49 protein-coding genes (1 of these 49 cut by a window edge) are annotated in these 57,671 nt (G+C 71.0%); 38 read left to right on the forward strand and 11 right to left on the reverse strand.

What is annotated here, in order from left to right; all coding sequences use genetic code 11:
• The 9 genes in view from ftsL to IEV65_RS05220 are tightly spaced (at most 36 nt apart) and all read left to right on the forward strand, a layout consistent with a single transcriptional unit that may run on beyond the window.
• Positions 1-382: the 3' portion of a cell division protein FtsL gene (gene ftsL, locus IEV65_RS05180; RefSeq protein WP_188428481.1), read on the forward strand. 86 nt of this gene lie to the left of the window's left edge; 382 of the gene's 468 nt are visible here — the last part of the coding sequence; its start codon lies beyond the left edge, outside the window; the stop codon is at positions 380-382.
• A 36-nt stretch (positions 383-418) separates the two neighbouring features.
• The gene (locus tag IEV65_RS05185) at positions 419-2,314 is read left to right on the forward strand and encodes a peptidoglycan D,D-transpeptidase FtsI family protein (RefSeq protein ID WP_188428482.1); all 1,896 of its coding nucleotides are present in this window, start codon (positions 419-421) and stop codon (positions 2,312-2,314) included.
• A gap of 2 nt (positions 2,315-2,316) precedes the next feature.
• Entirely contained in the window at positions 2,317-3,789 is a 1,473-nt protein-coding gene (locus IEV65_RS05190) for a UDP-N-acetylmuramoyl-tripeptide--D-alanyl-D-alanine ligase (RefSeq protein WP_188428483.1), read from the forward strand.
• On the forward strand, positions 3,789-4,904 hold the full coding sequence (mraY, locus tag IEV65_RS05195) for a phospho-N-acetylmuramoyl-pentapeptide-transferase (RefSeq protein ID WP_188428484.1): 1,116 nt from the start codon (positions 3,789-3,791) through the stop codon (positions 4,902-4,904). Before IEV65_RS05190 ends, mraY begins: the two co-directional genes overlap by 1 nt.
• The gene (gene murD / locus IEV65_RS05200) at positions 4,901-6,427 is read left to right on the forward strand and encodes a UDP-N-acetylmuramoyl-L-alanine--D-glutamate ligase (RefSeq protein WP_229734915.1); all 1,527 of its coding nucleotides are present in this window, start codon (positions 4,901-4,903) and stop codon (positions 6,425-6,427) included. The genes mraY and murD overlap by 4 nt, the downstream gene beginning before the upstream one ends.
• Complete coding sequence (gene ftsW / locus IEV65_RS05205) at positions 6,424-7,839, forward strand: putative lipid II flippase FtsW (protein WP_188428486.1); 1,416 nt, start codon at positions 6,424-6,426, stop codon at positions 7,837-7,839. Before murD ends, ftsW begins: the two co-directional genes overlap by 4 nt.
• A complete protein-coding gene (murG, locus tag IEV65_RS05210; protein ID WP_188428487.1) occupies positions 7,836-8,951 on the forward strand; it encodes an undecaprenyldiphospho-muramoylpentapeptide beta-N-acetylglucosaminyltransferase in 1,116 nt (371 codons plus the stop codon). Before ftsW ends, murG begins: the two co-directional genes overlap by 4 nt.
• Positions 8,948-10,438 (forward strand): UDP-N-acetylmuramate--L-alanine ligase, encoded by a 1,491-nt coding sequence (murC, locus tag IEV65_RS05215; RefSeq protein WP_188428488.1) that lies wholly within the window; start codon positions 8,948-8,950, stop codon positions 10,436-10,438. The genes murG and murC overlap by 4 nt, the downstream gene beginning before the upstream one ends.
• Positions 10,435-11,208 (forward strand): cell division protein FtsQ/DivIB, encoded by a 774-nt coding sequence (locus IEV65_RS05220; RefSeq protein WP_229734916.1) that lies wholly within the window; start codon positions 10,435-10,437, stop codon positions 11,206-11,208. The genes murC and IEV65_RS05220 overlap by 4 nt, the downstream gene beginning before the upstream one ends.
• A gap of 227 nt (positions 11,209-11,435) precedes the next feature.
• Here the strand turns inward: IEV65_RS05220 and IEV65_RS05225 are convergent, their stop codons facing one another.
• The gene (locus IEV65_RS05225; protein ID WP_188428490.1) at positions 11,436-12,869 is read right to left on the reverse strand and encodes a hypothetical protein; all 1,434 of its coding nucleotides are present in this window, start codon (positions 12,867-12,869) and stop codon (positions 11,436-11,438) included.
• A gap of 154 nt (positions 12,870-13,023) precedes the next feature.
• Here IEV65_RS05225 and ftsZ point away from each other — a divergent pair, with 154 nt between their 5' ends.
• From ftsZ to IEV65_RS05315, 18 genes are all read left to right on the forward strand, one after another.
• Complete coding sequence (ftsZ, locus tag IEV65_RS05230; RefSeq protein ID WP_188428491.1) at positions 13,024-14,316, forward strand: cell division protein FtsZ; 1,293 nt, start codon at positions 13,024-13,026, stop codon at positions 14,314-14,316.
• A gap of 272 nt (positions 14,317-14,588) precedes the next feature.
• A complete protein-coding gene (locus IEV65_RS05235) occupies positions 14,589-14,786 on the forward strand; it encodes a Flp family type IVb pilin (protein WP_188428492.1) in 198 nt (65 codons plus the stop codon).
• Positions 14,787-14,874: 88 nt separating this feature from the next.
• A complete protein-coding gene (locus IEV65_RS05240; RefSeq protein WP_188428493.1) occupies positions 14,875-15,279 on the forward strand; it encodes a TadE family protein in 405 nt (134 codons plus the stop codon).
• On the forward strand, positions 15,267-16,268 hold the full coding sequence (locus tag IEV65_RS05245; RefSeq protein WP_188428494.1) for a TadE/TadG family type IV pilus assembly protein: 1,002 nt from the start codon (positions 15,267-15,269) through the stop codon (positions 16,266-16,268). The genes IEV65_RS05240 and IEV65_RS05245 overlap by 13 nt, the downstream gene beginning before the upstream one ends.
• Positions 16,269-16,486: 218 nt before the next feature.
• On the forward strand, positions 16,487-17,113 hold the full coding sequence (locus tag IEV65_RS05250; protein WP_188428495.1) for an RcpC/CpaB family pilus assembly protein: 627 nt from the start codon (positions 16,487-16,489) through the stop codon (positions 17,111-17,113).
• Positions 17,110-18,303 carry a CpaE/TadZ family protein gene (locus IEV65_RS05255; protein ID WP_188428496.1) on the forward strand — a complete coding sequence of 398 codons (1,194 nt, stop codon included), beginning with the start codon at positions 17,110-17,112 and terminating at the stop codon, positions 18,301-18,303. Before IEV65_RS05250 ends, IEV65_RS05255 begins: the two co-directional genes overlap by 4 nt.
• Positions 18,300-19,772, forward strand: a complete 1,473-nt coding sequence (locus IEV65_RS05260) for a TadA family conjugal transfer-associated ATPase (RefSeq protein WP_188428497.1) — start codon at positions 18,300-18,302, stop codon at positions 19,770-19,772. The genes IEV65_RS05255 and IEV65_RS05260 overlap by 4 nt, the downstream gene beginning before the upstream one ends.
• On the forward strand, positions 19,769-20,707 hold the full coding sequence (locus tag IEV65_RS05265; RefSeq protein WP_188428498.1) for a type II secretion system F family protein: 939 nt from the start codon (positions 19,769-19,771) through the stop codon (positions 20,705-20,707). Before IEV65_RS05260 ends, IEV65_RS05265 begins: the two co-directional genes overlap by 4 nt.
• On the forward strand, positions 20,707-21,624 hold the full coding sequence (locus IEV65_RS05270) for a type II secretion system F family protein (RefSeq protein ID WP_188428499.1): 918 nt from the start codon (positions 20,707-20,709) through the stop codon (positions 21,622-21,624). Before IEV65_RS05265 ends, IEV65_RS05270 begins: the two co-directional genes overlap by 1 nt.
• 32 nt (positions 21,625-21,656) lie before the next feature.
• On the forward strand, positions 21,657-22,964 hold the full coding sequence (locus IEV65_RS05275; protein WP_188428500.1) for a DivIVA domain-containing protein: 1,308 nt from the start codon (positions 21,657-21,659) through the stop codon (positions 22,962-22,964).
• 43 nt (positions 22,965-23,007) lie between these two features.
• Positions 23,008-23,760, forward strand: a complete 753-nt coding sequence (locus IEV65_RS05280; protein WP_188428501.1) for a purine nucleoside phosphorylase YfiH/LACC1 family protein — start codon at positions 23,008-23,010, stop codon at positions 23,758-23,760.
• Positions 23,757-24,497, forward strand: a complete 741-nt coding sequence (locus IEV65_RS05285; protein WP_188428502.1) for a YggS family pyridoxal phosphate-dependent enzyme — start codon at positions 23,757-23,759, stop codon at positions 24,495-24,497. The genes IEV65_RS05280 and IEV65_RS05285 overlap by 4 nt, the downstream gene beginning before the upstream one ends.
• Before the next feature lie 62 nt (positions 24,498-24,559).
• Positions 24,560-25,066: a cell division protein SepF gene (locus tag IEV65_RS05290; protein WP_188428503.1), complete on the forward strand. Its 507-nt coding sequence runs from the start codon at positions 24,560-24,562 to the stop codon at positions 25,064-25,066.
• A 16-nt stretch (positions 25,067-25,082) separates the two neighbouring features.
• Entirely contained in the window at positions 25,083-25,367 is a 285-nt protein-coding gene (locus IEV65_RS05295) for a YggT family protein (RefSeq protein ID WP_188428504.1), read from the forward strand.
• 147 nt (positions 25,368-25,514) lie between these two features.
• Complete coding sequence (locus IEV65_RS05300) at positions 25,515-26,816, forward strand: DivIVA domain-containing protein (protein WP_188428505.1); 1,302 nt, start codon at positions 25,515-25,517, stop codon at positions 26,814-26,816.
• 193 nt (positions 26,817-27,009) lie between these two features.
• Positions 27,010-27,441 carry a TraR/DksA family transcriptional regulator gene (locus tag IEV65_RS05305; protein WP_229734918.1) on the forward strand — a complete coding sequence of 144 codons (432 nt, stop codon included), beginning with the start codon at positions 27,010-27,012 and terminating at the stop codon, positions 27,439-27,441.
• Positions 27,414-27,986, forward strand: coding sequence for a signal peptidase II (gene lspA, locus IEV65_RS05310; RefSeq protein WP_229734919.1), 573 nt, complete (start codon positions 27,414-27,416; stop codon positions 27,984-27,986). The genes IEV65_RS05305 and lspA overlap by 28 nt, the downstream gene beginning before the upstream one ends.
• Entirely contained in the window at positions 27,983-28,912 is a 930-nt protein-coding gene (locus IEV65_RS05315) for an RluA family pseudouridine synthase (protein ID WP_188428507.1), read from the forward strand. The genes lspA and IEV65_RS05315 overlap by 4 nt, the downstream gene beginning before the upstream one ends.
• Positions 28,913-29,009: 97 nt before the next feature.
• On the opposite strand, the gene IEV65_RS15595 is transcribed toward IEV65_RS05315, so the two are convergent.
• Positions 29,010-29,891 (reverse strand): DUF2135 domain-containing protein, encoded by an 882-nt coding sequence (locus tag IEV65_RS15595; RefSeq protein WP_229734920.1) that lies wholly within the window; start codon positions 29,889-29,891, stop codon positions 29,010-29,012.
• Positions 29,892-30,014: 123 nt separating this feature from the next.
• Between IEV65_RS15595 and IEV65_RS05325 the strand changes: the two genes are divergently transcribed.
• The 4 genes from IEV65_RS05325 (at position 30,015) to IEV65_RS05340 (ending at position 39,571) form a co-directional block, all read left to right on the forward strand.
• Complete coding sequence (locus IEV65_RS05325; RefSeq protein ID WP_188428508.1) at positions 30,015-31,709, forward strand: glycoside hydrolase family 3 protein; 1,695 nt, start codon at positions 30,015-30,017, stop codon at positions 31,707-31,709.
• 49 nt (positions 31,710-31,758) lie between these two features.
• Positions 31,759-32,334 (forward strand): hypothetical protein, encoded by a 576-nt coding sequence (locus tag IEV65_RS05330; RefSeq protein WP_188428509.1) that lies wholly within the window; start codon positions 31,759-31,761, stop codon positions 32,332-32,334.
• 67 nt (positions 32,335-32,401) lie between these two features.
• Complete coding sequence (gene dnaE / locus IEV65_RS05335; protein ID WP_188428510.1) at positions 32,402-37,354, forward strand: DNA polymerase III subunit alpha; 4,953 nt, start codon at positions 32,402-32,404, stop codon at positions 37,352-37,354.
• Between the two features lie 96 nt (positions 37,355-37,450).
• Positions 37,451-39,571 (forward strand): S9 family peptidase, encoded by a 2,121-nt coding sequence (locus IEV65_RS05340; RefSeq protein WP_188428511.1) that lies wholly within the window; start codon positions 37,451-37,453, stop codon positions 39,569-39,571.
• A 12-nt stretch (positions 39,572-39,583) separates the two neighbouring features.
• On the opposite strand, the gene IEV65_RS05345 is transcribed toward IEV65_RS05340, so the two are convergent.
• Entirely contained in the window at positions 39,584-40,396 is an 813-nt protein-coding gene (locus IEV65_RS05345; protein WP_188428512.1) for a hypothetical protein, read from the reverse strand.
• A 26-nt stretch (positions 40,397-40,422) separates the two neighbouring features.
• Between IEV65_RS05345 and IEV65_RS05350 the strand changes: the two genes are divergently transcribed.
• The 3 genes from IEV65_RS05350 (at position 40,423) to IEV65_RS05360 (ending at position 43,409) form a co-directional block, all read left to right on the forward strand.
• Positions 40,423-40,848, forward strand: a complete 426-nt coding sequence (locus tag IEV65_RS05350; protein WP_188428513.1) for an HIT family protein — start codon at positions 40,423-40,425, stop codon at positions 40,846-40,848.
• Between the two features lie 59 nt (positions 40,849-40,907).
• Positions 40,908-42,080 (forward strand): TIGR04053 family radical SAM/SPASM domain-containing protein, encoded by a 1,173-nt coding sequence (locus IEV65_RS05355; protein WP_188428514.1) that lies wholly within the window; start codon positions 40,908-40,910, stop codon positions 42,078-42,080.
• Positions 42,081-42,407: 327 nt separating this feature from the next.
• The gene (locus tag IEV65_RS05360) at positions 42,408-43,409 is read left to right on the forward strand and encodes a hypothetical protein (protein WP_188428515.1); all 1,002 of its coding nucleotides are present in this window, start codon (positions 42,408-42,410) and stop codon (positions 43,407-43,409) included.
• 160 nt (positions 43,410-43,569) lie between these two features.
• On the opposite strand, the gene glnA is transcribed toward IEV65_RS05360, so the two are convergent.
• Positions 43,570-44,994: a type I glutamate--ammonia ligase gene (gene glnA / locus IEV65_RS05365; RefSeq protein WP_188428516.1), complete on the reverse strand. Its 1,425-nt coding sequence runs from the start codon at positions 44,992-44,994 to the stop codon at positions 43,570-43,572.
• Between the two features lie 114 nt (positions 44,995-45,108).
• Here glnA and IEV65_RS05370 point away from each other — a divergent pair, with 114 nt between their 5' ends.
• The 3 genes from IEV65_RS05370 (at position 45,109) to IEV65_RS05380 (ending at position 47,473) form a co-directional block, all read left to right on the forward strand.
• Entirely contained in the window at positions 45,109-45,534 is a 426-nt protein-coding gene (locus IEV65_RS05370; protein ID WP_188428517.1) for an RDD family protein, read from the forward strand.
• Between the two features lie 98 nt (positions 45,535-45,632).
• A complete protein-coding gene (locus IEV65_RS05375; protein WP_188428518.1) occupies positions 45,633-46,793 on the forward strand; it encodes a sensor histidine kinase in 1,161 nt (386 codons plus the stop codon).
• Entirely contained in the window at positions 46,790-47,473 is a 684-nt protein-coding gene (locus IEV65_RS05380; protein WP_188428519.1) for a response regulator, read from the forward strand. The genes IEV65_RS05375 and IEV65_RS05380 overlap by 4 nt, the downstream gene beginning before the upstream one ends.
• A gap of 41 nt (positions 47,474-47,514) precedes the next feature.
• Here IEV65_RS05380 and IEV65_RS05385 read toward each other — a convergent pair whose 3' ends face one another.
• The 5 genes from IEV65_RS05385 to lipB form a co-directional block, all read right to left on the reverse strand.
• Complete coding sequence (locus IEV65_RS05385) at positions 47,515-48,303, reverse strand: DUF4191 domain-containing protein (protein ID WP_188428520.1); 789 nt, start codon at positions 48,301-48,303, stop codon at positions 47,515-47,517.
• 5 nt (positions 48,304-48,308) lie between these two features.
• Positions 48,309-49,382 carry a lipoyl synthase gene (lipA, locus tag IEV65_RS05390; protein ID WP_188428521.1) on the reverse strand — a complete coding sequence of 358 codons (1,074 nt, stop codon included), beginning with the start codon at positions 49,380-49,382 and terminating at the stop codon, positions 48,309-48,311.
• 169 nt (positions 49,383-49,551) lie between these two features.
• Positions 49,552-50,532 carry an ABC transporter permease subunit gene (locus IEV65_RS05395; protein ID WP_188428522.1) on the reverse strand — a complete coding sequence of 327 codons (981 nt, stop codon included), beginning with the start codon at positions 50,530-50,532 and terminating at the stop codon, positions 49,552-49,554.
• On the reverse strand, positions 50,529-51,629 hold the full coding sequence (locus tag IEV65_RS05400; RefSeq protein ID WP_188428523.1) for an ABC transporter ATP-binding protein: 1,101 nt from the start codon (positions 51,627-51,629) through the stop codon (positions 50,529-50,531). Before IEV65_RS05400 ends, IEV65_RS05395 begins: the two co-directional genes overlap by 4 nt.
• 129 nt (positions 51,630-51,758) lie before the next feature.
• Positions 51,759-52,511 carry a lipoyl(octanoyl) transferase LipB gene (lipB, locus tag IEV65_RS05405; RefSeq protein ID WP_268235331.1) on the reverse strand — a complete coding sequence of 251 codons (753 nt, stop codon included), beginning with the start codon at positions 52,509-52,511 and terminating at the stop codon, positions 51,759-51,761.
• 32 nt (positions 52,512-52,543) lie between these two features.
• Between lipB and IEV65_RS05410 the strand changes: the two genes are divergently transcribed.
• On the forward strand, positions 52,544-54,181 hold the full coding sequence (locus IEV65_RS05410; RefSeq protein WP_188428525.1) for a serine/threonine-protein kinase: 1,638 nt from the start codon (positions 52,544-52,546) through the stop codon (positions 54,179-54,181).
• A gap of 87 nt (positions 54,182-54,268) precedes the next feature.
• On the opposite strand, the gene sucB is transcribed toward IEV65_RS05410, so the two are convergent.
• Positions 54,269-56,203, reverse strand: coding sequence for a 2-oxoglutarate dehydrogenase, E2 component, dihydrolipoamide succinyltransferase (gene sucB / locus IEV65_RS05415; RefSeq protein ID WP_188428526.1), 1,935 nt, complete (start codon positions 56,201-56,203; stop codon positions 54,269-54,271).
• A 77-nt stretch (positions 56,204-56,280) separates the two neighbouring features.
• Positions 56,281-57,660 carry a dihydrolipoyl dehydrogenase gene (lpdA, locus tag IEV65_RS05420; RefSeq protein ID WP_188428527.1) on the reverse strand — a complete coding sequence of 460 codons (1,380 nt, stop codon included), beginning with the start codon at positions 57,658-57,660 and terminating at the stop codon, positions 56,281-56,283.
• Positions 57,661-57,671 lie beyond the last annotated feature (11 nt).

Here is a 57,671-nt window from a genome sequence, read left to right on the forward strand (position 1 = left end):
CACGCGGGTCCAGGACGCCGCACCGGTGACCGGCCACACCGGCTTCCTGGTCCTATGCCTGGCGATCGTGCTCGCGACCTTCACCGCCGTGCTCCTGCTCAACACGCACCGGGCGGAGGGCTCCTACGTCCTGTCCCGCCTCAACGTCCAGCAGACCGAGCTGCACGACACCAAGGTCACGCTCGAGGCCCAGCTGGCGGAGCTGGAGTCGTCCGAGTCGCTGGCGGCCGAGGCGCGACGCCTCAAGATGGTGCCCTCGACCTCCACGGCCACCATCCGTCTTTCGGACGGGTCGCTGACCGGCGTGGCCTCCAAGGTCGACGGCTCCCGCACGCTTAACGTGGACCTGCCTGCCACGGGAGTGGCGACCGAGGACGAGTGAGGCACTGACCGGCACGACCGCCAGAGGTAGGGACACGTGGGAGCACCAGGAGCTGCGCGCCGTGGCACGCCCGCCCGGCGCGGCACCGTCGCACCCGGGGTGGTCCACCCCGCCCGGCGCGTGCGCACGCTGCTCCTCGGCTGCCTGGTCGTCCTGAGCCTCTTCGCCGCCCAGCTGGTGCGGCTCCAGGGGCTCGACGCCGCCAGCGTCTCGGCCGCAGCCCTCGACGGCCGGCTCGCCGTGACCTCGATCCCGGCCGAGCGCGGCCGGATCACCGACGTCGACGGCGCAGAGCTCGCGGTGAGCACCGAGCGCCGCCGCGTCATCGCCGACCCGACCCTCGCGGCCGACTACACCCTGCGCGACGACGACGGCGAGATCGTCGCCGAGGGCTTCACTGCCGTCGCCCAGGTCGTCAGCGAGGTCACCGGAGCCTCGCGGGCCTCGGTGCTCGACAAGCTCGAGAACCCCGAGGGCTCGCAGTATGCCGTCCTCGTCGCCGACGTCTCCCCGCGCACCTGGCAGGAGCTGCGCAAGCGCAACGTGCGCGGCGTCAGCGCCGAGCCGTTCATGCGCCGTGACTACCCGCTCGGCGAGGCCAGCGCCCCGCTGGTGGGCTGGGTCGGGGCCGGCGGTCTGCCGGCCGGTGGCCTCGAGCTGGTCCACAACACCGGGCTCACCGGCACACCCGGCGAGGCTGTCTACGAGCAGGGCCGCAACGGCGAGAAGATCAGCACCGGCCTCTACGAGGAGACCCCGGCCGAGCCCGGCCAGGACGTGCGGCTGTCCATCGACTCCGACCTGCAGTGGTACGCCTTCGACCAGGTGCGCAAGCGCGTCCGCGAGGCGGGCGCCCTGCGGGGGTATGCCGTGGTGCAGGAGGTCCGCACCGGCCGCATCGTGGCGCTCGCCAGCTACCCGAGCTTCGACCCGGGCGACGACACGCAGAGCGTCGAGGACATGCGCAACACGGCGATCGAGGACGTCTACGAGCCGGGCTCCACGGCCAAGCTCATCACCGCCGCCGCCGCGCTCGAGGAGGGCATCGTCGAGCGCGACACCCCGATCGAGGTCCCGGTCGCGCTGCCCCGCGGCGGCTCGGTCTTCAAGGACGTCGAGCCCCACCCGGTCCTCAACCTCACCTTCGCCGGCGTGATCGCCAAGTCCTCCAACATGGGCACGATCCTCGTGGGGGAGCAGCTCGACGACGAGACGTTCTACTCCTGGCTGCGCAAGTTCGGCCTGGGCAGCCCGGTCGGGCACGGCATACCGGGAGAGTCCGCGGGTCTGGTGCCGGCACCGGACACCTGGAGCGCCACGTCGAAGTTCACGATGATGTTCGGCCAGGGCCTCAGCGGCTCCTTCCTCCAGCAGGTCAGCGTCTTCCAGACCATCGCCAACGGCGGCGTCCGGCTGCAGCCGGGCTTCGTCCAGGGGACCACCGAGGCCGAGGGCCGCTATGCCGAGACGCCGGTCCCCGCCGGCACGCGCGTGGTCTCCGAGGAGACCGCCGCGACCCTGTCGGAGATCATGCAGCAGATCCCCGCGACGGGCGGGACCGCGCCCCTGGCCGCCGTCGACGGCTACCACGTCGCCGGCAAGACGAGCACCGCCGACCGCTACGACAACGACCTCGGGAAGTACTCCGGCGTCACCTCCAGCTTCATCGGTTACGCGCCGGTCGAGGACCCGAAGTACGTCGTCGGCGTCGCCGTCCAGCGGCCCACCCGGATCGGCCGTTTCGGCGGCGTCATCGCCGGGCCGGTCTTCTCCTCGATCATGCGCTACGCGCTGCAGTCGGAGGGCATCGAGCCCGCCACCACCCCGCCGCTGACGCTGGACCTGGAGTACGACCCCGCCGCGAAGGCGCCCGGGGAGAGCGGCGATGTCACACGGGGGGACATTGCCATCAAGGACGAAGGGACCCCCTGAGCGTGATCCCCCTGACCCTGCGAGAGATCGCGCAGGTCACCGGTGGCCGGGTACACCCCGACACCCCCGAGGCGGGAGCGGTAGTCGTGACCGCCACCGTCGTGACCGACTCCCGAGAGGTGGTGCCGGGCAGCCTCTACGTCGCGCGCCGCGGTGACCACGCCGACGGCCACGACTTCCTCGACGCCGCCGCATCGCGCGGCGCGGTGGCCGCGCTGACCAACCGTGAGAGCACGGTGCTGCCCTGCGTCGTCGTCGACGAGGACCCCTCCCGTCTGTCCGAGCGTCCCGACCGCCCGCCCTACGACGCGGTGACGCGCGCCTTCGCCGCGCTCGCCCGTGAGGTCCGCGACCGCTGTGCGGCGGCCGGCGGCCTGCGGACGGTCGCCATCACCGGCTCCTCCGGCAAGACCTCCACCAAGGACCTGATGGCCCAGGTGCTCGAGCGGCTCGGTCCGACGCTCGCGCCGGAGGCGTCCTACAACTCCGAGGTCGGCGTCCCGCTGACCGTCTGCCGGCTGACCGAGCAGCACGCCTACCTCGTCGCGGAGATGGGGGCCTCGGGCGCCGGCCACATCGCCCACCTCACGGCCATCGCGCCGCCCACCGTCTCGGTCGTCCTCAACGTCGGCACCGCGCACCTGGGTGAGTTCGGCTCCCGGGAGGCGATCGGGGTGGCCAAGTCGGAGATCGTGGAGGGCCTGGAGCCCGGCGGGCTGGCCGTCCTCAACGCCGACGACCCCGTCGTCCAGCGGATGGAGCACGTCGCCGCGCGGGTGGGTGCCCGCATCCTCACGGTGGGCCGCGCCCAGGACGCCGACGTCCGCGCCAGCGAGGTCCGCCTCGACGGGCAGGGCCGGGCCTCCTTCCGGCTGCACGCCGCCGACCTCGAGCACGACCTGCGGGTCAGCCTGCGCGTCGTCGGGGAGCACCACGTCGGCAACGCCCTCGCGGTCGCGGCGGTGGCGCACGAGTGGGGTATGCCGTGGGTCGACGTCGCGGACGCGCTCGGCCGGGCGGAGCCCCGGTCCCCGGGCCGCATGCAGGTGACCGCCCGCGAGGACGGGGTCACTGTCGTCAACGACGCCTACAACGCCAACCCCGACTCCACCGCGGCCGCCCTGCGCGCCCTGGCCGCGATGCGTCAGACCGACGGCCGCGTCGTCGCCGTGCTCGGCGGGATGCTCGAGCTGGGGGAGGACAGCGACGCCGAGCACGCCGGCGTGGGCCGCCTGGCCGCCGAGCTGGGCGTCGACGAGCTGGTGGCCGTGGGTGACCTCGCCGAGCCCGCGGCGGCGGCATACCTCGGGGCGGGGGGCGCGAGCGCCCGGACAGTCCCGGACCGTCACGCCGCGCGCGCCCACCTGGACCAGACCCTGCGCGGCGGCGACGTCGTGCTGCTCAAGAGCAGCCGCGACTCCGGCCTGCGTCTCCTCGGCGACGAGCTCGCCCATGCCTCGAAGGACGGTGACTGATGGTCAACGTGGTCATGGCCGGCGGTGTCGCGATGCTGGTGGCGCTCTTCGGCACCCCGCTGTTCATCAAGTTCCTCGTGCGGCGCGGCTACGGCCAGTTCATCCGCGACGACGGCCCCACCAGCCACCACACCAAGCGCGGCACCCCCACGATGGGCGGCGCGGTGATCATCGCCGCCTCCCTGATCGGGTATGGCGTCTCGCACCTGCTCCTCATCCTCCTGGACATGTCCGGCATGGTGGAGGTGACCCACAGCCGGTTCACGCTGAGCGCGCTCCTGGTGCTCTTCCTCATCACCGGCCTCGGCTTCATCGGCTTCCTGGACGACTACACCAAGATCTCCAAGCAGCGCAGCCTCGGCCTCACCTCGGTGGAGAAGCTCGTCGGGCAGACGCTGGTCGCCGTCATCTTCGCGATCCTGGCGCTCCAGTCACCGGGCGACAACACCCGCAGCCCGGCGTCCACGGCGATCTCGTTCGTGCGCGACACCCCCGTCGACCTGGCGGTGCTCGGCCCGGTGCTCGGGGTGATCCTGTTCGTGCTCTGGGCCAACGTGCTCATCGCGGGCGCCTCCAACGGTGTCAACCTCACCGACGGGCTCGACGGGCTGGCGACGGGCGCGAGCGTCATGGTCTTCGCGGCCTACTCCTTCATCGGCATCTGGCAGTACAACCAGAACTGCCAGCTGGCCCCCGGCCCCAACTGCTACGACGTGCGCGACGCGCTCGACCTCGCCGTCGTCGCGTGCTCGGTCGCCGGCGCCTGCTTCGGCTTCCTGTGGTGGAACGCCTCGCCGGCCAAGATCTTCATGGGCGACACCGGCTCGCTGGCGCTCGGCGGCGGCCTGGCCGGCCTGGCGATCACCACGCACACCGAGCTGCTGCTGGCGATCCTCGGCGGCCTGTTCGTCATAATCACCCTGTCGGTGATCATCCAGGTGGCCTCGTTCAAGATGACCGGCAAACGGGTCTTCCGGATGGCGCCGCTGCAGCACCACTTCGAGCTGCTCGGATGGGCCGAGGTGACGATCGTCATCCGCTTCTGGATCATCGCCGGGATCTGCGTGGCGGTCGGGCTGGCCCTCTTCTACGGCGAGTGGGTGGCCAACCTGTGAGCCGGCGCGACCTGGACGACCTCACCCACCGCGACGCGGACTGGGCCGGCCTGCGGGTGCTCGTGACCGGCCTGGGCGTGAGCGGCTTCGCGGCCGCCGACGCGCTCATCCAGCACGACGCCCTCGTCACCGTCGTCGACCGCGGCAACGACTCGGAGAAGCAGGCCACCCAGGCCGGCATCCTCGGGATCCTCGGCGCCGACGTGCGCCTGGGTGCCGAGCACGTGGAGGCGTGGCCCGAGGCGTCGGCGGCCGTGGGCGACTACGACCTGGTCGTCACCTCGCCGGGCTGGCGGCCGGACTCGCCGGTCCTGCGCGCGGCGCAGGAGCGCGGCATACCGGTCTGGAGCGAGGTCGAGCTGGCCTGGCGGCTGCGCCCCAACATCGGCGCGGCGCCCTGGCTCGCGGTGACCGGCACCAACGGCAAGACGACGACGGTCCAGCTCGTGGAGACCATCCTGCGCACCGCCGGGCTGCGCGCGGTCGCCGTGGGCAACGTCGGCACACCGATCCTCGACGCGGTGCAGCACCCGGAGCCCTACGACGTCATCGCGGTCGAGCTCTCCAGCTTCCAGCTGCACCACACGCACACGATGGCGCCGCTGGCCAGCGTCGTGCTCAACCTGGCCCCCGACCACCTCGACTGGCACGGCTCGATGGAGGCCTACGCCGCCGACAAGGCGCGGATCTACGAACGCACCCAGGTGGCCTGCGTCTACAACGTCCAGGACCCGGCCACCGAGCGGATGGTGGAGGAGGCCGACGTGGAGGAGGGCTGCCGCGCGGTGGGCTTCACCCTCGGCACGCCCGGGCTGTCGATGGTCGGGCTGGTCGAGGACGTGCTGGCCGACCGCGCCTTCATCGAGCAGCGGCGGACCTCCGCGGCTGAGCTGGGCACCCTGGACGACCTGCGGCGCGCCTCCGGCGGCGACGCCTCCCCGCCGCCGCACCTGGTCGCCAACGCCCTCGCCGCAGCGGCGCTGGTGCGTGCACTGGGCGTGCCCGCGACCGCCGTGCGCGACGGGTTGCGCGCCTTCCGCACCGATGCCCACCGCACCGCGATCGTGGCCGAGGCCGACGGCGTGACGTGGGTGGACGACTCCAAGGCGACCAACCCGCACGCCGCCCAGGCCGCCCTGCTGGCCTACCCCGACATCGTCTGGATCGCCGGTGGTCAGCTCAAGGGCGCGGACATCGACGAGCTGGTGGCGTCCGTGGCCGGGAGGCTGCGGGGCGTGGTGCTGCTCGGGGCCGACCGGGCGCAGATCGCCGAGTCGCTCTCCCGACACGCGCCGGATGTGCCCGTCCACGACGTCGGGGTCGCCGACCATGGGGACATGGACGCTCTGGGGAGGCTGATGGACGCGGTCGTGGCGCGGGCCGCGGAGCTCGCCGAGCCCGGCCACGTCGTCCTGCTCTCGCCCGCGGCGGCGTCGCTGGACATGTTCCCCAGCTACGGCTCCCGCGGCGACGTCTTCGCCGACGCGGTGCGCCGGCACCTGGGCTCCGAGGGCCAGCGATGACCACCGTGACGCGTCCGGGGCTGTTCGGCCGACGGGGAGGCAGCCCGGCGGAGGGCTGGACGGTGGCCTCCGTCGGCCAGTGGCTCCGCTCGCCCGTCGCGCCCTACTACCTCGTGCTGGCCAGCACCTCCCTGCTCGTCGGGCTGGGGCTGGTCATGGTCCTCTCGGCCAGCAGCGTCAGCTCCTACGCCGAGGACGGCAACTCCTACCTCGTCTTCCTCGACCAGCTCATGTATGCCGGGGTCGGCCTGGTCCTGGCCGTCGCCGCGTCCCGGGTCCCGGTGCGCTGGTGGAAGCGGCTGGCCTGGCCGGGCATCATCGGCGCGCTGGTGCTCCAGGGGCTGGTCTTCTCGCCGCTCGGGCTCGACAGCTTCCAGGGCAACCGCAACTGGCTGAGCATCGGCGGGCGCACGGTGCAGCCCTCGGAGTTCGGCAAGCTCGCGCTGGTCGTCTTCGGCGCGGCGGTCCTGGCCACCAAGCGACGGCTGATCCACAAGATCGCGCACGCGACGATCCCGCTGATCTTCCCGGTCGGGATCGTGCTGCTCGGCCTGGTGCTGCAGGGCAACGACCTCGGCACCGGCATGATCATGGTGGCGATCCTGGGCGGCCTGCTGTGGACCGCCGGGCTGCCCGCCCGCTGGTTCGTCGGCGTGGGCGCGGTGGCCGCCGCCGGCATCGCCTTCCTCGCCGCGGGCAGCGCCAACCGGATGCAGCGCATCCAGGTCTGGCTGGGCGACATCTGCTCGGGCCCCCAGGTGGCCGGGTGCTACCAGAAGGTGCACGCCGAGTACGCCCTCGCCGACGGCGGCTGGTGGGGCCTGGGCCTGGGGGAGTCCCGCGAGAAGTGGGGAATCCTGCCCGAGCCGCACAACGACTTCATCCTGGCCATCATCGGCGAGGAGCTGGGGCTGCCCGGCACGGTGGGCGTGCTGCTGCTCTTCGCGGTGCTGGCCTACGCGTGCTTCCGGATCGTCCACCAGTCCGAGGACATGTTCACCCGCCTGGCGGCGTCCGGGGTGATGGTCTGGTTCCTCGCCCAGGCGATGGTCAACATCGGCTCGGTCATCGGGATGCTGCCGATCATCGGCGTGCCGCTGCCGCTGGTCTCCAGCGGCGGGTCCGCGCTGGTCGCCGCGATGACCGGCGTCGGGCTGCTCCTCGCGCTCGCCCGCTCGCTCCCGGGCGCGGGTGAGGCGCTCGGCGGCCGCACGTCCACCCTGCGCCGCACGCTGGCCGCCGTCCCGTCCGCCGAGAGCGGTCCCCGGGCCGGCGCGCGGGCGAGGCGGTCGTCCGGCCCGGCCCGCACGGCGCGTCCGGCCCAGGCCGCCAGGTCGACGACCCGCGCGCCGCGCACCCATGACGCCCTCGGGCGCACCCGCCGCGGTCACGGCAGCAGGGGCGGCCGGTGAGCGCGCGCGAGGGAGGGCTCTCGGTCGTGCTGGCCGGCGGCGGGTCCGCCGGACACGTCAACCCGTTGCTGGCCACCGCCGACGCGCTGCGTCGTCGCGTGCCCGACGCGCGGATCGTCGTGCTCGGGACCGCCGAGGGCCTCGAGGCCCGGCTGGTGCCCGAGCGGGGCTACGAGCTCACGGTCGTGCCCAAGGTGCCCTTCCCGCGCCGGCCCGACACCACGGTCCTGCGCTTCCCGGCGCGGCTCCGCCAGGCGATCCACACCGCCCGCACCGCGATCCACGACGCGGACGCCGACGTGGTCGTGGGCTTCGGCGGCTACGTCGCCTCGCCCGCCTACCTCGCGGCCCGCAGCGTCGGCGTCCCGATCGTCATCCACGAGCAGAACGCCCGCGCCGGCCTGGCCAACCGCCTCGGCGCCCGCTTCACCTCCGCGGTCGCCACGACCTTCGCCAGCACCGAGCTGGCCCACGCGCGCCGCGTCGGACTGCCGCTGCGCGCCGAGATCCGCGACCTCGACGTCGCGGCCGCCCGCGCCGAGGGGCTGGCGCACTTCGGCCTCGACGAGGGCCGCCCGACCCTTCTCGTCTTCGGCGGGTCGCTCGGCGCGCTGCGGCTCAACACCGCGTTCGCCGCAGCGGCGGCCGACCTGCTGGAGGCCGGGGTGCAGGTGCTGCACCTCACCGGTGCGGGCAAGGAGATCGAGGTCCCCGCGAGCTCGTCCACCGGCGCGCGCTACGTCGCCCTGCCCTACACCGACCGCATGGAGCTGGCCTACGCCGTCGCCGACCTCGCGGTATGCCGTGCCGGTGCCGGCACGGTCTGCGAGCTGGCCGCCGTCGGCGTGCCGGCCGTCTACGTGCCGCTGCCCGTGGGCAACGGCGAGCAGCGGCTCAACGCCGCCGACGTGGTCGAGGCCGGCGGCGGCCTGCTGGTCGACGACGCCGAGGTGACCGCGGACTGGGTGCGCGAGAGCGTCATACCCCTGGTCACGGACGCCGAGCGGCTCGGGGCGATGGCGGCGGCCGCCGCCGCGCACGGGGAGCGCGACGCCGACGACCGGCTGGTCGACCTGATCCTGGCCGCGGCCGACGGGACGCAGCCGTCGTGAGCACGCCGCCCCGCGGGGTCAACCCCCGCTTCGACTTCGCGAGCCCGGTGCCCGTGCCTCCCGCCGAGGAGCTCGGACCCGTGCACCTCATCGCGATCGGCGGCTCGGGCATGTCGGGCGTGGCGCGGATGTTCCTCGACCGCGGCATCCCGGTGAGCGGCTCCGACCGCTCCGACAGCGCCACCCTGCGCTCGCTCGAGGCGGAGGGGGCCACCGTCCACGTCGGCCACGACGCGGCGCACGTGGCGGGCGCCGGCACGGTCGTCATCTCCAGCGCCATCCCCGAGAGCAACCCCGAGCTGGCCGCCGCGCGCACCGCCGGCCTGCGGGTGCTGCACCGCGCCCAGGGCATCGCCTCCCTGCTCCACGGCCGCGACGCCGTCGCGGTCGCCGGGGCCAACGGCAAGACGACCACGAGCGCGATGACCACGGTAGCCCTGCAGGCGGCCGGCGCGGACCCGGGCTACGTCATCGGCGCCCCGCTCGCGGGGACCGGCACCAACGCCGCGCCCGGCGCGCCGGGCTCGCCCATGGTGGTCGAGGCCGACGAGAGCGACGGCTCCTTCCTCGTCTACCGCCCGCTCGTGGCCGTGGTGACCAACGTCCAGCCCGACCACCTCGACTTCTACGGCGACGCCGAGACCGTCGAGCGGGCCTACGCCGACTTCGCCGCGACGATCCGCCCCGGTGGTCTGCTGGTCACCAACGCCGACGACCCCGGCGCCGCACGACTGGCCGCGACCGTGCGCGAGCGCGGCGGCCGCGTCGTGACGTGGGGGACCGAGCCGGCGAGTGACGTGGTCCTGAGCGACCTCGTCACCGAGGGGATGTCCTCCGGCGCCACCGTGACGTTCACGCGCACCCTCGGCCCGGTCGTGGAGGGCGCCCAGGTGCGGCTCGCGCTGCCGGTGCCGGGGCTGCACAGCGTGCACAACGCGACGGCCGCGCTGCTCGCGGCGGTGGCCGGGCTGGAGCTGCCGATCGAACCGGTCCTGGAGGGCCTGGCGCGCTTCCCGGGCGCCCACCGGAGGTTCGAGCTGGTGGGACACGCCGGCGGGGTCGAGGTCGTCGACGACTACGCCCACAACGCGCCCAAGGTCGCCGCCGTGGTGCAGGCGGCCCGGTCGGCGGCGCAGGGACGGCGTGTCGTGGTCGCCTTCCAGCCGCACCTGTTCTCGCGCACCCGCGACTTCGCCGAGGGCTTCGCCGCCGGCCTCGCCCAGGCCGACGTGCTCCTGCTCCTGCCGGTCTACGGCGCGCGCGAGACCCAGGCCGACTTCCCGGACGTGCGCTCCGAGATGCTGGGCGACCTCGTCCGCGCCTCCGGGTATGCCGTGGACGTCCACCTCGCCCGCGACCTCGCCTCCGCCCCCGAGCAGCTGCGCGAGCTCGTGCGGCCGGGGGACCTCGTGGTCACGGTCGGCGCCGGCGACATCACGACCGTCGGCCCGCGGCTGCTCGAGCTGCTGGAGGACGCGCCGCGGTGAGCCCGAGCACGAAACTCTGGGGGAGGCGCGGCATACCAGCGACCCCGACGATGCGACGCCGGGTCCTCGGGCTGACGGCCCTGGTGCTGGTGCTCGTCGCTGGCCTGGTCTTCCTCTTCTTCTGGTCGGCGGCCTTCGTCGTGAAGGACGTGAAGGTGGCCGGGGTGGAGGGCGAGGTCGCCGAGTCGGTGGAGCGCCTCGCGCAGGTGCCGCGAGGCCGGCCGCTGGCGCGCGTCTCGGAGAGCCGCGTCAGGGAGCGCGTCCAGGAGGACCTGCGCGTCGCCGACCTCACCGTCGACAGCGACTGGACCGACGGCACCGTCACGCTGCGCCCGACCCTGCGCGAGCCGGCGCTCGTGCTGCGCCAGGGCGGCACGACGTGGGTCTCGGACGTGGAGGGCGTCGTCTACGACCAGGTGGACAACCCCTCCCGCAAGCTGCCGTCCGTCTGGGTGAGGAGCAAGCCCACCGAGCTGAGCGGTGGCACGGTGCGCGGCCTGGTCGAGCTCTGGCGCACCCGGCCCGACCCCGCGAAGCTCGAGGGCGACCTCTCCGCGCCGCGGCTCGGCGCCGACGGGCTGGTGACCCTGAAGATCGACCAGCTCACCATCGAGTGGGGCGCGCCCGCGGCGGCCGAGAAGAAGTGGCGCGTCATCGAGGCGCTCATCTCGCAGGACAGCATCGACCCGCAGGGGGCCATCCCGCAGACGATCGACGTGAGCCTGCCGGACACGCCGGTGGTGAGCGGCATACCGGAGAAGACCGGCTGAGCCCTAGGCGAAGAGCCAGTACACGAACGCCATGATCAGCATGTAGAGGATGATCACGGTCGTGCCGAACGCGCCCGTCGCGCCGATCCACCAGCCCAGGTCCTGCCAGTCCTGCCGTGTCATGGCACACCTCCTGCTCGAGTCCTCTCTCGACGGTATGCGCCCCGTACGCGGTGCGCCACCGCTGGTCATCTGAAGACCCACGGGCCGCGTGCATTGTGCTCGGCTCACGGCCGACGGAGCAGCGTGTACCCATCGGCTGTGGCGACAGGCGTCCAGCCACCAACCGCAGTGAAGAGCTCTATTGCTGGTGCGTCGGAATCGAGGAGCGCGACCGAACAGTCGTGGGTGTCAGCGAACTCCCGCCACCCCGCTCCGGATTCCATGGCCATGCTGGTGGCCACGTGCGTGGGCGCGTAGATCTCCGAACGACCGTCGACGACAGGAAGGAGGTTCGGTGCCACGTACAGCAACCACCCACCTAGGCCGTAGCTGTTGCACACTGTGGCACCGGGGGGAACGGTCGCCAGCTCGTCGACGAGCCCGGCCGGCCCCCAGGACACCGGTCGCGCCATAGAGGCCACAAGCAGCAGTGCCCCGGCGATCCCCAACAGGATTCCGAGCGACGTCGCGGCGACTTCAGTCGAGCTCACCCGCTCACGTCGATACTCCAGGGCCTCCTCGATCGCGGACGCGGCCACTGGCGCCAGCACGGCGGCTCCGACGGCCACCAGGCGCACACCGATTAGAGCAAGACCGGCCGAGAGCGCGAGGAGCATCAGCGCTCGCCACGTCACCCGCTCGGTCCGACGCGACCACAGGATGACGACCAGGCCAGCCAGGCTCACAAAGATGGCGAACGCGACGTCCATGAGGGAAGCCGGCCTCCACTCAGAGATCAGCGCTGTCGTGGCTGACACCCGAAGCGGTGCCGTCAGGACATGCCAGCCAGCCGGCCCGGCAGCCGCCGCCGCCACCTGGCACAGGAGGATCAGACCGGCCTTGCCGAACCACCGTCTGGAGCCGGCGCGATCGAGGAGCGACCCGAGGACGACAGCAATTCCGACCATGACGCCCACGAACCACATGCCGTGGGACGAGGCCCAGACCCAGCTCAGTGCGACCAGCCACCAACGAGGACGGCCGTCCTGGGCAGAGGCCAGCCACCCGTGCACGGCGAGCAGCGTAAGAACGAAGGTGAGCATCTGGGGGCGGGGCGAGATGCTCGAGCTCATGGCGGCGACCGTCGCTCCCGTGACAAAGCCGGCGACCAGGATGGACGAACGCTGCCGACACACCCAGTAGATCGTCAGCATGAGCAGCGCCAGCGAGACGATCTTGAACATGATCAGTCCCCGCATGCCCCAGACGTCGTCGGCGACGCTCATGGCCAGCTCCGGAATCCATTCGTGCAGCGTCCAGTCCACCGTGGCCGTGCGTGTGAAGGGGTCCGGCCCGTGGAACTGCCAGGCGTCACGGATCCAGTGGCCAGTCCGTACGTGCCAGAAGGTGTCCGGGTCGCCGATGGGGCTGACGTAGCGCAGCAGCGCGACCAGCATCAGCATCGCAGGGAAGGCGAGGCGTGCTGGAAGGGCCAGCCCCCAGTCCCGACCTTGCCTCTGCGTCATGCTCGCTCCCATCTGCCTGATGGTGCGCAGCATAGGGGAGGGTCCGATATCTCGACCTGAGGTCGAGGTTCATGTCCTAGGGGCTGCGCAGCGGGTTCCCCTATGCTCGCGATACACGTCACGAGCACCACCGCTTCGACGAACACCAGCACAAGAACTGTCTGTCCCATACCGGAAGGTCCCGCACGTGTCCGCTGCGCAGAACTACCTGGCCGTCATCAAGGTCGTCGGCATCGGCGGGGGTGGCGTCAACGCCATCAACCGGATGATCGAGGTCGGCCTTAAGGGTGTCGAGTTCATCGCGATCAACACGGATGCCCAGGCGCTGCTGATGAGCGACGCCGACGTCAAGCTGGACGTGGGTCGTGAGCTCACCCGCGGCCTCGGTGCAGGCGCTGACCCCGAAGTGGGCCGCCGCGCCGCTGAGGACCACAGCGAGGAGATCGAGGAGGCGCTGCGCGGCGCCGACATGGTCTTCGTCACAGCGGGTGAGGGGGGCGGCACCGGCACCGGTGGTGCTCCGGTCGTGGCGAAGATCGCCAAGTCGCTGGGGGCGCTGACCATCGGTGTGGTGACCCGGCCGTTCACCTTCGAGGGTCGTCGGCGTGCCAACCAGGCCGAGTCCGGCATCAGCACCCTTCGCGAGGAGGTCGACACGCTGATCGTCATCCCCAACGACCGGCTCCTGTCGATCTCAGACCGCTCGGTGTCCATGCTGGACGCCTTCCGCTCGGCCGACCAGGTTCTTCTCTCCGGTGTGCAGGGCATCACCGACCTGATCACCACCCCTGGTCTCATCAACCTCGACTTCGCCGACGTGAAGTCGGTCATGCAGGGCGCCGGCTCGGCGCTCATGGGTATCGGCTCCGCCCGCGGGGAGGACCGTGCGGTCCAAGCTGCCGAGCTCGCGATCTCCTCGCCTCTGCTCGAGGCAAGCATCGAGGGCGCCCACGGCGTGCTGCTGTCCGTCCAGGGTGGCTCCGACCTGGGTCTCTTCGAGATCAACGAGGCGGCGCGCCTGGTGCAGGAGGCGGCGCACCCCGAGGCCAACATCATCTTCGGTGCCGTCATCGACGACTCGCTCGGCGACGAGGTCCGCGTGACTGTCATCGCTGCCGGCTTCGACGGGGGAGCCCCGACGACCCGCAGCGACGAGAGGGCGCTTGGGCAGGTGCAGGCGGGTGGCGCGGGTCGTCCCGCGGCTCAGCCGCAGCAGCAGCGTCCTGCGACGCCGGCGCCCGGCGCCTACGCTCCGCAGGGGCAGCCCGCCCAGCCGGCCGCTCAGCCCGTGACCCAGCAGCGTCCCGCCGCTGCACAGCAGCAGCCGAGCCAGGGCCAGCCCACCTCCCAGGCGACCCCTGCCCAGGCGGCTCAGCAGCCCGCCCAGCCGCAGCAGCGCCCGGCGCAGCAGCAGCCGCCGCGTCAGGTGACCTTCGAGGACGAGGCCGACGACCTGGATGTGCCCGACTTCCTGAAGTGATCTCACGCTGGCAAGGCCCGGCCGGAGCCTCCGGCCGGGCCTTGCCGTCAGCGAGTGGGGTAAAGCGCAGGTAAAGAACCCCCCAACTGAACGTTTAGACGCCTGAACGGAATGTGACGCACGTCACTGTAACAACGTCTTGTGCCGTTCACCTGCTCAGTGCATGCTGATGCTGCTGGCGAAGGATTGTCCCGACACCGGCTGCGAGTCCCGACTCGCATGGGCTCCCTCGGCTCGGGGGAAAGCCAGCACCCATCTTTCAGGAGGCCATCATGGCTGCAGTTTTCTATGCCCTTTCCACCCTCAAGTCGCAGTTCGGTGACAAGGAGCGCGGCGCCGGGGTTGTCGAGTACGCGCTCGTCATCGGCGGCATCTCGATCGTCCTTGTCCTCGGCGCCGTCGCGCTGAACACCGGTCTCGTCACCGTGTGGAATGAGATCGGCGCCTACCTCGCCAGCCTCATCCCCTGATCGAGGCCTCAGCTTGCGGCTCGTCGGGAGACTGCTGCCTCCCGGCGAGCCGGTCCGCGTCGCCGGCCGAACGGCTAAGGAAGACGTCGTGAGAGCCAGTCGGGTTGCCAGCAGGTCGCACGCCGAGCGCGGCGCGGCGGTCGTCGAGTTCGCGCTCGTCGTCATGCTGTTCCTCATGCTCCTGGTGGCCGTCCTCGAGGGTGGTCGGCTCTTCATCATGCAGGCGAGCCTGGGGTCGGCTGCCCGCGACGCGGCCCGGGTCATGGCCATCAACGCTGATGACGCGGCGACTCAGGCTGCGGCGCGGGCTGACGCGGCCTTCGCCTTCGGCACTCCCGTGTGGGACTCGGCCAACTCGGTCGCCTGTCCCTCCACGCCGGACCCCGACGCCAGCGCCGTAGTCTCGCTCACCTACCCGACCGGCATGATGACTGGCTTCTGGCCAGTGACTTTCACCCTCCGAGGGACGGGCGCTATGCGATGCAACGGCTGATCAGACGACTCACGTCGGAGCGGGAACGCGGCGCGACCGTCGTCACGTTCGCTCTCTTCACGCTCGTCATGCTCGGGTTCGTCGGGCTTGGCGTGGACGGCGCGGCGGTCTTCGCCAAGCGCCAGCATGTGCAGACGGGTGCTGACGCAGCCGCCTTCGCGCTGGCCCAGGAATATGCTCTGACCGGGTGTATTGAGGACGCCGCCCTGGCCCTGGAATATGCCAAGCCGAATGTCCCGAACGAGCAGGACACCACTGCCGTCGACGACGTGGTCTGTGGAATGGAGGGGGACATTCCGTGGGTTCGCGTGAACGCAAGCGCAGAGCAGCCGCCGTTCTTCCTGCAGGCGGTCGGGGCAGGGGCGATCCGTGTTCCAGCGAGCGCCACCGTTGAGTGGGGTTCGCCGGTGGCCGGGAAAGGGTTCCCGCTGGCCTTCTCGGAGTGCGCTTTTGAGGAGCACGAGATCGACGAGTCTTTCGAACTGTGGGTTCCGAAAGACGAGACCTACGAATACCCCGCGTGTGCCGGCTACTCCTACCCTGCAGGCGGCTTCGGCTTCCTGGAGGCGGATGACTGTGAGGCGGAATTCACGAGCGTCGAGGACGGCAGCGGGGAGCTTCCTGGGGTCCCCGGTAATTCCGCCAACACGGTTGACTGCGACTGGGGAGCGCAGATCGGCAAGACCGTCTTCGTGCCGGTGTTCTACGACGTCTCCGACCAGAACGGCGCGGATGCGACCTACTTCGTCGAGAAGTTCGCAGCGTTCGAGCTGCAGGGCATCCACATCCAGCAGACAGGACCCGGTGGCTGGTACCCCAGCTCCTTCCGTACGTCCGGGTACTGCGCCGACGAGCCCACCAGTCCGAGCGAGTGGATGAAGCACTGCGTGTACGGCAAGCTCGTCGGCTACGTCTCGATCGAGGACCACTGGGAGCTCGGTCCCGTCGACCCGACGAGCGAGACGCTGATCATCCGTCTGAAGAACTGAAGAAGGAAGAAACCTCATTGCGTCGCGTCATCGCAGCCCTGGTGGGCGTCGTCCTTGCCCTCCTCGGAGCATTCCTCGTGATCAACTACGCCGCCAACGCCGACGAAAGGGCCGCCGCCGACCTCGAGACTCAGCCGGTCCTCGTCGCGCTGGAGGAGATCCCGGTCGGGACTCCGGTCTCGGACTTCGGTGACCGGGCTGAGGTCCGGCAGGTGCCCGTGGCCGTCGTCGTCGAGGGCGCGGTGGCCGACGTCTCGGCCGCAGAGGACCTGGTGCTGTCGGTCGCGACCGTTGCGGGTGAGCAGCTCTCCACTGCTCGGCTGGTGACGCCGGAGGCGCTGCGAGCGCGGGGCGGCACAGCTCTGCCCGAGGAGCTGAAAGACAGCCATCAGGTCACGGTCCTCCTCGACAAGGCACGAGCACTCGGTGGCAACATCGCTGCGGGGGACACTGTCGGTGTCTTCATGTCCTTCGAGATCGACACCAGCGAAGAGGACCAGAGTGTGGGACCCCAGGAACAGGTGACCACGGAGGACGGCCGCCCGCTCGTCGCCGGGGGCAGCTCGGTCTCCGTGACCGACCTGACCCTGCACAAGGTACCCGTCGTCCGCGTCGAGGGAGCCTACGTGGCGCCTGCGGTGTCGACGGATGAGGCGAAGGACGAGGAGGCAGAAGACCGGCTCTTCGTCACCTTCGCGCTCGACCCCGAGGACGCCGCTCGTCTGGTCTACGCGGCCGAGTGGGGAACGATCTATCTGTCGCTCGAGCCCGAGGGTGCACCGGAGAAGAACGTGCCAAGCGTCGTCATCACGCTTCCGGAGCGTGGCGAGGACGTGCTGCAGTGACGCACATTGTTACTGCCAGTTCGTCCACCGAGCTGACGAAGCGGATCCGCCTGGCGGCTGAGGATGCGCTGACAGTGCTGCGGCCGGAGCAGGTCCCGGCCACGCCGGGACAGCTGCTCGCTCTCTTTGAGGACCAGGTGGCCGTCAGCACCGTCGTCCTGGACGTCACCCCGGGGCAGATGCCTGTCGAGCAGGCGATCGAGCTCACCCGCCGGCTCTGCTCTCACGCAGGTGCGCCCTCCGTGCTGCTGGTCAGCGACGAACCTGAAGCGATCGCCCTGGCGGCGATGCGGGCAGGGGGACGCGACGTCCTGACCCCCGAGGTCAGCATCGAGGAGCTGCGCGCTGTGCTGCGCGAGGCTCAGGAGATGGTCGGCTACGGGACTGCCTCAGACGGCAGCAGGCCGGAGCAAGGGGACGGCCGGGTCATCACTGTCGCCTCACCCAAGGGGGGCGTCGGGAAGACGACGTTGGCCACGAATATCGCCCTGGCGCTGGCGCGCACCTCACCGCAGGGCACGGTCCTCGTCGACCTGGATGTCCAGTTCGGGGACGTCGCGGCCGCGCTCGACCTGGATCCCAGTTACACGTTGGGAGATGTCGCCACGAGTGCGGTCCCGGACATCATCGGACTCAAGGCCCTTCTCACACAGCACCCGTCCGGATTGCAGGTGATCGCAGGCGTGCGATCACCAGTCGAGGCGGACAGGATCGACCCCCGGCTGGTCGGGGACCTGCTGGACGTCCTGCGGCGTGAATTCCGCTACGTGGTCGTCGACAGCGCTCCAGGGATGAGTGAGGAAACGCTGACGGCGCTCGATCACACCAGCGACCTCGTCCTCGTCTCGACCCTGGACGTCCCAGGCATCCGCGGACTACGCAAGGAGTTGGACCTGCTCAGTGAGCTGGCGCTTCCTGCTCACACCCGGCACGTCATCCTCAACATGGTGGACCGTGCCGGCGGTCTGACGGTCGACGATGCCGAGGCGACCCTCGGCGTCGACGCCGATCTGGTGCTCCCACGTAGCCCCAAGGTTGCGCGATCCACGAACCAGGGTGTGCCGATCGTCGAGCTGTTTCCCTCAGACAAGGTGTCGCAAGACATCCAGTCGCTCGTCACGCGCTTCGCCCCGCTGTCCTCTCGGCGTGAGCGGCGGCTCGGCGCACACCGGATCTGGGGGCGGTCATGAGCCTGAGCGACCGTCTCGGTCGGCCGGACCAGGGACGCCATCGTCCAGGACCGGAGCCGGGCGACCAGGTGGCAGAGTCGACCATCGAGTCGCTGTCGGGCATCGAGTCGCGGCTGTCGGCGCCGTCGCTCAGCGTTGACGAGCGGCCAGTGGACCGGTCACTGGGGGACTCCGAGGCCGTGCTGAGGCTCAAGGACTCGGCACGCGAAGAGCTCTTTGAACGGTTGGGTGCGCGTCTGAGCGACCCGACCCTCGATGAGTCGCAACTCCAGGCGCTCGTCCGAGCTGAACTCACCAAGCTCATCGAGGCATCCAGCGTCGCCCTCAAACCGGACGAGCGTCGGCTGCTGATCCGGGAGATCTCCGACGATGTGCTCGGCCTTGGACCGCTGCAACGGCTGCTGGACGACGACAGCATCACGGAAGTGATGGTCAACGGGCCGGACAACGTCTATGTCGAGACCGGCGGACGGCTGCACCGAACCCCAGTGACCTTCACGAGCGAGGACCACCTTCGTCGAGTCATCGAGCGGATCGTCTCGCGCGTGGGCAGGCGCATCGACGAGTCTTCTCCGCTGGTCGACGCCCGTCTGGAGGATGGATCTCGTGTCAACGCGATCATCCCTCCGCTGGCGTTCACCGGCCCGACACTGACGATCCGAAAGTTCGGGAAGGTGCCCCTGCTGGCGCAGGACCTGGTCGACCGAGGATCCATGTCGCGCTCGATGGTCGACCTTCTCAGGGCGTGCGTCGAGGCACGTCTCAACATCCTTGTCTCGGGCGGGACGGGCACCGGAAAGACCACGCTGCTCAACGTCCTGAGCTCCTTCATCCCCGGCGACGAGCGGATCGTGACGGTCGAGGACGCGGTCGAGCTGCAGCTGCAGCAAGAACACGTCGTCCGGCTGGAGTCGCGACCCCCGAACATCGAAGGTCGCGGCGAGGTCACGATCCGTGACCTGGTGCGCAACTCACTGCGCATGCGCCCGGATCGCATCATCGTCGGTGAGGTCCGTGGGGGCGAGAGCCTCGACATGCTTCAGGCGATGAACACGGGGCACGACGGGTCGTTGTCGACGCTGCACGCCAACTCGCCGCGAGACGCCGTGGCGCGGCTAGAGACCATGGTGCTGATGGCCGGCATGGACCTGCCGCTCCGGGCCATCAGGGAGCAGGTGGCCTCGGCCGTGGACCTCATCGTGCACCTGACCCGCCTGCGCGACGGCACGCGTCGGGTCACGCACGTCACCGAGGTCCAGGGGATGGAGGGGGAGGTCATCACCCTCCAGGACGCCTTCGTCTTCGACTACTCTGCCGGCGTCGACGAGCACGGGCGTTTCCTGGGGACCACCCGGTCGACAGGCGTCCGTCCGCAGTTCACCGATCACTTCCGTGAGCTCGGGATCGTCCTCCCCGCAGATCTGTTCGACGACGCACCCGCTTTTGGCAACGAACGGAGACGACGTTGACCAGCGGGTGGATCGTCTGGGTGGCCGCCGCGTTGGTCGCTCTGGCTTTCCTGACCTCGACCTGGTTGCTTGTCGTCCCCTCCCGTGCGGTCCCGATCGACCGTCGACGCTGGAGCGCAGCGCACACCGAAGAGACCACAGGTTGGGGCCATCGCGTCGTCCAGTGGGTGGACTCTCGGCTCGGCGGGCGCGACTTCGCCCGGCGTTGGGCACACGCTCTTGACCGTGCCGGCATTCGGCTTCCTATCGCCGAGTTCCTGCTGCTCGTCGCCGTGCTGGCCATGGTTGCCTTCGCGGTCGGGTTCGTCATGGGCGGTGTCGTGGTCGGACTGCTGCTGGTCGTGCTGGGCCTGCTTGGACTGCTTGCTGTCATCACGCTCCGGTCCGAGCGTCGCAAAGCCGCCTTCGCAGATCTGCTCGACGACGTCGTCCAGCATGTCGCCACCAACCTGCGGGCCGGGCACAGCACCGTGCAGTCCCTGGAGACCGTTGGGCGTGAGATCGACGAGCCAGCACGCTCGGAGCTGCTGAGGGCCGTCAACCAGGTCAGGATCGGTCGCGATCTCGGTGACGCGCTCCTGGAGACCGCTGAACGGATGGACAGCGACGACTTCCGTTGGGTGGCCCAGGCCATCTCGATCCACCGACAGGTGGGCGGCAACCTCGGCGAGGTCCTTGACACCGTGAGCCACACCGTCCGCGAACGGCAACAGGTCCGACGTCAGGTCAAGGCGATCAGCGCTGAGGGTCGGATGTCCGCGTGGGTGCTGATCGCGCTTCCTCTTGTCGTCGGCCTTGGCAGCGCCCTGCTGAACCGGGACTACGCCAGCCTTCTGTGGAGCCGGCCCCTGGGCCTGGCGATGCTGGCCTACGGAGCTGTCTCGATGGTCGTGGGCGCCTTGTGGATGCGTCGGGTCGTGACGGTGAAGTTCTGATGACCGGCCTGGCTGCCCCTGTCCTGTGGTCGACCCTCCTCATCGCTGTCGCGCTTCCGCTCCTGGTCTGGGCCGCCTTCACCCGGGCGACCATGACTCGCAAGACCATGCTGGTCAATCTCAATCGCCAGCTGGATCAGCACCGAGCAGGCGCCGCGCTCGATGACGCCTATACCCCCTCTGGGGAGGGCGCGCTCGTCTCGAAGTTCATTCCTCGCCCACTGGTTCGCAACCTCGATCGGCTGCACGCGCGGTCCGGACGACCGGCACGATGGCCGATGGAGCGCATCCTCGTGCTCAAGGTGCTGGGGACCGTCGCCGGCGTGCTTCTCGCCTACTTCCTCTGGCAGAGCGCACCGTCTGCCGGCCGCCTGCTTCTCGGGCTCGTCGTCGGAACGTTCGTGGCGTTCCTTCCCGAGATGCTGCTCCTGAGCAACGCCAACCGTCGTCGGGAGCGCATAGCACTGAAACTCCCGGACACCATGGACCAGCTCTCGATCGCGGTCGAGGCGGGCCTCGGCTTCGAGGGCGCCCTGCGGCACGTGGCGGGGAACACGACGGGGCCGTTGGCCGACGAGATCGTACGGACGCTGCAGGACATCCAGGTCGGTGTTCCGCGCAGAACGGCATACCAGGCACTGAGCGACAGGGTGGAACTTCCTGCGCTTCGCCGGTTCATCCGGGCCATCATCCAGGCTGAGCAGCACGGGATCTCCATCGCACGAGTGCTTCAGATCCAGGCAACCGAGATGAGGGTCATCCGACGCCTCACCGCTGAGGAGAAGGCGATGCGTATCCCGGTGCTGGTGGCCTTCCCCATGTTCCTGTGCATCTTCCCTGCGCTTCTCGTCGTCGTGCTGGGACCGGCCATCATCAACATCATCGACGCCTTCACCGGCGGACTCGTCGGCCCTTAGGGTGAGGGCTGCGGCTATGGAAGGAGGCCCGAGTGCCACTCGGCCCTGAAGACGTCATCCGGAAGTCGTTCAAGACGTCGTTGTTCAAGCGCGGCTACGACGAGTCGGACGTGGACTCCTTCCTCGAGGAGGTCGTGGCTGACCTCCGTCGGCGTGACCGCGAGAAGGACGAGCTGATCCTGCAGCTCCAGCGCCCCCGAAGGGTCAACGAGGACGAATCTGACCGCGTGATCCGGGAGCGCGAGCAGCTCGACCTCATCCGCACCGAGCGCCAGGAGCTCGTCAGCGAGATGGGCGGTCTCACCTCGCGACTGGCGTCCGCCCAGCAGCAGGTCGGTGCCGCTGAGCGGCTGGTCGTCGAGGCCCAGCAGGCTCAGCAGGAGGCCGAGACCCGCCGCGACGCAGCTCAGCAGCAGGCTGAGGAGCTCGAGCGACAGGTCGCGCGGGCCCAGGCGGTCCACGACGACCTGCGTGGTGCCTACGACACGATGGTCGCCGAGCTGCGCGGGCTGCGCACCGAGGCAGCGACGAGGGCCATGGAGGTGTTCGGCGAGGAGCCGTCCGAGCCGTCCGGCGACCCCGTCGAGGACCTGGAGGTGGTCAAGGCCGTCTCGCACCGGCTGCACGACCACCACGTCACCTCCGGTGAGGAGGAGGGACGCCGGGTGCGCGAGACCGCGGAGCAGGAGGCCACGACCCGGCTCAACAACGCCTGCGCGGAGGCGGACGCCATCCTCAGCCGTGTCAACGAGCAGTCGACAAGTCTCCTCGCCGACGCCCAGGCCGAGCACGATCGCGTGCTCAGCGACGCGCAGGCGGAGCGCGACCGCCTCGTGGCTGCGGCTCAGGCGGAGCACGACCGCCTGCTCTTCGACGCCGAGTCCGAGCACCGTCGGCTCCTGACCGAGGCGCAGACCGAGCACGACCGTCTGCTCGCCGAGGGGCGGACCCAGCACGACACGCTCACCGAGCAGGCTCGCGAGCAGCAGACCCGCTTTGTCACCGACGGCATGCAGACCCGCGAGAAGCTGCTCGCGGAGGGTGCAGCGGAGAAGGCCAGGCTGCTCAAGGACTCGCGGGAGGAGTACCGCCGGCTCGTCGACGAGGCGACCGCCGAGCACCAGCGGCTGCTGGATGCCGGTCGGTCCGAGCACGACCGGTTGCTGCGGGAGGCGGAGCAGGAGCGCGCCGGCATCCTGGCGGACCTCCAGGCGCGTCGCGAGCACCTGGAGCACCGTCTCGGCGAGCTGGACCAGCAGGCGGGCGGTTTCCGGGAGCGCCTGCGTGAGCTCGTCCGCCAGCAGCAGACGTGGCTCGACGACGAGGGCTGGAAGGCCTGACCTCCGCGCTGGCGGGGGACGGGCCGACGGTAGCCTGACCTCCGTGTTCTTCTGGCGCGAGCGCATCGAGCCCACCGGCGACAGCTACGGCGTCGAGTGGGCGGTCACCGACCGGTGGGGCGGCTCCAGCCTGGACGAGCACGCCGAGCTCAACCTCGCGCTGCACGTCGGCGACCGCCCGGAGGCGGTCGAGACCAACCGGCACCGCCTCGCCCACGAGCTGGGGCTGCGACTGCCGGACCTGCGCTTCATGGACCAGCAGCACGGCTGCGACGTCGCGCTGACCGCCGAGCTGGCGGAGGGGCAGGCGCCGTCGGTCGACGCCCTGGTCTCCGGGTCCAGCGACGAGGCGCTCGTCGTCATGGTCGCCGACTGCGCCCCCGTCCTCCTGCTCGACCGCACCGACGGCCTGGTCGCCGCCGTCCACGCCGGCCGCCCCGGCATGGTCTCCGGAGTCGTGCCCGCCACCGTGGCCCGTCTGCGTGAGCTCGGGGCCCGGCAGCTCGAGGCGGTGGTCGGCCCGTCCGTCTGCGCACGCTGCTACGAGGTGCCGGCGGAGATGCGGGATGCCGCCGCCGCGGTCGAGCCCGTCAGTGCGGGCGTCAGCTGGACCGGCACGCCGTCCGTCGACGTCGCCGCCGGCGTGGTGTCCCAGCTCGTCCGGGAGGGCGTGACGGTGCGGTGGCTCCCCGGCTGCACCCGCGAGGACCCCAACCTCTACTCCTACCGACGCGACGGTCGCACCGGCCGCTTCGTCGGGGTCGTCCGCCTCCTGCCGCCCGAGCGGGCCGCGTGAGCGCCGACCGGCGTGCCGAGCTGGCCGCCAACCTCGAGCGGGTGCGCGCCCGGGTCGACGCCGCGTGCCGAGCCGCCGGACGAGCGCCCGAGGACGTCACCCTCGTCGCGGTCACCAAGTTCTTCCCCGCCTCCGACGTCGCGCACCTGGCCGGGCTCGGGGTCCGCGACGTCGGGGAGAACCGCGACCAGGAGGCCGGCCCCAAGGTTGCCGAGCTGGACCCTCAGGTCCGCTCCGCGCTCACGGTCCACTTCGTCGGTCAGCTGCAGACCAACAAGGCCAACCACGTGACCAGGTATGCCGATGTCGTCCAGTCCGTGGACCGCGCCAAGCTCGCGCGCGCCCTCGACCGCGGTGCCGGCACCGCGCTCGCGGAGGGCGCACGGCATACCCCGCTGGGCGTGACGGTCCAGGTCGATCTCGAGGAGGGCGCCGACCGCGGGCGCGGGGGAGCGCTGCCCGAGGACGTCCCCGCCCTGGTCGAGGCCATCGACGGGTGCGAGCACCTGGACCTCAGGGGAGTGATGGCGGTGGCGCCGCGCGGGCTCGACGAGTCCGGGACCCGGGCCGCCTTCGACCGCCTCGCGGCGCTCTCGGAACGCCTCCGGCAGGACCGTCCGGAGGCGTGGTGGATGTCCGCGGGGATGAGCGGGGATCTCGAGACGGCTGTGGCGGCCGGAGCGACACACCTGCGTGTCGGCACGGCAATCCTCGGATCACGCGTGTCACACGGGTAGCGTCAGTCACGACCGATCCATCACGGGATAGGACGCCCGTACGCACCAAGGAGCTCGCACCTATGGCCGGGGCACTGCGCAAGACCATGGAGTACCTCGGACTCGCCGAGTCCGACGAGCGGTACGACGACTACGACGCGTACCACGAGGAGGAGCCGGCGCGCCGCGAGGCGCCTGCTCGTGCGACCCGCGAGGAGGAGGAGCCCCGGCAGCACGCCGAGGTGACCGCCCTCCCGCGCCGGAGTCCCACCCCGGTGTCCCAGGTCGTGAGGGAGCCGAAGATGAGCGAGCTCAACCGGATCACCACGATCCACCCCCGCACCTACAACGAGGCGAAGAACATCGGCGAGGCGTTCCGCTCGGGCGTCCCGGTGATCATGAACCTCACCGACATGGACGACGCCGACGCCAAGCGCCTCGTCGACTTCGCTGCCGGCTTGGCGTTCGGCCTCCACGGCGCGATCGAGCGGGTCACGAGCAAGGTCTTCCTGCTCAGCCCCGAGCACGTCGAGGTGGACGGCAACGAGCGCCAGGCGCCGCGCGCCCAGGGGCCGTTCAACCAGAGCTAGGACGTAGCCTGTGCCCATGGTTGGCCAGGTCCTCTATCTGCTGTTCACGATCTACTTCTTCATCCTGCTCGGTCGGCTGGTCTTCGACTGGGTGCAGGTCTTCGCCCGTGACTGGCGGCCGCGAGGCCCGATCCTCGTGCTGGCCAACGGCATCTATACCCTCACCGATCCGCCTCTCAAGGCGCTGCGCAAGGTGATCCCGCCGCTGCGGCTGGGCAATATCGCGCTGGATCTGGGCTTTCTCGTCCTGATCCTGCTGGTCGGACTGGCCCGGTCGTTCGCCCGCGGCTTGCCGTTCTGAGTGAAGGGTGGCTAGGAGGTCACCTGAGTGACCCCGCATGCCGTTTCAGTTACAGTGTGGATGCACGTGCATGACCGCACGTCACCGGCCGTGTCCCGTGGCTGAGCCTGCACGCAGGGCCGGTGACTTCCCGATCAGAGGTGAAACATGGCGCTGTCCCCCGAGGACGTCATCAAGAAGAGCTTCAGCGCGACGCATCTGCGTCGCGGCTACGACGAGACGCAGGTCGACGACTTCCTCGACGAGGTCGTCGTGGAGCTTCGCCGCCTGGTCGCCGAGAACGACGCTCTGCGCTCTGACCTTGAGGACTGCCGCGCCAGCAGGGGCTTCGGGGACGAGACGACAAGCTTCCGTCCGGTGGACACGGGGGGCTACGAGGACCTCGAGGCCGAGCTCGAGCAGGTCAAGGCCGAGCTCGAGGCCGAGCGTCAGCGCAACCACGCCGCGACCGCTCCCGTGCCGGTGGGTCACGACGGCGCCGAGCTGGACAACCTGCGCCGCGAGGCCGCGGAGGCGCGCAGCGAGGTCGAGGATCTGCGCAGGCAGCTGGGGGAGAGCGAGCAGGCTCGCAGCCGTGCCCAGGAGGCCGCCACCACCGCCCAGCGTCAGCTGAGCGACGCCAGCGCGAGCCGTGAGCAGGGCGCGCAGAACACCAACGCCGAGCTGGCCGACCTGCGCAGCCGGATGAGTGCCTGCGACGAGCAGGTGCGGACCCTGGAGGCCCGTCTCGAGGAGGCCAACGCCCGGGCCGAGCGTGCCGAGGGCCAGCTCGCCGAGGCCAACCGCCGCGCCCAGGAGGCCGAGGCTCGCGCCCAGAGCGCTGCCCCCGCAGCCGCCGCCGCGCCTGCCGACGCCGGCCAGCCCAACGAGTCCAGCGCCATCATCTCGCTGGCGCAGCGCCTGCACGACCAGCACGTCGCCGAGGGCGAGTCCACCAAGGCCAAGCTCCTCCAGGAGGCCGAGGACTACCGTGGCCGTGTCGTCGCCGAGGCCGACCACAAGGCCAAGGACCTGGTCACCACCGGGCAGCAGACCCACGACCGCCTCGTGCACGAGGGCCAGACCAAGCACGACCAGCTGGTCGCCACCGGTCAGGAGACCCACGACCGCCTGGTCCACGAGGGTCAGGCCAAGCACGACGAGCTCGTCAGCACCGGTCAGAAGGCGCACGACACGATGGTCCAGGAGGGCCGCGACCTGCAGCAGCGGCTGGTCACCGAGGGCCAGCAGCGTCACGACGAGCTGGTCGGCTCCGGCCAGCACGCCCACGACAGCATGATCGGCGAGGCCGAGCAGCGACGCGACAGCATCCTGACCGACCTCGGCTCGCAGCAGGACTCGCTCACCGGACGCATCTCCGAGCTGCGCTCGCAGGAGGTCGACCTGCGCGACAAGCTCAAGGCCTTCCTCGCCGACCAGCTCTCCAAGCTCGACGAGGACCGTCACTGACAGCACGCCTCACGCGACAAGACGCCCCGGCCCTCTCGGCCGGGGCGTCCTGCCGTCTGTAGGGGCGGGACGGCATACCGAGATTTCTGTGGATTCTCATTGTCTTCCCAGCATTCTTGGCCTATCCTTCCCGCACACCACCCGCCGCGGTCGACCTGGCCACGGTGGGTGTCTTGACACAGAAGGGCATTCAGTGGCCAGGACCAAGAAGGACTCCAGCACGACCACGCACCTGAGCATCAGCGTGCGTGAGGGGGAAGAACCGTGGACTGCGGACGAGCTGGCGGAGGTGCTGGACGAGCTGCGCACCGAGGAGGCCAGGCTCGCTGCCGAGGTCGACGAGGCTGAGCAGGACCTCGTGGAGCTGATGCGCAGCTTCGGCGACGGTGCGGGCGACGACCAGGCCGACGCGGGCGCGGCGACCTGGGAGCGTGAGCACGAGCTGTCCCTCACCAACAACGCGAAGGGCCTGCTCGACCAGACGCGCCACGCGCTCGAGCGGATCGACCAGGGGACCTACGGGGACTGCGAGTCGTGCGGCACCCCCATCGGCAAGATGCGGCTGCAGGCCTTCCCGCGTGCGACCCTATGCATGACATGCAAGCAGAAGCAGGAACGCCGCTGACCACCGTTCACCCACCTCTTCACCGACGCCGCACGGCCCTGGCGCTGACGCTCGGGGCCGGCTGGCTGGCGCTCGACCAGCTCACCAAGTGGTGGGCGGAGCGCGAGCTCGTGCAGGGTGAGCCGGTGCAGGTCGTCGGTGACCTGTTGCGGCTGCACCTGACCTACAACTCCGGCGCCGCCTTCTCGATGGGGACCGGCTCGACGGGGCTGCTCACGGCCTTCGCCAGCCTCATCGCGATCGTCATCGTGTGGCAGATCACCAAGGTCCGCAGCCGCCCGTGGGCGATCGCCCTCGGCCTGCTGCTCGGCGGCGCCACGGGCAACCTCGTCGACCGCTACTTCCGCGACCCGGCGCCGGGCCTGGGGCACGTCGTGGACTTCCTGCGGCTGCCCAACTTCCCGATCTTCAACGTCGCGGACATCGGGGTGAGCTCTGCGGCCGTCCTCATCGCCATCCTGGCGCTGCGGGGCTACCGCACGGACGGCACCCGCGAGGGCTACGCCACCGAGAACGTCGCCCACCCGGCCCGGGACGAGTCGTGAGCGAGTCCCGGACCTTCCCCGTCCCGGAAGGGCTGGAGGGTGAGCGGGTCGACGCGGCCCTGTCCCGACTCCTCGGCCTGTCCCGCTCCAAGGCTGCCGACCTGGCCGCCGCCGGACACGTCCAGCTGGACGGGAAGGTGGTCGGCAAGTCCGACCGGGTGACGGCCGGCTCCTGGGTGGACGTCACCCTCCCGCCGGCGGGGCCGCCGTCCGGCCTCGAGGTCGTGGCGGAGCCGGTCGAGGGGATGCGCATCGTCCACGACGACACCGAGATCGTCGTGGTCGACAAGCCCGCCTTCGTCGCGGCGCACCCCAGCGTCGGCTGGAGCGGGCCCACGGTCGTCGGCGGCCTGGCGGCGGCCGGCTACCGGATCTCCACCTCGGGCGCGCCCGAGCGGCAGGGGATCGTCCAGCGGCTCGACGTCGGCACGAGCGGCCTCATGGTCGTCGCGAAGTCCGAGCGCGCCTACACGGTCCTCAAGCAGGCCTTCCGCGACCGCGTCGTCGACAAGACCTACCACGCCCTGGTGCAGGGCCTGCCCGACCCGCACGAGGGGACGATCGACGCGCCCATCGGCCGGCACACGGGCCACGACTACCGCTTCGCCGTCCGCAAGGACGGCCGACCGAGCATCACGCACTACGAGCTGCTGGAGGCGCACCGGTCGGCGAGCCTGCTGGAGATCCACCTGGAGACCGGGCGCACCCACCAGATCCGTGTGCACTTCTCGGCGCTGCACCACCCCTGCTGCGGCGACGTCACCTACGGCGCGGACCCCACGCTGGCGCGTCGTCTGGGGCTGGAGCGGCAGTGGCTGCACGCCGTCCGCCTCGGCTTCGACCACCCCGGGAGCGGCGAGCGGGTGGAGTTCGACTCGCCCTACCCCGAGGACCTGCAGCACGCGCTCGACGTCATCCGCGGCTGAGACCACGGCGACGGCCGGGTGCGCATCCCCAGAGGATGCACATCCGTAGGGGTGTCAGAGGCACCCGGCCGCCGCGCGGCTACCGAAGGAAGAGCGGTCAGGGCTGGTCGTGCGTCCCGCCGAAGACCTTGAACTCGCCCGAGTAGGCGGCGCCCACGTTGTCGCCCTCGGTGCCGGTGTAGGTGGCGATCAGCACGCCGTCCTGGTGGACCTGCAGGGTCCAGCTCCCGGTGTTGGCGTCGTTGCAGTCGCTGAAGTTGTCGATCTCGATGGTGTAGGTCCCGGTCGGGGCCGCGCCCACCGGCCAGTAGACGTTCTCCACGCCACCCGGCTCGGGGTCGCCCGCGCACGTGCCGACGTTGTCGTCCCGGTCGAGCAGACCACCGGTGGCCGACGCAGTGTCCCCGAACCACAGCCGCTCGCCGCTCGGCTCGACGATGTGCAGGTCGAGGTCGTCGGCGCTGTCCCACAGGAGCGTGAAGCGCAGCTCGCCGTCGCCGACGACGAGGTCCGAGCCGTCGCAGTTCTGGTCGATGCCGTCGTTCGGGATGTCGACGGCCCCGGGGTTGATGGTCGCGTCCGAGTCGTCACAGTCCTCGGAGGCCGGGTAGCCGTCGCCGTCGGCGTCCGGGTCACAGTCCGGAGCCTCGAGGGTGAAGCGCTCACCGTAGCCCGGCCCGTCGCCGGACGCGTTGTTGCCGGCCTTGACCCAGATGGTCCCGAGCAGGCCGTCCGGGTCGGCGACCGAGTACATGTGGGTCTCGCCCATGGAGTCGTCGAACTCCGTCTTCTCTTCCGAGGTGCCGTCGGAGACGACGATGTTGGAGAGCGCCTTCTCGGACGTGATGTCCCAGCTGCCGGTCTCGCAGTTGTAGGTGACCTCGATCGCTCCGGTCGATGCGGCCAGAGCGGAGGTGGTCCCCAGACAGGCCATGGAGAGGGCCAGTGCAGGCGTGAACGCCAGGGCGGACTTGCGCATGATTTCCCCTTTCAGACGCTGCACGGTGCAGCGCGACCTCACCGACGCTAGGAGCGGGGACCTCGTACGGGTAGGGGCAGAACTGCCCATTGCGCCCAGGGGTGGCGTCTAGTATGGGTCCCGATGGGATCCTCCCGAGCTCTCGCCTCTCCCCGCGTCCCGGCGCGGTCCCTGGTCCTCGGTATGGCGTTCCTGGCGGCGCTGTCCGCGTGCACCCCCGCGCAGCCTCAGCACGAGTCCGAGCCGCCCACGTCGGAGTCGTCGACGGAGGCACCCACGGTGGTGCCGCCCACCGAGCCATCGACCACCGAGCCATCGCCCACCGAGCCAAGCCCCGAAGGGTCCGCCACGGCGACGCCGACGCAGGAGCCCGCGACGGCATACCGGAAGAGGGCAGAGCAGATCACCGCAGGCCTGAGCCTGGAGGAGAAGGCCGGGCAGGTCGTCGTCGCGGCGCACCGTGGTGCGGTCGCGCCCACGGACCTTGTGGTGGGGGAGCACCTGGGCGGGATCATCCTCATGGACGCGACCCTGACGACCGAGGAGGTGCGGGACCTCAACGCCACCCTGACCAGGGCGGCGGAGGAGTCGGGGCGTGACTGGCCGCTGTTCCTCGGCGTCGACCAGGAGGGTGGGCTCGTGGAGCGGGCCAAGGGCGAGCTGACGCGGTTCCCGACCTTCATGAGCTACGGGGCGGCTGACTCTCCCGAGCTGACCAGACGAGCCTCGGCGGCATCCGGGGCGGAGCTGCGGGGCATCGGGTTCACCGTCGACTTCGCTCCCGATGCCGACGTCACCATGGGCCCGACCGACCCCACGATCGGGTCGCGCTCGGCCGGTTCGGACCCCCAGCTCGTGGCCACGCAGGCTGTCGCGGCCGCGCGCGGCTACCTCGACGCCGGGGTGCTGCCGGTGCTCAAGCACTTCCCGGGTCACGGGTCGGTGCCCGAGGACAGCCACGAGACGCTGCCGCTGCAGGAGCGGACGCTGGAGCAGCTGCGCGAGATCGACCTCGTGCCGTTCGCGGGCGCCGTGGACGCCGGGCTGCCGGCGGTGATGGTCGGCCACATCGAGGTGGCTGCGCTGGGCTCGACGCTGCCGTCCTCGGTGGAGCCGAAGGTCGTCGACGGGCTGCTGCGCGAGGAGCTGGGCTTCGACGGACTGGTGACCACGGACGCCGTGGACATGGAGGCGGTCGCGGAGCAGTTCGGGTCGGGATCGGCCGCGGTGCGGGCCCTCAAGGCCGGTGTCGACGTCGTGCTGATGCCGCCGGACCCCGTAGCGGCCAGGGACGCGATCGAGCGCGCCGTCACCGACGGGCGGCTGCCGCAGGCGCGGCTCGACGAGGCGGTGACCCGGCAGCTCGAGGCGCTTCTGCGCACTCAGGACCAGGCCACCGTCGACCCGACCGCGCCCGGTGACGCGCGCGCCGCCTCCCGTGAGGTCAGCCTCGGCGCGATCACCGTCGTCGCGGGTGCCTGCCAGGGGGCACTGATCCAGGACGGGATCGTGGCGGTAGGCGACGCCGCCCCGGTGCGGCGCCTCACGCAGGCGGCCGAGCAGGCGGGTGTGCGCGTGGGGCGGGGCACCACGGTCGAGCTGCTGGGCCTCGGCCAGGAACCGCGGGGCGGGGCGGACATCACCGTAGCGATGGACACCCCCTACGTGCTGGGGCGCAGCGACGCCCCGACGAGGATCGCGCTCTACGGCGACACCCCGGGCGCGATGGTGGCGCTCGTGCGCGTGCTGACGGGCGAGGTGGCCGCCCCCGGGCGGCTCCCCGTGGCGGTCCGGGGCGTGGAGCGCGACGGCTGCTGAGACCGTCTTGTCAGGCTGCGGCCTGCCGTCGGGGAGTACCGTCGGGGGCATGGGATTCCTGGACCGTCTCCTCGGACGTCAGCCGCAGCAGCCTCGACCCACCGGTGGCTGGGAGCCGCCCTCGATCCCCGGGCAGGGCCGCGGTATGCCGCGGGTCGGGGACGCCGTCGCGTCCGAGGACGAGCGGGCGATCGCGCGCTACCAGTACCTCCTGCGCACCGCGCCGCCCGAGCGCCTGGAGGAGGTGCACGCGGAGGCGTTCGCCCAGCTGTCGGCGGACCAGCGGCAGAAGGTGCTCGGCCGTCTGGCGCACGACCTGCCGCCCGGTGAGGCGCCGCGGAGCGACGACCCGCGCGAGCTGGCCCGGGCGGCGACGCGGGCCGAGATGCGTCAGCCCGGCTACCTGCAGGGCGCCTTCGCCGGCCCCGGTCTCGGGTCCATGATGGCGAGCTCGATGTTCGGCACCATCGCCGGGGTCGTGGTCGGCAGCGCGCTCGCGGACGCGATGTTCGACGACGTCGGCGGTGAGGTCGACGGGGGTGGCTTCGGCGATTCCGGGGGCGATTCCGGAGGGGACTTCGGCGGCGACTTCGGAGGGGACTTCGGGGGCTTCGGCGACTTCTGAGCAGGTGACGCGCGGGGAGAGGTGAGCGGCGGCATACCTGTCGGTGGGTCGATCTAGGATCGACCCGATGTCCGCAGCCACCAGCCTCAGCCCTGACAAGAACTTCGTCCACCTGCACAACCACACCGAGTACTCCATGCTCGACGGTGCGGCGCGCATCGACGAGCTCATGGCGGCCGCGGCCGAGCAGGGGATGCCGGCGATCGCCACCACCGACCACGGCTACATCTTCGGCGCCTACGAGTTCTGGCGGGCCGGGCAGCGCCACGGCGTCAAGCCGATCATCGGGCTGGAGGCCTACCTCACCCCCGGCACGCACCGCACGGACAAGACGCGGGTGCGCTACGGCGACCGCGACAGCAACCCGCGCGACGACGTCTCCGGTGGTGGCGCCTACACGCACATGACGATGCTGGCGCGCAACAACAACGGCATGCACAACCTCTTCCGGCTGGCGTCGCTGGCGTCGATGGAGGGCTACTACTTCAAGCCGCGCATGGACCGTGAGCTGCTCGAGCAGTACGGCCAGGGGATGATCGTCACCACCGGCTGCCCGTCGGGAGAGATCCAGACACGGCTGCGCCTGGGGCAGTGGGACGCGGCCATGCAGTGGGCCTCGGACCTGCGCGACATCTTCGGCGCGGACAACGTCTACTGCGAGCTGATGGACCACGGCATCGACATCGAGCGCCGGGTCCGCACCGACCTGCTCAAGCTGGCCAAGGAGCTCGGGCTGCCCCTGCTGGCCACCAACGACCTGCACTACACGCGTCAGGCCGACGCGACCAGCCACGCGGCGCTGCTGTGCGTGCAGTCCGGCTCCACGCTCCAGGACCCCAACCGGTTCAAGTTCGACGGGGACGGCTACTACCTCAAGACGGCCGAGGAGATGCGCCACGTGTGGCGTGAGCTGCCCGAGGCGTGCGACAACACGCTGCTCGTGGCCGAGCGGTGCGAGGTCTCCTTCACCGAGGGCGAGGGGCGCTACATGCCGCGCTTCCCCTGCCCCCCGGGCGAGGACGAGACCAGCTGGTTCGTCAAGGAGGTCGAGAGCGGGCTGCGCCGCCGCTTCCCGGAGGGGGTGCCGGACTACGCGACCAAGCAGGCGGCATACGAGACCTCGGTGATCACCGAGAAGGGGTACTGCGGATACTTCCTCGTCGTCGCCGACTTCATCAACTGGGCCAAGAACAACGGCATCCGCGTCGGACCGGGGCGTGGCTCCGGTGCCGGCTCGATGTGCGCCTACGCGATGGGCATCACCGACCTTGACCCGATCCCGCACGGCCTGATCTTCGAGCGCTTCCTCAACCCCGAGCGCAAGTCGATGCCCGACTTCGACGTCGACTTCGACGACCGGCGACGCTCGGAGGTGATCCGTTACGTCACCGAGAAGTACGGCGACGAGCGCGTCGCGATGATCGTCACCTACGGCACGATCAAGGCCAAGCAGGCGCTCAAGGACGCCTCGCGCGTGATGGGCTACCCCTTCGCGATGGGGGAGAAGCTCACCAAGGCGATGCCGCCGGACGTCATGGGCAAGGGCATCCCGCTCTCCGGCGTGCACGACCCCGAGCACAAGAGGTATGCCGAGGCCGTCGAGTTCCGCCAGGTGCTGGCCGAGGACCCGCATGCCCAGGAGGTCTTCGAGACCGCGAGCGGGCTGGAGGGGCTGAAGCGGCAGTGGGGCGTGCACGCGGCCGGCGTCATCATGAGCAGCGAGCCGCTGCTCGACCTCATCCCGATCATGCGCCGCGAGCAGGACGGCCAGATCATCACCCAGTTCGACTACCCGACCTGCGAGACGCTCGGGCTGGTCAAGATGGACTTCCTCGGGCTGCGCAACCTCACGGTCCTCGACGACGCCATCAAGAACATCAAGGACAACCGCGGTGAGGACATCGACCTCGACGCGCTGTCCAAGGACATGACCGACCCGGCGACGTACGCGCTGCTGAGCCGGGGCGACACGCTCGGCGTCTTCCAGCTCGACGGCAACGGCATGCGGCAGCTGCTGCGGCTCATGCAGCCGGACAACTTCGAGGACATCTCCGCTGCGCTCGCGCTCTACCGGCCCGGGCCGATGGGCGTCAACGCGCACACCAACTTCGCGCTCCGCAAGAACGGCAAGCAGGAGCTGACGCCCCTCGACCCCGAGCTCAAGGGCAAGCTGCAGCCGCAGATGGTGGAGGCGCTCGAGCCGATCCTGGGCACGACCTACGGTTTGTGCGTCGCCGGCGACACCCTGATCGTGGATGCGGACACCGGTGAGCGGGTGCGGATCGACGAGCTCGCGGACCGGGTCACGGACGGGTTCTTCACCTTCGGCGTGGACGAGCGCGGCAAGGTCGTGCGGCGGCGGGTGACGCACTGGTGGGAGATGCCTGCCAAGCCGGTGCTGACCGTGCGCATGTCCTCAGGTCAGGAGCTGCGGCTGTCGGCCGACCACAGGGTGCTGACGCCTCGTGGCTGGGTGTCGGCGGGGGAGCTCGTGGCGGGTGTGGACCGGATCGCTCGGCCGCGGGATGCGCAGGTCTGGGACGCGGCGTCGGGCGTCACGCCTGATCAGGCGGCACTGCTGGGCTACCTGATCTCCGACGGTTACATCACGCTGTACGAGAACACGTTCATCAGCGCGAGCGCTAAGCTCCGCGAGGAGGTGTCGCGTCTCTGTGTGAGCCTCTTCGACGACACCTATCCGGTCGAGGACTGCAGGGAGCGGCGGGCTCCCAGAGTCCGCTTCGCTGCTGCGCCGGCAGGTGCAGGACGGGGCGGGAACCCGCGCCGTGGCGTCTTGAAGAACATCGGGGTCAACCGGTGGCTGCGCGCTCTGGGATACGACAAGAAGACGACCTCGGCGCACAAGTTCCTGCCTGAGCCCGTCAAGCGTGGCTCGCTGGAGGTGAGGTTGCGCCTGCTTGCCGCGCTGTGGGACGGGGACGGTCACGTCGGCTCGAAACTCGCGTACTACAAGACGATCAGCCGCACTCTCGCTCAAGACGTGGCGCACGTGCTCGCAACGGTAGGCATACCGGCGGTCGTTCGATATGACGGGACCTACGAATCGGTACGGACTGGAACTCAGACCGCGTGGACGGTGCACGTCTACGACGAGCGCTTCTGGCAGACCATCGTTCCCCGGATGGTGCAGCAGGAGAAGGTCTCACCGCGCGCTGCGCGAGTCACCGCCTCCAGGAGTCGTGGACTGAACCGAGCGCTGATGTTGACTCACGCCGGCATTGTCGTGAGGAACGACGCGCGGCTCGCCACCAGGACCCGAAACGAGATCGGCGGCGGGCCCGCCACCATCGCGGCCCTGCATCGTCACCTCTGGAGGGAGGGTCTTGTCGCAAAGCCTAAGACCAGCCACCCTGCAGTGGACGGCTCAGGCTTCTACCCCCTCAACGCGACGTCCATTGCATACCTGCAGAGCATGGCGAGTGAGGAAGATCAGTTCTACGCCTCATTTGACTGGGCCCGCGTCGCGGAAATCACTGTCGGGGAACCCGAACCCGTCTATGACATCACCGTCGACGACGTGCACAACTTCGTCTCCGAGGGCCTGGTGCTGTCGAACTGCATCTACCAGGAGCAGGTGATGGAGATCGCGCAGAAGCTGGCGGGCTACACGCTCGGCAACGCCGACCTCCTGCGGCGCGCGATGGGCAAGAAGAAGAAGGAGGTGCTCGACGCCGAGTACATCCCCTTCTCCGACGGGATGAAGGCCAACGGCTACAACGAGGCGTCCGTCGCCGCGCTGTGGGGCGTGCTGGTCCCCTTCTCGGACTACGCGTTCAACAAGGCGCACACCGCGGCCTACGGCGTGATCTCGTACTGGACGGGCTACCTCAAGGCCAACTACCCGGCCGAGTACATGGCCGCGCTGCTCACCAGCGTCGGCGACGACAAGGACAAGACCGCGCTCTACCTCGCCGAGTGCCGGCGGATGGGGATCGCGGTCCTGCCGCCGGACGTCAACGCCTCGGTCGCCAACTTCGCCGCTGTGGGCGACGACATCCGCTTCGGGCTCTCCGCGGTGCGCAACGTGGGGCACAACGTGGTGGGTGCGGTGGTCGCCACGCGCGAGGAGAAGAACCCGTTCACCTCCTTCGAGGACTTCCTACGCAAGTGCCCCGCAGTGGTGTGCAACAAGCGCACGATCGAGTCGCTGGTCAAGGCCGGTGCCTTCGACAGCCTCGGCCACACCCGGCAGGGCCTGGTGAGCATCCACGAGCGGTATGTCGATGCTCTCGTCGACGAGAAGAAGCAGGAGGCCATCGGGCAGGACAGCCTGTTCTCCGGGTTCGGCTTCGGCGACGAGGACGGCGGGGACGGCGGGGCGGTGCAGATCGTGACGCTGCCCCCGGTGCCGGACATCGAGTGGGAGAAGACGGCCCGGCTCGCCTTCGAGCGGGAGATGCTCGGGCTCTACGTCTCGGACCACCCGCTCAACGGCATCGAGCACATCCTCGCCCAGCACGCCAGCGCCTCGATCCTGGAGCTCGTCGGCGAGGATGGGGCCAAGGACGGCGACTTCGTCACGGTGGCCGGGCTGATGACCAACATCCAGCTCAAGCGCACCAAGAACGGCGACCCCTACGCCCGGCTCTCGGTGCAGGACATGGCAGGCTCCGTGGACGTCGTGTTCTGGCCGAAGACCTACATGACGATCTCGACGATGCTCGCGGAGGACACGGTCGCCGTCATCAAGGGGCGCCTGAAGAAGTCGGAGGAGGGCAACGAGCTGCTCGCCAACGAGCTGATGCTGCCGGACATCAAGCAGGGCCCGCGCGGGCCGGTGGTGCTGGCGCTGCCGCTGTCCCGGGTGACCGACGGCCTGGCCCACCGGCTCAAGGGCGTCCTCGCCAACCACCCCGGCAGCACCGAGGTCCACGTCCGGCTGACCCAGCCGGGCCGCGACGTGACGATGCGCCTGGACGAGACCCTGCGGGTGACGGCGTCGCCGGAGCTGTTCAGCGAGCTCAAGGCGCTGCTGGGGCCGGCGGCGATCGCCGGCTGAGCGCTCGGCCGAGATCTCGCCGGCGGGTGCCCGTCGTGTGGCGGACCGGCACCGCGGAATCGGTGACGGGGCGGCCCGGCGGGTAGCGTTGGCCCGGTGACTGTCGAGAGCACCCGACCGACCCCGCCCGCCGCCGTGCGCCGGGACACCGTCCGTTCCCACCACGGGGAGGACGTGACCGATCCCTACGAGTGGCTGCGGCAGAAGAGCGACCCGGAGGTCCTCGCCCACCTCGAGGCCGAGAACGCCTACACCGAGGCGATGACCGCGCACCTGGACGACCTGCGCGAGGCGGTCTTCAAGGAGATCAAGAGCCGCGTCCAGGAGACCGACCTCTCGGTGCCCGTCCGGCACCGGGACTGGTGGCACTACACCCGGACGATCGAGGGCGAGCAGTATGCCGTGCACGCCCGGATCGCGGTGGGGGACTCCCCGGAGCGGCCGGTCCTCGACGCGGGCCACGTGCCCGAGGGCGAGCAGGTGCTGCTCGACGGCAACAAGGAGGCCGAGGGCCTGGAGTTCTTCTCCCTCGGTGTGTATGACGTGACGCCGGCGGGCGACCGCCTCGCCTACGCGGTCGACACCTCGGGCGACGAGCGCTTCGACCTGCGTATCAAGGACCTCGCCACCGGCGAGGTCATCGACGACGCGGTCACCGGCATCGGCTACGGCAGCGCGTGGTCGGCCGATGGCAGCCACATCTTCTACACCCGGGTCGACGACGCGTGGCGGCCCTTCCAGGTGTGGCGGCACGAGGTCGGCACCCCCGCCGAGGCCGACGTGCTCGTCTACCAGGAGGACGACGAGCGCTTCTGGATGGGCGTGGGCACCTCCCGCGACGACCGCCAGATCATCATCGGGCTGGGCAGCAAGAACACCTCGGAGACCCGCCTGCTCGCCGCCGAGGACCCCACGGGGCAGTTCCGGGTGGTGGCGCCGCGCGTGGAGGGCGTAGAGTACGACGTCGAGCCCGCCGGCGAGCAGCTGTGGATCGTCCACAACAAGGCGCACCGCGACTTCGAGCTCGCGGTCGCTCCGCTGTCGTCGACCTCGTCCGAGGACTGGGTCACCGTGCTTCCGGGCGAGGACGGCGTGCGCGTCAGCGGCGTCGACGCCTTCTCCGGCCACCTGGCCGTCGCCCTGCGGCGCGAGGGCCTGACGCAGGTGCAGATCCTGCCGCTCTCGGCGGACTCCCGCCCGGTCGGCCGCGGCTACCAGGTCCCGGTCGAGGAGGAGGTCTACTCGATCGAGACCGGCGCCAACCCGACCTACGACACGGACACCCTGCTGGTGACCATCGAGTCGCTGGTGACCCCCAGCAGCATCTACGAGCTCGACCTGGTCAGCGGCGAGCTCGAGCTGCTCAAGCGCCAGCCGGTGCTCGGCGGCTACGACCCCGCCGACTACCAGCAGCACCGGGTCTGGGCCACCGCCGCCGACGGCACCCGCATCCCGATCTCGCTCGTCGCCCGCAAGGACGTCGCGCCGGACGGCACCAACCCGGGTCTGCTCTACGGCTACGGCTCCTACGAGATCTCCATCGACCCCTACTTCTCGGTCTCCCGCCTCTCCTACCTCGACCGCGGTGTCGTGTATGCCGTCGCTCACGTCCGCGGCGGCGGCGAGATGGGCCGTGGCTGGTACGAGGCCGGGCGGATGGAGCACAAGCGCAACACCTTCACCGACTTCGTCGCCGCGGCCGACGAGCTGGTCTCCTCCGGCTGGGTCGCCCCGGACCGGCTGGCCGCCGAGGGTCGCTCGGCCGGTGGCCTGCTGATGGGCGCCGTGCTCAACCTGGCACCGGAGAAGTTCCGGGTGGTGCACGCGGGCGTGCCCTTCGTCGACGCGCTGACCACGATCCTCGACCCGTCGCTGCCGCTCACGGTGGGTGAGTGGGAGGAGTGGGGCAACCCGGTCGAGTCCGCCGAGATCTACGAGATCATGCGCGGCTACACCCCCTACGAGAACATCCGCGCGGTGGACTACCCGGCGATCCTCGCGACGACCGGGCTCAACGACACCCGGGTCTTCTACGTCGAGCCCGCCAAGTGGGTGGCCCGCCTGCGCGAGACGGTGACCAACGACCCGGCCGAGCGCCCCATCCTGCTCAAGACGGAGATGGTGGCCGGGCACGGCGGCAAGACGGGCCGCTACGACGCGTGGCGGGAGACCGCCTTCGAGATCGCCTTCATGCTCGACCAGCTCGGCGCCGTCTGAGCCGGGAGGACGTCAGCTGACGTCGCAGCTGGGCGCCGAGCCCAGCTGCTTCACGGCGGCCTCGTAGGGCTTCATGTTCTTCGGGGCCGCCTCGACGACGTCGATCCACCACTCGTAGTACTCGTCGGCGGGGGTCTGTTCCTTGACCTTCATCTGCTCGAGGTGAGCGTTCCAGTCGTCGTTGACCCCCTTGCCGGTCCCGACCACGTCGGCCAGCACCGTGGCGCGCTCTGCGCACGCGGTGCCGGCCTCGGCATACTCACCCTCGAGCGCGGACGGGTCGAGGTCGGAGCACGCACCGGAGACCTTGTCGTAGGCCGCCTTGGCGTCGGTGAACCGCTTGACGTCGTCCGCGCCGAGGACCTTGGTGTCGGCCCAGGCCTTCTTGGTCTGCTCGAGGGTGTACTCCCCGCTCTCCAGCTTGATCTGCGCGACGTAGTGGGTCTTCCAGTGCTTCGCCGAGAGCGCTGCGGCCTCGGCGGCCTGCTCGCCCTCGCCGACGGCGACCGCGCAGGCGGCCAGCTCGTCGGGGACGCCCTCGGCGACCGTGGTCTCCTCCGCCGGAGCGGTGGTCTCCGTCACCTCGGCCGGTGCGTCGCTGGTCACGGCGGCGTGGTCGCCGTGCGCGTCCTTGATCGCCGACGCCATGGCGGCGTCGACGCTCGTCGAGGCCGCGCTCGACGAGCCCGCGCTCGCCGGCTGGCGGTCATCCCCGCCCTGGGTGACGGCATACCAGGTGACCCCGCCCGCGGCGAGGACCCCGACCAGCCCCAGGGGAAGGAGGAGACCTGGGCTCCTCCCTTCGTTGTGCGTGTGCCGTCCCATGAGGGCAATCGTGCCATGATCGGCGGGTGGGGTGCCTTTTCTGCCAGGTCAGCGCGGGTGACGAGCCCGCCGAGGTCGTGCTGCAGACCCCGCACGTGGTGGGCTTCCTCGACGTCCGTCCCGTCTTCAAGGGGCACGTCCTGGTCGTCCCGCGCGCGCACGTCCCGAGGCTGGAGGACCTTCCCGACGAGCTGGTGACGCCCCTGTTCACCGCAGTCCGGGCCGTGTCGGTCGCCGTCAAGGGCGCGCTCGGCGCGCAGGGCAGCTTCGTGGCGATGAACAACACCGTGAGCCAGTCGGTGCCGCACCTGCACGTGCACGTGGTCCCGCGCACCAAGGGGGACGGGTTGCGCGGCTTCTTCTGGCCCAGGACGAGGTATGCCGCGGGCGAGGCGGGTGAGTATGCCGCACGGCTGCGGGACGCGCTGGCGGAGCTCGGGCCGGTCGGCTGAGGGCAGTCCAACTCCTCGCAATACGTCAAATGACTACGACTCGATGTAGTGTGTAGCCCGTGACGCTCGCTCCTTCCCGCGCCGTGCGCCGTCAGCGGCACGACGTCCACGACCGCCCGTTCATCGTCATCTGGGAGGTCACCCGCGCCTGCCAGCTGGCCTGCCTGCACTGCCGGGCCGACGCCATCACGCGCCGCAACCCCGGCGAGCTCACGCTCGAGGAGGGCAAGGCGCTCCTGGACGGGATCGCGGAGTTCCCCACGCCATACCCGCTGGTCGTGCTGACCGGGGGAGACCCCTTCGAGCGCCCCGACCTCGCCGACCTGGTGCGCCACGGCACCAGCATCGGGCTGTCGATGTCGCTCTCGCCCTCGGTGACGCCCAACGTCACGCCTGACCGGCTGGCCGAGCTGCGCGAGGCCGGCGCCAAGGCGGTGTCGCTGTCGCTGGACGGTGCCCGTGCCGAGACGCACGACGCCTTCCGCGGCTTCGAGGGGACCTACGCGGCCACCCGGGTCGCAGCGGAGCAGGTGAAGCAGGCGGGCTTCCGGCTGCAGGTCAACTCCACCGTCACCCGCCGCACGGCCGAGGAGCTGCCCGCGCTGCTCCGGGACGTCATCGACCTGGGCGCGATGCTCTGGAGCGTCTTCTTCCTCGTGCCGACCGGCCGCGGCCAGCAGCTGCAGGCGCTGGGTGCCGAGGAGATCGAGGACGTGCTGCACTGGCTGGCCGAGGTCTCGCGCTACATGGCGATCAAGACCACCGAGGCCCCGCACTTCCGCCGGGTGGTGCTGCAGCGGGAGGTCGCGCTCGCCGCGGGGGATGACCCCTCCGCCGGCCGCGGCGAGCTCTACCACCGGCTCGTGGCGGCCACCGAGCGTGAGCTGGCCGGGGTGGCCGTGCGCGAGCGGCCCGCCCGCCCGCCGATCGACGTCAACTCCGGGCGCGGCTTCATGTTCGTCGACCACACCGGCAAGGTCTACCCCTCCGGCTTCCTGCCCCATGTCGCCGGTGACGTGCGCGTCACCCCCGTGCCCGAGATCTACCGCGAGGCGGAGGTCATGAGGGCGCTGAGGACGCCGGAGGGCTTCGGCGGGCGCTGCGGCGTGTGCGAGTTCCGCGAGGTCTGCGGCGGCTCCCGCTCCCACGCGTATGCCGTGACCGGTGACGCCCTCGCCGAGGACCCCAGCTGTGCGTACGTCCCGGCGGCCCTGCGGGAGACCGTCCACTGACGCCTGCGGGAGACCGATGCTGGCACGCACCTCACCCACGCTGCGCCCTGACGGCTGCGTGAGGTCCGCACCGCGGTCCTCCTCGCCCTGCGGTCCTCGCCACCCGGTCCACCTCGCCCCCGGTCCTCCTCGCCACCCGGTCCACCTCGCCCCCGGTCCTCCTCGCCCCGGTCTGCCCTCGCCCCCCATCGCCCTTGTGTCACAAGCAATGCCAGGGCGTTGTTTGTGTCACGACAGCCGTGCACATCCATTCTCGGGGCGCTCTCTTGTCCACAGGTTGACTGCCTCGCGCGACGCGAGTGGCCGGCCGACGGTCATCCTGGGCCCATGCCCCCGCCCCACGAGCTCCAGCCCCAGCAGCATCCCTCGCGCGAGGACCGCACCTTCCCCGACCTGCCCGGGCAGCGGGGCCTCGCGACGGTGGCCCAGCTCCTCGAGCACGGCTGGACGACGTCCGCGCTGAGGGAGGCGCGGAAGACCCGTTTGCAGGAGCCGCTGCCCAGGGTGCTGGCGCCGCACCGAGGACCCATCGACGGCTCCACGCGACTGACCGCTGCCGCGCTCTGGGCCGGCCCGACGGCCGTGCTCACCGGCGCGACCGCGCTCGCCTCGCTCGGCGTGCCGGCGAAGGGCCTGCACCAGGCGACGTTCGTCATACCCGCGCATGGGCGCGCCAGGGCGCACAGGAGTGTGCAGGCGGTCCGGTCCAGCAGGGAGCTGACGGTCGCCCGACGGGTCGGGGTCCGCGCCGTGGCCGAGGGGGCTCGCGCCATCGCCGACGCCGCGGTCTACGAGCAGCACTCGGCGGACGACCTGGAGCACTGGACGATCAGCGTGCTTCAGCGCGGGCTCGCCTCGCCCGAGGGGCTGGAGCGCGAGCTCTACCTGCGTCCCCGTGCCAAGGTGGCTGCGGTATGGCGTGGGCTGGCCGGCTTCGTCGACGGCGCCTGGTCCAGGCCTGAGGTGGTGCTCCGTGAGGTCATCGAGGCCGACGGGGGGTTCCCGGCACTGGTCACGAACTGCGGCCTGTGGACGTCGGACGGCGAGTTCATCGGCACCCCGGACGGCTACCTCGAGGAGGCCGGCACCGCGATCCAGGTGCACTCACGCCAGTTCCACCAGGGCGTGGACGACGCGGGTGGCGAACGGTGGGGCAGGACCGTGGAGAAGGACAGCGACTACGTGGCCGCCGGGGTGCGGGTGGTCGGGGTGACGCCGTGGACGCTCTACGGCAAGCCGCAACGCTTCCTCAACCGGCTGCGCAAGGTGGTGCAGCTGGGCCTCGCCGCGCCGAGGCCCTGCGTCAGGGTGGTCCCGCGCGACGGCTGAGGCCGGGCGCCGCTGACACCGGAGCTCGACCGCGCGCGCATGCATGTGCAGCGCTGGCGTGTCACAAGCAATGCCCTGGCGTTCGGGGTGACACAACAGCAGTGTCCCCAGCGCCGGTGGGGGGCTGGGGACACTGCTGCGAGCTGAGCTGCGGCGTCGATCAGATGTCGAAATACATCTCGAACTCGTGGGGGTGCGGGCGCAGGCGGATCGGGTCCACCTCGTGGGTGCGCTTGTAGGTGACCCACGCGGCCAGCAGGTCCTCGGTGAAGACGTCGCCCTCGGTGAGGTAGTCGTGGTCGGCCTCGAGCGCGTCCAGCACCTCGGGCAGCGAGGTCGGCAGCTGCGCGATGTCGGCCATCTCCTCCGGCGGCAGCTCGTAGAGGTCCTTGTCCACCGGCTCCGGCGGCTCGATGCGGTTGCGGATGCCGTCCAGGCCGGCCATCAGCTGCGCGGCGAACGCCAGGTACGGGTTGGCCGAGGGGTCCGGCACGCGGTACTCGATGCGCTTGGCCTTGGGCGAGCTGCCGGTCACCGGGATGCGGACGCACGCAGAGCGGTTGCGGGCCGAGTACACCAGGTTGATCGGGGCCTCGTAGCCCGGCACCAGCCGGTGGTAGGAGTTCATCGAGGGGTTGGTGAACGCCAGCAGCGAGGGGCCGTGGGCCAGCAGGCCGCCGATGTACCAGCGGGCGATGTCGGACAGGCCGCCGTAGCCGTTCTCGTCGTAGAAGAGCGGCTCGCCGTTCTTCCACAGGCTCTGGTGCGTGTGCATCCCGGAGCCGTTGTCGCCGAAGAGCGGCTTGGGCATGAAGGTCGCCGTCTTGCCGTGCGCCCAGGCGCTGTTCTTGACGACGTACTTGAACTTCATCATGTCGTCGCCGGAGTGCAGCAGCGTGTTGAAGCGGTAGTTGATCTCCTGCTGGCCGGCGGTGCCCACCTCGTGGTGGGAGCGCTCGACGTCCAGGCCGACCATCTTGAGGTCCAGGCACATCTGGTCACGGATGTCGGCGAAGTGGTCGACCGGCGGGACCGGGAAGTAGCCGCCCTTGAACCGGGTCTTGTAACCGCGGTTGCCGCCCTCCTCCGCACGCCCGGTGTTCCAGGCCGCCTCGATGGAGTCGATGTGGTAGTAGCTGCCCTGCGGCTGCGAGGCGAAGCGGATGTCGTCGAAGACGTAGAACTCGGCCTCCGCGCCGAAGTAGGCGGTGTCGGCGATGCCGGTGGAGCGGAGGTACTCCTCGGCCTTGCGGGCGATCTGGCGCGGGTCACGCTCGTAGGGCTCGTCGGTGAACGGGTCGACGATCGAGAAGTTCATGATGAGCGTCTTCTCGGCCCGGTAGGGGTCCAGGTAGGCCGTCTGCGGGTCCGGGATGAGCTTCATGTCGGACTCGTGGATCGACTTGAAGCCGCGGATCGAGGACCCGTCGAACATCTGGCCGGTCTTGAACGCGTCCTCGTCGAAGGTGTCGGCCGGGATGTTGAAGTGCTGCATCACACCCGGCAGGTCGCAGAACCTGATGTCGATGAACTTGACGTCCTCGGCCTTGATGTAGGCCAGGACCTCGTCGGCGTTGCTGAACAATGGAGCCTCCTGGTTGGACCCGGTGTCGCGGTCTCGACGAGACTACGCGCGAGTGGTTAACGTCCCGTCACCCGAGTGTTTCAGCCGTGTTACGCCGACCTCTACGCTGGGCCCGTGACGACTCCCGCCCACCAGGGTGCCACCCTGGGACTGCCCCCGTCCGGCCCCGGCTCGGTCGCCCCGTTGGGGCGCCGCGCCCTCGCCCTCCTCGTCGACTGGCTCCTCTGCCAGCTGATCGCCGTCGGTCTGTTGGGTATGCAGTGGGGCCAGGTGAGCGGGACCGAGTCCTTCATCCCGCTCGGGGTGCTCTTCGTGGAGAACGTCCTGCTCGTCCCGACCGTCGGCACCACCCTGGGCCACCGGCTGCTGGGCCTGCGCGTGGTCGCGGTCGACGGCGACGGCACCCGTCCCCCCGCGCTCGTCCCGTCCGCCTGGCGGGCCCTGCTGCTGTGCCTCTTCGTCCCGGCGATGATCATGGACGCCGACACGCGCGGCCTCCACGACAAGGCCGCGCGGTCGGTGGTCGTGCGCACCCGTTGAACGGCCCCTCGTCCTTGGCTACCTGTCGCCTCAGGGTGGACGGACGGTCACCGCGAGGATGACGACGGGCGTGGCCGGCCGGCCCTACATTGATCGTCATGGTGCCGATGACGCGTGGGCGCTGGGCGTTCGACCTGGCTCTGGTCGCTGCGCTCGTGGGCCTGGCACTCACCGAGATCTGGCTGCCGCTCGACTCGCGGCAGGCGCACGGTTCACGCCTGTGGGCCTCGGTCGGGGTGGTGTGGTTCTGCGCCCACCTCGCCTTCCGCCGCGCTCGCCCGTGGTGGGCCTTCGCCGGCTTCCTCGTCTGGCCGGTGATCGGCACCGCCGAGCGGGGTGAGGTCTTCCTGCTGTTCTTCGGGCAGCTGGTGCCGGCGATGGTGCTGGTCTTCTCGCTGGCCCGCCACGCCCCTGGCCGGCTGCGCTGGATCGCGCCGGTCGGTGGGGTGTTGTGGGTCACCCTTGCGGACCTCTTCGTGCCGCTCCTGCGGGGACCCACCGAGCTGATGTACCACTGGGGCGTGCTCACGCTCTCCTGGCTGGCCGGCCACGGCCTGCGGGTCTCCGCCGACCGGGCCGCCGCGGAGGCGGTGCGTGCCCACCACGCCGAGACGGCCGCCGAGCAGGCGTCGCGGGCGGCGATCACCGAGGAACGCGCCCGGATCGCCCGGGAGCTGCACGACATCGTCGCGCACTCGGTCGGGGTCATCGTCGTGCAGGCCGGGGCGGCCGAGCAGGTCGTGGAGGAGGACCCCGAGTTCGCCCGCCGGGCGCTCTCGACGATCCGCTCGACGGGTTCGTCCGCCCTCGTGGAGATGCGGCGGATGGTCACGGTGCTGCGCGACGCCGACATCGCCGGCGACCTGGCGCCCCAGCCCGGTGTGGACTCCCTCGCCGACCTCGTGGAGGCCGCCCGGGAGGCGGGGCTGGAGGTGGACCTGACGACGAGCGGCTCCCCGCGGCGCCTGCCCGCAGGACTGGACCTCACGGCATACCGGATCGTGCAGGAGGCCCTCACCAACGTGCGGCGCCACTCCGAGGCCTGCCGGGCCAGGGTCTCGATGCGCTACGGACCCGACCGTCTGGAGATCCGTGTCGACGACGAGGGGCCGCCGCGCCAGGAGCGGGCGCGGCCGGGCTCCGGCAACGGGCTGGTCGGGATGCGCGAGCGGGTCGCCCTCTTCGGCGGACGCCTGGAAGCGGGTGCGGGGGAGCGCGGCTTCACCGTGCTCGCGGTGCTCCCGCTGGAGCCGGTATGACGGGCGCCGGCCAGGCAGGCCCGTCCGCTCCGCTGCGGGTCGTCCTCGTCGACGACCAGGAGCTCGTGCGGGTGGGCTTCCGGCTCATCCTGGAGCGCGCCGGGCTCGAGGTCGTGGGGGAGGCCGGCGACGGCCTCGAGGCGGTCGCCGCGGTGCGCGAGCTGCGGCCCCAGGTCGTGCTGATGGACATCCGGATGCCCCGGCTGGACGGCGTCGAGGCGACCCGGCGCATCATGCAGCTCGCCGGTGAGCGTCCGCGGGTCCTGGTGCTGACCACGTTCGACCTGGACGAGTACGTCTACGAGGCCGTGCGCGCGGGAGCCTCCGGCTTCCTCCTCAAGGACGTCCGGCCCGACGACCTGGTGCACGCGGTCCGGGTCGTGGCGCGCGGGGAGTCGATGCTCGCTCCGGCACTGATCACCCGCCTCCTCGAGCGCTTCACGGCCCGACCGCCGGCCGGGTCGCTGCCGCCCGCGCTCGCGGCGCTCACGGAGCGCGAGCGGGAGGTCGCCGTCCTGATCGCCCAGGGCCTGTCCAACGCCGAGATCGGCGGGCGCCTGTTCCTGTCGGAGGCGACGGTGAAGACCTACGTCTCCCGCCTGCTCACCAAGCTGGACCTGCGGGACCGGGTCCAGATCGCGGCCATGGCCTACCAGACGGGTCTGGTGGGGCGGGACTGACGGGCCGGACCGGAGCAGGCGGACCGGAGCTGAACCCGCCGTCAGCGGCCGCGCAGCCCCTTGCGGCTCATCCGCGGCGCGCGGGAGGGGTCCATCCCGGCGGGGATCGGCGGGCGGTTCTTGCCCGCGAGGGCCTTGATCCGCTGCTGGACGAGCGCAGCCTCGTCGTCGGTGATCTTCTTCGGGAAGCCCTTGATGGTCTTGACGACCTGACGCAGCGGCGTGAGGCCTTCGCCCGTGCCGACCATGACGGTGTGCACGGGGACCTCCTCGCCGACGACGCGCGTGACGCGGCGGCGCTCGGCGGCGACGAGCTTCTGGGCGGCACCCTTGGGGCCCTCGGCGAGCAGGACGACGCCCGGCTTGCCGACGGCGCGGAAGACCATCGCGGCGTTGTGCAGGTCGCGCATGCCGCGCATCTGCCCGCCGGCCTCGGCGGCGACCGGCTCCTGGTCGTAGTACCACCCGCGGCGCAGCTGGCCCAGGACCGCCGACGTGGCGCCGGGCTGGCCCTCGATCTGGGTGAACGCGGCACGCTCCGCGCGACGCCCGAGCACGAACATCGCGGCCAGCAGCGCCAGCGGGATGCCGAGGATGAGGAAGTAGACGACCTGGCCGAACCACACGCCGAGCACGACGGCGAGGAGGAGGACCGCCAGCCCGGCGAGGAGCATCCACCAGACCGCCGAGGGGTCGGCCTTGCGGGTCATCGCGAAGACCTGACGGACCTGGGCCAGGATGCCGGGCTTGCTCCGGTCCTTGGGCTTGCGGGTGCGGCCGAAGAGGCCCTTCTTCGGGGCGTCGCCGCCGCCGGTGGTGCTCGTGGACATAGGGATCAGGATACGTGGGCGACGGGGCTGTCCCCGACACCGTCACGCGGCACATCGCCCGTGCGCCCGGCCGCCAGGAGCGAGGCCGCCTCCTGCCGTGCAGGCACGGCCGCCTCCGCCTGGTCGGCCAGGTGCTGAAGGTTCGCGGGCACCTCCCGGCCCCACTTGCGCATCGCCTGGGCGTAGAGCTTGCCGGCGCGGTAGGAGCTGCGGACGAGGGGCCCGGCCATGACGCCCTTGAAGCCGATCTCCTCGGCCAGCTCGGACCACTGCACGAACTCCTCGGGCTTGACCCACCGGTCGATCGGGTGGTGCAGCTTGGAGGGGCGGAGGTACTGGGTGATCGTGAGGATGTCGCAGCCCGCGTCGTGCAGGTCGCGCATCGCCTGCTCGATCTCCTGCTCCTCCTCGCCCATGCCGAGGATGAGGTTGGACTTGGTGACCAGCCCGTCCGCGCGAGCCATCGAGAGCACCTTGAGCGACTTCTCGTAGGTGAAGGCGGGGCGGATCTTCCTGAAGATCCGGGGCACGGTCTCCAGGTTGTGCGCGAAGACCTCGGGGCGCGCGTCGAAGACCTGCTGGACGAGCTCGGGCACCGCGCCGAAGTCGGGGGGCAGGATCTCGACGCCGGTGCTCGGGTTGAGCTCGTGGACCTTGCGGATCACCTCGGCGTAGAGCCAGGCCGCGCCGTCCTTCTGGTCGTCCCGGGCGACGCCGGTGATAGTGGCGTAGCGCAGGTCCATCTTCTGGATCGACTCGGCGACCTTGCGCGGCTCGTCCATGTCGAGCGGCCCGGGGCGCCCGGTCGCGATGTCGCAGAAGTCGCAGCGACGGGTGCAGATGTCACCGCCGATGAGGAAGGTGGCCTCGCGGTCCTCCCAGCACTCGAAGATGTTGGGGCAGCCAGCCTCCTGGCAGACGGTGTGCAGGCCGCCGGACTTCACCATCGAGTGCAGCTCGCGGTACTCCGGACCCATCTTGGCGGTGGTCCGGATCCACGACGGCTTGCGCTCGATCGGGGTCTCCGCGTTGCGGGCCTCGACCCGCAGCAGGCGACGTCCCTCAGGTGCGATGGTCACTGGTGCTCCCTTGACGAGATGGCTGGACGCGGGGCGCCAGGCGGCGCGACGCACAGTCCCTCCAGATTAAGCCCGGGCCGGGGTATGCCGTGACCCGGGGGGCGTCCTCGACGCCCCCCAGCGGTGGTCCCGACCTTCCCGGGCGAGGGCGAGCGCCATACCGACAGGGTCAGTCGAGGTCCGCGCGACGGAACCAGAGCCAGCCGAGCAGCACGACCACGAGCAGGATCACGCCGAGCTCGGTGGCAGCGGCGCCGAAGGACAGGGTGTGCCGGACCGGCTGGCAGTCCTCGAACGCCCCGCACGTCATCGGCCAGGTCTCCCACGTGGTGCCGTGCTGCACCCAGCCGGTGATGGTGCGGGTGAGGGCGAACCTGCCGAGGAGCGCTCCGCCCAGGCCGGCGAGGAAGGTCTCCACGAGCAGCAGGTAGCCGACCAGCAGCCCGATGACCAGGCCGCTGTGCCTGAGCAGGAAGGCGGCCGCGGCGCCCAGGGCTGCCGCGACCATCGTGATGGCCACGACCCGCAGCGACATCCAGGCGAGGGAGGTCCACTGCGCGCCGGTGACGGAGTCGTCGACCCGGAACCAGCGGAAGACGGCGGGCACCCCGACCAGCACGAGCGCGAGCGCCGCCACCGCCATCGGGGCCGAGGCCAGGGCCGGCGCCAGCACCTTGCTGGCGAAGACGGGCGCGCGCCGGGGCACGAAGGTGAGCAGCGAGCCCATCGTGCGGTGCCCGAACTCGGCGGCGACCGCGGTGGAGCCCATCGCCAGGCCCAGGAACATCAGCGGGTAGGCCAGGCCGGTGAGGAGCATGCGGTACTGGTCGACGAGGGAGGGCATGGTGCCGTACATCTCCTCGGCGGTCGGGGCCTGCATCTGCTCGCAGCCGAAGTCGACCCGCGGGTCGCCCGAGCGCGCCCGCTCGCGCTGCTCGTCGGCCAGGCACATGGCGCGGTCACGCTCGACCTGCTCCTGGATCTGCTGGAGCTCCTGGTTGGCGCCGGCGCGAGCCCTGTCGATCGAGCTCGCCTGCAGGTAGACGGTGCTGACGGTGAACAGCGCCACGAGGACAGCGGCGGCCAGGGTCAGCCAGATCACCTTGCGCGCCACCAGGCGCCGCAGCTCGACGCGGAGCAGGCGGGTCATCGCGCCCCTCCCTGCTGCTCGCCGGTCGTGGTGTCCCTCGCTCCGGGAGCCGGGGGTATGCCGTGCCCGTCGGGGTAGTCCGGGTGCGGCACGGGCAGTCCCTCGCCCTGCGTCAGCTCCAGGAAGATCTGCTCCAGTCCGCGCCGGCTGGGCACCAGCCGCTCGACCCACAGGCCCCGCTCGCCGAGCGTGCGGGAGATCTCGGCCGGCTGGGCGCCGGTCACCGTGAGCAGGCCGGTGTCCGCGTCCTCGCTCGCGTGGTGCGCGGCGGCGTCCAGCGCAGCCGCGGCGTCGGCACCCTGCGGTCGCGCGAGCCACTCGGCCGCGAAGCCCGCGTCCCTCAGGATCCGCACGGCGGCGCCGGGGTGCCGCACCCCGACCTCCACCGTCTCGCCGCCGGCGCCGATGAGCGCGGCCACCGAGCCCTGCGCCAGCACGCGGCCGCGGCCGATGATCGAGACGGTGTCGGCGATCTGCTCGACCTCGGACAGGATGTGGCTGCTCACGAGCACGGTGCGGCCCTCGTCGGCCAGGCGCCGCATGGTGTGGCGGATCTCGCTGATCCCCGCAGGGTCCAGGCCGTTGGTGGGCTCGTCGAAGATCAGCAGGTCGGGAGACTTCAGCAGGGTGGCGGCTATGGCCAGCCGCTGCTTCATACCGAGGCTGAAGCTGCGGAAGGTGTCCTTGGCGCGGGCGCCGAGCCCGACCTCCTCCAGCACCTCACCGACCCGCTCGCGCGGGGTGCCGATGGCCTCGGCGAGCAGCTCGAGGTTGCGCTGGGCGCTGAAGGTGGGGAAGAACTTGGGCGACTCGACGATGGCGCCGACGCGGTCGACGACCTCCGGGAGGTGCTGGGGGACAGGGGTTCCGAAGATGTGCATCGTCCCGCTGTCGGCGGGCGAGAGGCCGAGCAGCATCCGGATCGTCGTGGTCTTGCCCGACCCGTTGGGGCCGAGGAAGCCGTGGACCCCGCCGGCCGGCACGTCCAGGTCCAGCCCCTGCACGGCCACGCGCGTGCCGCGGACCGTTCGGTATGTCTTGCGCAGCCCCCGGGTGACGATCGCCATCCCCTCGTCCGCGGCCACGGCCACGCTCATGCTTCCTCCCGTCGGGCCGGCTCACGGTCCGCCCCTGCCAAGGTCAGTCAACACCAGCGGTGCCGCCATGCCCTCCATGTCGGCCGCGACCAGCGTGTTGCACGGCCTGGGTGACGGGAGTCGGGCAGGTCAGCGGGCGGCGACACCCTCCAGCACCCGCTCGAGGTGCGCCGTGGCGAGCGGCAGGACCTCGGCCACCGTCACGTCACGGCCGAGCTCCTTGGACAGCGAGGTGACCCCGGCGTCGGTGATCCCGCACGGGATGACGACGTCGGCATACCCCAGGTCGTTGTCGCAGTTGAGCGCGAAGCCGTGCATGGTGACCTCGTGGCTGACCCGGATGCCGATCGCGCCGATCTTGCGCTCCGGGCGGGTGTCTGTCGCGGCCAGCCAGACACCCGAGCGACCGTCGACGCGCATCGTCTCGACGCCGAGGTCGCGGCAGACCGCCATCATCATGTCCTCGAGCCGACGCACGTGGGCGACCACGTCGACGGGGCTGGCCAGCCGGACGATCGGGTAGCCGACCAGCTGCCCCGGCCCGTGCCAGGTGATCTTGCCGCCGCGGTCGACGTCGATGACGGGGGTGCCGTCCAGCGGGCGCTCGTGCGGCTCGGTGCGCTTGCCCGCGGTGTAGACGGCGGCGTGCTCGAGCAGCAGCACGGTGTCGGGCAGCTCGCCGGCCACCACCTGGGCGTGCACCTCACGCTGGCGGTCCCAGGCCTGCTGGTAGTCGACGTAGTCAGGGGCGAAACCGAGGTGCTCGAAGCGCATCCCGTCACTGTACGCCCGCGCTGAGACGCCGCCGCCGGGAGGCTCCGGGGCCTTGTGGACAACTTCTGCGCGGCTGCGCCCGTCCCTGGCACGGTGGGTCCGGCGCACGGAGGGGCCGTGCCGCCGGAGCGGAGGTGCACATGGAGCAGGTGCCGGCGGTCCCCGGTTACGAGGTCCTCGCCCGACTGGGCGCGGGGGCGACCTCGACCGTATGGCGAGCCCGTCGCCGCGCCGACGGGCTGGTCGTCGCGCTGAAGGTCCTCACGCCCGCCGGGGGCGACGTGGAGGCCGGGCTGAGGGAGGCGGGCCTGCTCGCGCGGCTGCGCCACCCGCACGTCGTCCACCTGTATGACGTGCTCCCGCTGCACGACCCCGTGACCGGACGCCCGGCCGCGGTCGCGCTCGCGACCCAGCTCGCCGGTGGGGGCTCGCTGGGCCAGCTGCTGTCCCGCAGGCGCCTGCTCACGCCGGGTGAGCTGGTGACGGTCCTGCACCCGGTCGCCTCCGCGCTGGCCGACCTGCACAGCCGCGGAGTGGTCCACGGAGACCTCTCGCCGGGCAACGTGCTCTTCCTGCGCGACGGGATGCCGGTGGTCGGCGACCTGGGCGCCGCCCGGATCGTCGGGCAGACGGCCGGGGAGCGGCAGGGCACCGGGGCGTCCGAGGGGATGGTGGCCCCGGAGGTGGTGGAGGGCTTCCCCGCCACGCCGGAGTCGGACGTCTACCAGCTCGGTGCCCTGGCCTGGCGGGCGCTCACCGGAGAGCCGCCAGGCCCCACGTACGCCCGCAGGACCCTGGAGGAGGCGGCCCCGGGGCTCCCGGTCGGCGTGGTCGAGCTGGTGGAACGGTGTGTGGCGCCCGAGCCCGAGGACCGTCCGGACGCCGAGGAGGTGGCCGTCGACCTGCTGTCGGTCGCGACACCGGCGCCGGTGGAGGTGGCGCCCGATGCCGACCCCGCCCTCGCGCTGACGGAGCGCCTGCGTCAGGAGGCGCTGGACGACCTTCCCCCACCTGGTGGCGCGAGAGGGGGTGGCGCGAGAGGGGGCGGCGCTCGCGCCCGTGGCTCGCACCGGCCTCAGCGAAACGTCACACGTGAGCGCGGGACCGAGCCCGCCGGGAGGCGTGGTGGCCGGGCGCTCCTGGCCGGTGCCGCGGTGCTGGCCGCGCTCCTGCTCGCGGTCGGCGCAGGGGTCGTGACCGGTCTGGTGGACACGAGCGACCTCGGCAGGCCGTGGCGCGTCCTCGCACAGCCGGAGGCCGCTGCTGCGCAGGGCACCGGGGAGGCGGGGGAGCCGGCGGCGGGCGACGGCGTGGAGGGTGCGGAGCCGGTGGCGGGCACCGGTGCGGAGGGCGCGGAGACCGCGGTGGACACACGCGTGGCTGGCGCGGCGACGGAGCAGGAGGAGCTCCGCAGCCTTCTTCAGGGCCTCGTGGACGGTCGAGGGGCGGCGTGGGAGCAGCGGGACGGCTCTCTGCTGGCTGGCGTGATGGCACCCGGGTCTCCCGCTCTCGAGGCCGAGCTGGCTCAGCTCGACGAGCTGCGTGAGCAGGGGATCAGCTACGGCGACGTGACCTTCCGGGTCGAGGCGGTGGAGGAGCTCGGGCGCCAGGACGACCGGATGACGGTCCTCCTCACGGTCAGCCGTGCCCCGCTGCGGGCCATCGACTCCACCGGCACCGAGCGCCTGGCCGAGGGCACGCGCACCGACACGCTGACCGTCCACCTGGTGAAGGCGGCAGACGAGCCGCAGTGGCTCCTGTGGTCGTGGGGCACCTGAACGACGAGAGCTGCCGCCGTGCGGTGACGCACGGCGGCAGCTCTCGTGTCGGCGGACCGGCCCCGGACGAGAGGGCCGAGCAGCCGGTCAGACCTCGAAGTTGCCGTCCTCGAGACGCTGCTTCATGGTCGTGAGGAACCGGGCGGCGTCGGCGCCGTCGACCACGCGGTGGTCGTAGCTGATCGCCAGGTAGACCATGTCGCGGATCGCGATCGTCGAGCTGCCGTCCTCGTCGGTGACGACGACCGGACGCTTGACGACGGCCCCGGTGCCCAGGATGCCGACGTTGGGCTGGTTGATGATCGGCGTGTCGAAGAGCGCGCCCCGCGACCCGGTGTTGGTGAGCGTGAACGTCCCGCCGGAGAGCTCGTCCGGCGTCACCTTGTTGTCGCGCGTGCGCTCGGCCAGGTCCGCGATCTTGCGCGCCAGCCCGGCGATGTTGAGGTCGCCCGCGTCCTTGATGACCGGCACCAGCAGGCCGCGCGGGGTGTCCACGGCGACGCCGAGGTGCTCGGCCGCGTGGTAGACGATCGTGTCGTCCTCGACGCTGGCGTTGACGATCGGGTGCGCCTTGAGCGCCTCGACCGCGGCCATCGCGAAGAACGGCATGAACGAGAGCTTGACGCCCTCGCGCTGGGCGAACTCGTTCTTGACCCGGTTGCGCAGGCGGGCGACCTTGGTGACGTCCACCTCCACGACGGTGGTGAGCTGGGCCGAGGTCTGGAGCGACTCGACCATGCGGGTCGCGATGACCTTGCGCAGACGGGACATCTTCTCGGTGGTGCCGCGCTTGGCGGCGGCCTCCGGGCTCACCGGCGCTGCCGCGGTGGCGGGCGCAGCACCGGCCGACGCGGCAGCCGCGGGCTGAGCGGCACCGGCGGCGGGCGCGGCCTCCTGAGCCGGCGCGGGTGCGGCGGCAGGAGCGGCCTGGGCAGCCTTGGCGGCGTCGAGGACGTCCTGCTTGCGGATCCGGCCGCCGACACCGGTGCCGGTCAGCGAGCCGAGGTCGACACCGTGCTGGGCGGCGAGCTTGCGCACGAGCGGCGTCACGTAGGCGCTGACGTCCTGGGTCGCCGGAGCCACCGCGTCAGAGACGTCCTTGTGCGAGCTGGTGCCGCTCTCCGGGGAGGGCGTGCCGAGGCCCACGGCCGGCTCACCGCCCTCGGTGGAGGGCGTGCCCGTCGTCGTCTGCGACTCCTGGGCCGCGGCCGCCTGCAGCTCCTGCTCGCCGGCCAGGCCCTCGTCGGAGGACCCGGGCTCCGCGGGCTGCTCGACCTCGGTCGGGATCTGCGGCTCCTCGGTCGGCTCCTCGGTCGCCTCGGGCTGCTCGTCGGACGAGGCAGCCTGCGGCTGCTCGGCGGCACCGCCAGCCTCGCCACCGATGACGCACAGGTCGCCACCGACCTCGACGGTCTCGTCCTCACCGGCGAGGATCTTGGTCAGCACGCCGGCGACGGGGGAGGGGATCTCGGTGTCGACCTTGTCGGTGGACACCTCGACCAGCGGCTCGTCGACCTCGACGGTGTCACCCTCGGCCTTGAGCCACCGCGTCACCGTGCCCTCGGTGACGGACTCGCCGAGCGCCGGCATCGTCACGGTCTCGCCGGAGCCAGCGCCCGCGGAGGGGGTCTCCTGGGCCGGAGCGGGCTGCTCCTGGGCCGGCTCCGCCTCGGGCTGGGCAGCCTGCTCGGTCGCGGGCTCCTCGGCCTGCTCCTCGGCGGGCTCCTCGGCGGCGGCCTGCGCGGCGGTCGGCTCCTCGGACGGCGCTGCGGCGGCCTCGCCGGCGCCGTCGCCGATCACGCAGAGGTCGCCACCGACCTCGACGGTGGCGTCCTCCTCGGCGAGGATCTCCTGCAGCACGCCCGCCACGGGCGAGGGGATCTCCGTGTCGACCTTGTCGGTCGAGACCTCGACCAGGGGTTCGTCGACCTCGACGGTGTCACCGACGTTCTTGAGCCAGCGGGTGACGGTCCCCTCGGTGACGGACTCACCGAGGGCCGGCATCGTTACACGTTCCGACATGTCTGAAATCTCTCCTCGTCCGGGGATTGGCAGTCTACGGGTGATTGCGGCCGCAGGTCGGGAGCGGCCGCCTGATCTCACGCGTGGGCGTGCAGCGGCTTGCCGGCCAGGGCCAGGTGCGCCTCTCCCAAGGCCTCGTTCTGGGTCGGGTGCGCGTGGATGAAGGTGGCGACGTCCTCGGGGAGGGCCTCCCAGCCGACGATGAGCTGGGCCTCGCCCACCTGCTCGCCCATCCGGGCACCGACCATGTGGACGCCGACGACCGGGCCCTCGGCGCCGGAGCGCACGAGCTTGATGAAGCCTGCCGTGCCCAGGATCTGGGACTTGCCGTTGCCGCCGAGGTTGTACTCGTAGGTCGAGACGTCGTCGCCGTACTGCTCGCGGGCCTGCTCCTCGGAGAGCCCGACGGAGGCGATCTCCGGGTCGCAGTAGGTGACCTTGGGGATCAGGTGGTCACGCACCGGGGCCGGGTCGAGGCCCGCGATGTCCTCCGCGACGAAGATGCCGTGGGCGAAGCCGCGGTGCGCCAGCTGGGGGCCGGGCACGATGTCGCCGATCGCGCGGACGGTGCCGACACCGGTCTGGAGGCGCTCGTCGGTGATGACGAAGCCGCGGTCCATCGTCAGCCCGGCCTCCTCGTAGCCCAGCCCCTCGGTGCGGGGTCCGCGACCCACCGCGACCAGCAGCAGCTCCGCCTCGAGGGTCTGACCGCCCTCCAGCTCGACGGTGACCTTGTCCTCGTCCTGGCTCACGCCGGCGACGCGGGCGCCGGTCCTGGCCACGATCTTGCGCTTGCGGAAGGCCCGCTCGAGCTGCTTGCTCACGGCCGGGTCCTCGGCCGCGACGAGCCGGTCCAGCGCCTCGACGATCGTGACCTCGGAGCCGAAGGAGCGCAGCACGGAGGCGAACTCGACGCCGATGACGCCGCCGCCGAGCACGATCGCGCGGGCGGGGACCTCGTCCAGCGAGAGCGCCTGGTCGCTGGTCATCACGCGGCCGCCGATCTCGACCCCGGGCAGCGTTCGCGCGTAGGAGCCGGTGGCCAGGACCACGTGCTCACCCTGCAGCTCGCGGTCGCCGACGACGACGGTGGTGGGGGAGGCCAGTCGGCCCTCGCCCTCGACGTAAGTGATGGCGGTCGCGGACTTCACCAGGCCCTGGAGGCCCTTGTGGAGGCGGCCGATGACGCCGTCCTTGTAGGCGTGCACCCCGCTGAGGTCGATCGACTCCAGGGTCGCCTGCACGCCGTACTTGGCGCTCTCCCGGGCGGTGTCGGCGACCTCGGCGCTGTGGAGGAGCGCCTTGGTCGGGATGCAGCCGTTGTGCAGGCAGGTCCCGCCCAGCTTGTCCTTCTCGACCAGGGCGACCGTCTTGCCCAGCTGGGCGGCGCGCAGCGCGCAGGCGTAGCCGCCGCTGCCGGCCCCGAGGATGACGATGTCGAATGCTTCAGCAGGCATGGCGGCAATCC

Origin of the sequence: Ornithinimicrobium tianjinense, assembly GCF_014636495.1 — a bacterium.
Lineage (GTDB): Bacteria > Actinomycetota > Actinomycetes > Actinomycetales > Dermatophilaceae > Ornithinicoccus > Ornithinicoccus tianjinensis.

Bases quoted from the DNA above. Each gene is read 5' to 3' on its own strand.
- mraY (WP_188428484.1), top strand. From the start codon at position 3,789: ATGGTCAACGTGGTCATGGCCGGCGGTGTCGCGATGCTGGTGGCGCTC.
- ftsW (WP_188428486.1), top strand. From the start codon at position 6,424: ATGACCACCGTGACGCGTCCGGGGCTGTTCGGCCGACGGGGAGGCAGC.
- IEV65_RS05225 (WP_188428490.1), bottom strand. From the start codon at position 12,869: ATGCTGCGCACCATCAGGCAGATGGGAGCGAGCATGACGCAGAGGCAA.
- IEV65_RS05235 (WP_188428492.1), top strand. From the start codon at position 14,589: ATGGCTGCAGTTTTCTATGCCCTTTCCACCCTCAAGTCGCAGTTCGGT.
- IEV65_RS05245 (WP_188428494.1), top strand. From the start codon at position 15,267: ATGCAACGGCTGATCAGACGACTCACGTCGGAGCGGGAACGCGGCGCG.
- IEV65_RS05260 (WP_188428497.1), top strand. From the start codon at position 18,300: ATGAGCCTGAGCGACCGTCTCGGTCGGCCGGACCAGGGACGCCATCGT.
- IEV65_RS05270 (WP_188428499.1), top strand. From the start codon at position 20,707: ATGACCGGCCTGGCTGCCCCTGTCCTGTGGTCGACCCTCCTCATCGCT.
- IEV65_RS05290 (WP_188428503.1), top strand. From the start codon at position 24,560: ATGGCCGGGGCACTGCGCAAGACCATGGAGTACCTCGGACTCGCCGAG.
- IEV65_RS05295 (WP_188428504.1), top strand. From the start codon at position 25,083: ATGGTTGGCCAGGTCCTCTATCTGCTGTTCACGATCTACTTCTTCATC.
- IEV65_RS05300 (WP_188428505.1), top strand. From the start codon at position 25,515: ATGGCGCTGTCCCCCGAGGACGTCATCAAGAAGAGCTTCAGCGCGACG.
- lspA (WP_229734919.1), top strand. From the start codon at position 27,414: ATGCAAGCAGAAGCAGGAACGCCGCTGACCACCGTTCACCCACCTCTT.
- IEV65_RS15595 (WP_229734920.1), bottom strand. From the start codon at position 29,891: ATGCGCAAGTCCGCCCTGGCGTTCACGCCTGCACTGGCCCTCTCCATG.
- IEV65_RS05325 (WP_188428508.1), top strand. From the start codon at position 30,015: ATGGGATCCTCCCGAGCTCTCGCCTCTCCCCGCGTCCCGGCGCGGTCC.
- IEV65_RS05330 (WP_188428509.1), top strand. From the start codon at position 31,759: ATGGGATTCCTGGACCGTCTCCTCGGACGTCAGCCGCAGCAGCCTCGA.
- dnaE (WP_188428510.1), top strand. From the start codon at position 32,402: ATGTCCGCAGCCACCAGCCTCAGCCCTGACAAGAACTTCGTCCACCTG.
- IEV65_RS05345 (WP_188428512.1), bottom strand. From the start codon at position 40,396: ATGGGACGGCACACGCACAACGAAGGGAGGAGCCCAGGTCTCCTCCTT.
- IEV65_RS05360 (WP_188428515.1), top strand. From the start codon at position 42,408: ATGCCCCCGCCCCACGAGCTCCAGCCCCAGCAGCATCCCTCGCGCGAG.
- IEV65_RS05375 (WP_188428518.1), top strand. From the start codon at position 45,633: ATGGTGCCGATGACGCGTGGGCGCTGGGCGTTCGACCTGGCTCTGGTC.
- IEV65_RS05380 (WP_188428519.1), top strand. From the start codon at position 46,790: ATGACGGGCGCCGGCCAGGCAGGCCCGTCCGCTCCGCTGCGGGTCGTC.
- IEV65_RS05385 (WP_188428520.1), bottom strand. From the start codon at position 48,303: ATGTCCACGAGCACCACCGGCGGCGGCGACGCCCCGAAGAAGGGCCTC.
- IEV65_RS05395 (WP_188428522.1), bottom strand. From the start codon at position 50,532: ATGACCCGCCTGCTCCGCGTCGAGCTGCGGCGCCTGGTGGCGCGCAAG.
- IEV65_RS05400 (WP_188428523.1), bottom strand. From the start codon at position 51,629: ATGAGCGTGGCCGTGGCCGCGGACGAGGGGATGGCGATCGTCACCCGG.
- IEV65_RS05410 (WP_188428525.1), top strand. From the start codon at position 52,544: ATGGAGCAGGTGCCGGCGGTCCCCGGTTACGAGGTCCTCGCCCGACTG.
- sucB (WP_188428526.1), bottom strand. From the start codon at position 56,203: ATGTCGGAACGTGTAACGATGCCGGCCCTCGGTGAGTCCGTCACCGAG.
- lpdA (WP_188428527.1), bottom strand. From the start codon at position 57,660: ATGCCTGCTGAAGCATTCGACATCGTCATCCTCGGGGCCGGCAGCGGC.